The sequence below is a fragment of the Enterococcus sp. LJL90 genome, assembly GCF_056924355.1.
Window position 1 is genome coordinate 634,388 of the sequence record NZ_JBXPBQ010000002.1, and the last position, 56,992, is coordinate 691,379.

Consider the following 56,992-nt stretch of genomic DNA (forward strand, 5'->3'; position numbering starts at 1 on the left):
GTCCCAAAAGAGCATAGAAGTCGCCTTTTTCAACTCGAAGGTTAATTCCTCTTAAAGCTTTTACGCCAGTATCATACTCTTTTTCTAAATTCTCTATTTCAAGTGCGTAGGTCATTCGTATTTCTCCTCATTATTAAATCATTTGTTACTTAATAAACCACTAAAGCAGTGTTCGTATCATTCTAACAGATTATTCTTTGACTTTATAACCAAATGAATTCAGTTCTTTAGTCTATTATTTAATGATTCCATTAGCTCACAACAAGTAAAATTATTAGGGCTACTCCAACATACTATCTTGAAGTGTCAAAGCCGATTTTTTCAAATATCCCATCCACTAGACTAAATGTCATTTCATCACGATTGACTTTACCCAAGACTTTATCGCTGTTTATTAGTTCAATTAGATAATCAGCCATTTGATCTGCTGTATGATATTTGGGAAAAGTTTCTTGGTAGTTAACTTTTGGAACGTTTTTGGCGACTGCTTCAAAATTAGTTTCAACAGGCCCTGGAGCTAGAATTTTCACTTTTAGCGGATGATTATTCACTTCTAATTCTTTTGCCAAGCCTTCAGTGAAAGCACAGACAAAGAATTTGCTTGCTGAATAGGCCACCGACTCATTAAAAATCGAATATCCCGCCAAAGAACCAACATTCATTAAAGTTGTTCCGACTACATCCTTGTATTGTGCCACAAATTTTGTAGATAAGTAGACTAAAGCCTTAATATTTAAGTCAATCATTTCACTGATATCTTCTAAATCCATTTGATCAACAGTTGTTTTCTTGCCAAAGCCAGCATTGTTCACAAAGGTTTCAATTTGATAGTCTGCCAAACTGGCATAAAAATCTTTCACCTCTTGTTCTTGAGTTAGATCAACTTTTTTTACAATAACTGAAACGTCAAAATTTTCTTCCAAATCTTTTTTTAGCTCACTCAATATTGCTTCATTTCTAGCAACTAAGATTAAGTTTTTTCCTAATTCAGCAAATTTGATTGCAGCCGACCGCCCAATTCCAGAACTAGCCCCTGTAATTACTGTATATTTTTTTGTCAATTTGTTGTCATCCTTTCAAAAATTACTTCTTAGTTTTCATGTACTCATCATTCATCTGCGCCTAATGTTTGGTTGAACTGTATTTCAATCCCTAATAATGAATTATAAGTTTCATCTTCATAATTTATTTATTTCGGGGAATACCTCTTCCTCCTGCGAATTATTTTAAGAATACCTGTTCAAGTCCACTTTAAGTCAAGAGAAAAGTTTTATGTTTACAAGCAACCTTTTCTTTTTTTCAATTTAATGTATTTGAAAATCAAATATTTCCTGATTAATAATCAAAGAGTTTTTATTTCTAGATATAACACCAAAACGAATAACCCATCAATCGTAGTTTGATGGGTTATTCGTTTTTTACTTTATATGAGGATATTTGTTTTTGTAATGTAGAAAAGGACAGAGAATTTTAGCTTTGACTATCAGTCAAAACAAAATGAAAAATATTATAAAAGTCTATGAAATCAGTTACTTGCAGGGCTTGGGAAAAAAACAATTCTAAGCGATATATTATATTTTAAAGATTTTCCAAAACAGCTGCTTTACTTTGAATATATTTATCAATTTCAACAGCAGCGACTTTACCAGAGCCCATAGCCAAAATGACGGTCGCTGCTCCCGTAACAATATCACCTCCCGCAAAAACTCCGGGAATAGAGGTTTGGCCTGTTTCAGGATCAGCAGCAATGTAACCCCATCTGTTCAAGGTTAATTCTGGGAAGGTATCCAAAAGAACTCGATTAGAGCCTTGGCCAATCGCTTCAATCACTGTATCGGCGTCAATTATAAATTCGCTGCCGGCAATTGCTTCTGGGCGGCGGCGACCTGATTCATCAGGCTCACCTAAAGCCATCTTGATACACTTGACTCCCATTAAATTATCTTCTTCATCGCCTAAATATTCAACTGGATTGGTCAGCCACTGATATTCAATGCCCTCCTCAACAGAATGATGATATTCTTCAATTCTTGCAGGCAATTCTTCCAACGAGCGGCGATACACCACTGTCACTTCCTCAGCACCTAATCGCTTGGCAGAACGAGCCGCATCCATCGCCACATTGCCACCGCCAATCACCACAACTTTTTTGGAATGTTTAATCGGCGTTGCATATCGAGGAAACTCATAGCTATGCATCAAATTAATTCGCGTCAGATACTCACTTGATGAATACACGCCATTCAAAGAAGTCCCGGCAATTCCCATAAAATTGGGCGTTCCAGCGCCCACTGAAATATAACAGGCATCAAAATCCGCCATGATTTCAGCCATTTTAAGAGTCTTACCTACAATGATATTGGTTTCAATTTTGACACCTAAAGCGGCAATCGATTCAATTTCTTTTCTTACAATTCTTTTTGGCAAACGAAATTCTGGAATGCCATAAGTTAGAACACCACCGGGCTCATGCAGTGCTTCAAAAATTGTCACATCGTAATTTAGTTTCGCTAAATCGCCTGCAACTGTTAATCCAGAAGGGCCGGAACCAATCACAGCAACCTTACCAAGTTTTTCAACAGATGCTGTAGGCGCAGTAGAAAAATCTTGATTTTCCAATGACCAATCCGCCACTAAACGCTCTAGCTTCCCGATGGCTACCGGTTCATAATTTTTTGCCAAACCAAGTCGACAAACTTGCTCGCATTGCTTTTCTTGCGGACAAACCCGGCCACAAATCGCTGGTAAGTTAGTGTACTTGCTTAGAACTTCAGCAGCTTTAGCCATATCTCCATCTTTAATGGCTAAAATAAAACCAGGGATATCAATCATCACAGGACACTTTGCAATACAAGGGGCGTTACGACACTGCAAACAGCGTACAGCTTCTTCTTGCCCTTCTTCAATTGTATATCCCAGACAAACTTCATCAAAATTATGACTGCGAACTTGTGGGTCTTGTTCGGCAATCGGTGTCTTAGTTCGGCTCTTTTTAGCCATGGGGAGTCACCTGCTTTCCTGGAGATGGACTTAAACAAGCCATTTCTTCTGTTTTATACTGCTTCATGCGGCTGATAAATTCAGTCCAGTTCACTTCACTGCCTTTAAATTCCGGTCCATCTACGCAGGCAAACTTGATGCTTCCGTCCACTGTCACGCGACAGCCGCCACACATCCCAGTCCCATCAATCATAATCGGGTTTAACGAAACATAGATTGGCAAGTCATATTTTTCAGCTGTTAAGGTACAAAATTTCATCATGATGCTTGGTCCAATTGCCCAACTACAATCAATTTTTTCCCGCTGAATCACCTGTTCCATCGCCTCAGTCACTAAACCTTTTTGTCCAAGCGACCCGTCATCAGTGGTCACAATGACTTCGTCAGAATAAGCTTCACAATCTTTTTGTAAAATCACTAATTCCTTCGTTTTCGCACCTAAAATAGTAATTACCCGATTACCAGCTTTTTTCAAGCCCTTTACAATCGGATAAATGGCGGCTATTCCAACGCCCCCGCCAACAATCATCACGGTCCCATAATTTTTGATTTCGGTCGGCTGCCCCAATGGTCCAGAGACATCTAAAATGCTATCATCAGTTTGTAATTTAGCTAGGTCGGCTGTAGACTTGCCAATCACTTGAAAAATTATGCGAATTTGACCAGCTTCAGGATTACTATCACAGATTGTTAGCGGGATACGTTCGCCAAGTTGATCGATTCTTAAAATTATAAATTGGCCCGGTTCAGCTTTTTTTGCAATCAACGGGGCCTCAATCCAAAAGTCAAACTCATTTTTTGAGAGTTGACTACTTTTTTTGATTTTAAACATGCTCTTAATCTCCAATTCTTCTATCTTACTTTCTTTATTCAATCAATCCTCTTTGTTGCCCCAAATAAAGACACGCCTCTAAAGCAGCTCCACCAATATTGCGGGCTTTATCTGAAATGGTTAGCCAGTCAACCTCCCTGGCTGGTCGCGGATCGACATCGCCGCATTTCAATCCTTTGGAAACAATTGCGCCATCTGCTATCAAACCTCTCACTGTACCATCAAGGGGCGACAAAACTTTTTGCTGATTAATAAAAAATAATGGCTCATCTTTTTTGACCACATCTCCTATTTGCGAGATCAATTTGACAGTTCCTGCAACCGGCGCATGAATTACCCGCTCACGACTTTTCCCACCCAATTCGCCTGGAATTCCAGTGTTGGGAAGAGCCGCGCCAGTGAAATACAGGCGCCCTAAGGAATGCCCACGCATAGTTTCAATTACTACGTCCACATCTTTTTCAGCAGTGAAGCCGGGGCCTAACGCAATTGTGATGGGGGCCATTTTACGAGTCGTCCCTAAATTTCTCTTGGCTAAAATCGCATCAACTACCACCAATGGTTGCAAGACTTCTATTGTTTCTCCTTCAGGGTCAATTAACAACGGAATGCAATTTGATTGCCACACTTTTTGACAGCCTATTGGACTATCGATAAGCTCGGCAGTAACATCCTCCACTTGAAATTTTTGCTTAAAAACTGCTGAGCTTAAAGCGACGGATCTTCTAATTGATAATGGAAAAGCAACTTCTAAAATAACGACTTTAAAACCCGCTCGTTTAAATTTTTGGATGACTCCTGTGGCAATGTCCCCACCACCTCGGACAACTACAATTGCTTCGTTGATTTTTGCCATAGAATCACTCCTGTCTGCTCCTTGACACTGCCAGCAACAATTTTATCAACAGCCGCCGATTTCCTCAGCAATTGGCTAATTTCTTCAGCACCTTTTAATTCTGTTGACGTTTCTACTTGATTAAGATACAAAATTTTCTGTCCTTGCGCTTTTTGAAAAAGTCCAGTTTCTACTAACTTTGACAATATCTGTGGCGTAATAATTTCGCCTTCTTTGGTTTCCGTTAATGAAAGAAATATAGGCAGCCGATGAACGATTTCAGCAGAAATTTTTTTACCCAGCGCTTTGATTGGTAACACACCAATAGTAGCTGTTGTGTCAGCTACTATCACGGGTTCAAAAACAGCCCAGCCTTTTAGTGGCAGTTGTTTAGAGCCATCTGCTTCCAAAAAAACTTTGTCATATTTTTTTGCTAGGGCAGAAAAGTCAACAGTTTTCAAAGCTTGTAATTTTTTCTGCTGATTTCCCATCAATAACACATCGCCAATAATGGTAATTCCCGGTAGCGCTGGCTGACTTACACTAAAGGAATCTGTGTACAAATAGTCATAATCTGCCGGCTGCGGGTAGGCAATTTTTGTAGTTGTCGAAACTAAAATCCGTTGATGGCGCACCTCTTCAGCGAGATAACGAATCAGGCTTGATTTACCGCCACTACCGATGACTGAGAAGAATTGTTTCTCTGCTGTCAAAAAACAATTGCTCAAGTCTGCCATTTTTGATAAACCCTCTCTTGATCAGTCCCGCCAATTTTGAAAACTTCCAGCAGGGGCACATTTTTTTCTTTTAGCACCTTGACGACCTCTAGAATATCCACTTGTTTTACTCTCAGGCACATATTGCATAAGTCACCAAGACTAACTGGTAGTGGTATGATGCTTGCTTCAATCGGCATTGCCTGTAAAGCCTTTTCCCCCTTCATCACACCATGCACATTTTGAAAAGTTAATAAGTAATCCATCCTCTTCACCACTTTTCTTAAAATGAAATCACTTTCCCCGCTGTAGCTAAAGTTAAACTGATTGTATACATGTTGGTAATCTCGCCAATTGCCAATTGCTCCTTGATATCAAAAAAATCTAAACAAGCGCCGCAAGTACTAATCTCTGTTCCTCGGTCTGCCAACTTTTTTAAATCCTCTAAAACTGGCGAGTCCTGATTGGTTAAAAAGACTCCTCCATGAAAGAAAATTAGCTGTGTCGGAGCTTGAGGGAGCTCCGTTAAGGAATAGATATAGCTTTGCATCATCATTTTTCCTAATTCAGGATTGCCTTCCCCTAAAATCTGTTTCCCAAAAATAACTACAAATTCTGAGGACGCTTGATTTTCTTCCTTATGTGAGTCCGGTTTTTTTAACAGAACAATAAATTCTTCAGCGGTTATCTCTTTTATTTCAACTGGTATGTGTTTCCCTTTAGCCATTTTTTTGATATTTTCAACAGCTACTTGATTGTCCACTAAAATTTCGACAAGTCCAGCTTTATCACCTAACTCTTGTAGCGCTTTTTTGGCTTCAATCACTGGAATCGGACATGGCTTGCCTAACATATTAACCGTAATTTTTTCCATACTGTTTCCTCCTCACAAAAGTTATACCAATAAGATTGCGGTCTGGCTTCGGGGGACAACTTCACCGACAATGGTCGCAACTGGGTCAGTATTTTGAATACTAGTTAATAATTCAGCAGCTTGTTTCGCTTCAACACTAATCAACAAGCCCCCAGAAGTTTGCGGGTCAAATAGAATTTCCTGCATAGCGGCATCAATACCTTTTAACGAAACATTTTTGACAAACTGGCGATTTCGCTGACCACCGGCTGTCGCTAAATATTCGCCAGCATAGGTTAAAGCCCCAGGCAATAACGGTAAGGCTTCCGTATCAATGACCAACGTAAAGTGTTCGCCCGCCATTTCTAAGGCATGACCTAATAAGCCAAAGCCGGTTACATCGGTGCAGGCGTGCACTGGAAAGTCGTGGAGATTTTGAGCAGCGTATTTATTGAGTCGTTCCATAGATTGTAGACAAATTTCTTCGTCGTCATTTTGAACAACGCCTCCTCGCACTGCTGATTGAACCAAGCCAACACCTAGGGCCTTTGTTAAAATCAGTAAATCGCCCGTTTGTGGTGTATTATTATGAATAATTTTTTGCGGATTAACTCGACCGGTCACCGCCAATCCATACTTTGGTTCATGATCATAAATTGAATGGCCGCCAGCAATCACAGCACCCGCCTCCTGTACTTTTTGCGAACCACCTAATAAAATATCTTGTAATATCGTCAAAGGTAGCTTTTGCGGAAAACAAATCATATTTAAAGCAAATAGCACTTCTCCGCCCATCGCGTAAACATCACTTAAAGCATTGGCCGCTGCAATCCGACCAAAGCGCAAGGGATTCTCCACCATTGGCGAAAAAAAATCCAGTGTTGAAATAATGCCTTCTTGATTCAGCTGATAGACCGCTGCATCGTCTGTACTATCAAAGCCGACTAACAAATTCTTATTTGTTAGTTGCGGCAATTGCTGCAAGACATCATGCAAATCACTGGCTGCCAACTTTGCACCGCAACCACCTGAGGTACAGCTAGATAAAATACTGATTTCATTTTCGTTTGTTGGATTCATCTTAAAACCTCCTGCAGTGCTTTCAGGGTGTAGGAAATTTCAGCTTCAGTATTTTCATAGCCTAAACTAAAACGCAAAGCCCCGGTTTCAAAGGTGCCGGCAGTTTGGTGGGCATCTGGCGCACAGTGCAAGCCACAGCGGGTAACGATTTGATAATCATGAAAAAGGCGGTCACCTAATTCATTCACTGGCATTTTGTCTGGCACCACTGATAAGATTGGCACTGAAGTTATTTTTTTCTGTGTACCTAAAATCCTTAGGGGCAGCTGCTGCAAACCAGCTAAAAAGTAGTCGTATAAAGCCTGCTCCTTCTTTTGGATATTCTCTAAACCAATTTCCTGCAGCCACTCAATGCTTTTTGTCAGACTTAAAATTCCAATACTGTTTAAGGTGCCTGATTCGAATCGATCTGGCAGAAAGTTTGGCTGTTCTTTTGAGTGTGAAAGACTGCCAGTTCCACCAGTCAACCACGGCTGCATTTTTTTGGCAGCCGTCTCGCTAATTAAAAAGCCGCCGATACCTGAGAGTGCGTATAAACTTTTATGACCCGTGAAGGCCAGGACATCGGCATGTAATTCCTGCATATCAAGGGGCAGAAACCCAGCCGTCTGAGCAATATCTAAAACTGTAATAATTCCCTTTTCCTGTGCTTTAGCAAAGCATTCTTTAATTGGTAAAATGGTACCTAAAACATTCGAAGCGTGAGTCAACACTAGCACTTTAGTATTGGGCTGAAAGGCTTTTTCTATGTCCTGCGAACAAAGCTGCCCATCAGGACTGCAAGAAACCTGCTGGAGAGCAACACCTTTTTTCTCTAATAGGTAGAGGGGTCTTAAGACAGCATTATGTTCAACAGTTGAAGTGATTACATGATCGCCCGGTTGAAGCAAGCCGTTTAACACCATGTTCAAAGACAGTGTGACATTGCTTGTGAAAATCACTCGAGCAGAATCTTCACCGTGGAAAAAATCATTGACAACTTCGCGGCCAATAAAAACCAGCTCGTCTTCTTGATTACCGTAACTGCGTTTATCGTTTAACTGATTATTAAACTGAAGATACCGGCAGACCTCATCTATGACAGGCTGCGGCTTTTGAATGGAGGTTGCTGCATAATTCAAATAGACATTTTGAACCAACTTAATTCCCCCTCTCCGATAATTCTAATAACTGTTGATAGCTTTCTGCTGTATCAATATCTAGTAAAAGCTCGGGCCGAGACACTGAGATACCTTTACATGATTCTGGATGATTATTACGAACAGTGCGACCCCCACCTTCTCCTGTTACCGTTTCAAGTTCAGCTCTAAAGTGATTTCCGAAAAACACTGGACTGCTGGGCGCTCCATTCGCATGTAATGGATAAACAATGTTATCACTTGTTGCAGTAACTAAAATTTCCTGCAATATTTCGGGTGTCAGTAACGGTTGATCTATTGGCAAATAAAGAAATCCATCTCCTTTTGCTGCTTTAGTCCCTAGTTGAACCGTTGTCGTCTGACCATCACAAGCCTCTTGATTCAACACAAGCTGCCACCCCTCAGGAACTTGAACTCCCGCTAAATTTTCAGGAGAAATCACTAAAATTTTTTCGAAAAAGGGATAAGCTTCAGTCAAGACAAACATTCTTTCGATAAATGTTTGTCCTTGATACCTCAGCTGTAATTTATTCTGTCCCATTCGCTTTGAAAAACCTGCTGCCATTGCTATTAATGAGATTGCTGTCATTAGCCCCACCTCAATTGCTAAAAATTTTTCAGTTTAGGTTCTCGAAGCTATCAGCGTTTCTTTTGATAAGGTGTATCTTCGATTGGTAATTTATTTCTCAACACACCGTCACGAGCGTAATACGCTCCAGCAATCGCTGGCGCAGTTGGAATGGTCGCTAATTCACCAACGCCTTTAACCCCATAGGCTAAGCCTTCATGAATATTTTCGGCTTTGACAAAGACAATATCAATTGGTGGTACTTGGGCCGCATTTAATAGACCTAGATTGGCATAACGAGCCTTCACATAACCATCTTCTAACAAGAATTTTTCGGTTAGAGCGTAGCCCATCCCCATCACGATGCCGCCTTCAATTTGTCCTTCACAGGCCTTAGGATTAATTACTTGTCCCACATCGTAAGCCGCAACAAAGCGTTCGACTTTGCCTTTTTCATCTAAAATTGCCAACTCAGCCGCATACCCGTAACCCGCGTGACTGACGGGATTTTTTTTGTCATTAATTAATGGATCCGTCACTGCCGAATATTCGCCGTAAAATTCTTTGCCTTCTAAATCTGTCATACTACGCCCCATATCTAATTCATAGCGCAGCTGCATGGCAGCTCTTCTAGTTGCTTCACCAGTAAATAAAGATTGTCGTGATGCGGTTGTTGTTCCTGAGTTCGGCGTTCGCTTAGTGTCAGGACTTTCAGCGATAATCATTTCAGCAGGTAAATTCAGCGCTTCACAAGCGATTTGAGTTGTGACCGTCGCCATGCCTTGACCGATACAAGCTGCACTTGTCCGTACATGGACCTTGCCTTCTTCAACGGAAACAATGCAGCGGCCAACATCTGGTAAGCCAACCCCAATTCCGCTATTTTTAAAGAAGCATGAAATCCCTGCTGTTGGTGCAGCATCGTAGGCCTCTTTGACCGCCATCAGAGACTCCTTCAGCGCCGCATTATTGGACACCAATTGTCCATTTGGTAAAGAGTCTCCCGGTGACACAGCATTCAAATAACGAATTTCCCATGGCGTAATCCCGACCTTACTCGCTAGTAAATTTAAATTATTTTCTGTAGCAAAAGCAGTTTGGCAAACACCAAAACCACGAAAAGCACCAGCTGGTGGATTATTGGTGTAAACCGCTGAGCCTTCAACATCAATCGCCTCGTAAATATATGGCCCCGCCGCATGGGTACAGGCTCTTTGCAACACAGGCCCACCCAAAGATGCATAAGCACCGGTGTCTGAGTAAATAACTGCCTTCATTGCGGTTAAGCGACCTGTTTCGTCACATCCAGTAGTGAAATCCATTTCCATTCCATGCCGTTTCGGATGAACCATCAGACTTTCTTCCCGGCTCAATAGAACCTTGACAGGCTTTTGTAAACACCAAGCCGCCAATGAGGCATGATGCTGTACACTCATGTCTTCTTTTCCGCCAAAACCACCGCCGACTAATTTTGCTTGAACGTGGACTTTTTCTCGATCTAAGCCGAGCATGCGAGCCACTTCCCGCTGTTCATCATAAATACTTTGACCAGCGCTATAAAGTAAAATGCCATCATCCTCTGGCATTGCAATCGCACATTCTGGCTCCATAAAAGCGTGTTCATTAATCGGCACTGAATAATGTTCCGTTACAATATGAGCCGATTTCTGCAAAACTTCCTCTGCATTGCCTCTGATTAAATGCTCATGGGAAAGTAAATTCCCCTTTTCATGAATCTTCGGCGCCCCTTCCGCTAGGGCGGCCTCTACGGTGGTCAATGCAGGCAGCTCTTCGTAGTCAATCTCAACTAATTCTTTGATGACTGCTAGACTTTCTTTTTTCTCAGATACCACTAACGCAATTGCATCCCCAACATAGCGGGTAATATCTCCAACAGGAATCATCACATCCCAGTCGGAAATAAATTCCAGATGGCCAATTTTATTATTGCCTGGAACATCCGCTGCCGTTAAAACCGCAACACAGTCTGGATGAGCCAAGGCTTGTTTTGAATCAATCGCCAAAACTTTAGCTCGTGGATAGGCCGCACGAATGGCAGAGGCGTGGAGCATGCCCGGCACTTCAATATCATCCACATAAATTCCCGTACCTAAAGTTTTTTCAACGGCATCGACCCGTTGGAAATCTTCCCCTAATTTGCCGCTGGAGTGGACTTCTGGAATCGGTAATTCTTCCCGAAACATTTTAGCAGCCAGCTTAATCGCTTCAATAATTTTGACATAACCGGTACAGCGACAAATATTCCCTCTGACCCCTTTACGAATTTCTTCATCTGTTGGATCTGGCTTTTTATTCAGCAAGCCCTGTGCTGAAATTAAAAATCCTGGAATACAATAACCACATTGAACGGCACCCGTCTGAGCAAAAGCGTAAGCGTATACATTTTTTTGCCGTTCAGATAGACCTTCAACCGTCAGAATTTCCTTCCCTGCAACTTTTTCCAAGCTGAATAAACAAGCCTTTGAAGTTTTCCCGTTAATCAGAACGGTACACGCACCGCAGGCCCCTTGATTACAACCATCTTTAGTAGCGGTTAATCGTAAATCATCCCTTAGAAAATCCATCAGTTTTTTATTTTCTGAACAGCTTACCGGTTGATCATTTACTGTAAAAAAGTACATTTTTGCACCTCAATTCACTATTATTTTATGCTTTGATTATATCACAATAAAATAAACTAAAAAATATTTTTAAGCAAAAAAACTTTTTTCGTTTAAAAATTTGAATAACCGACATAAAAGCAAAAATAGCCACAAAAATACCCAACCGATTATCAGTTTGTCTTTTCCAAAGTAGACAATAATTCACAAAAATTACTTTCGACTATTGCTTTACTCGCTTTCGCCTTCTATTTGAATTAGAAATTTTAGAGAATAGCAATCATAGGACTATGCTAAACGTCAATTCTATTGGTTTAATTCTTTCAGAAGTGAGAAACATTTTGCGAAAGTAATCATTTTTGTTTGATTGTCTTGAATTGAAAAATTTTAACTTCTAATCGTTTGGGTAACAAAATTATTTTGAAAAAAATTTTTATTCTGCGTTCGTCAACAGTGCATCCATTTGCTCATCAGTAATACTTGTGTGATAGAACAAATCATAAAAGGTGCGAATTTCCTCTTTGATATCAAAATCATATTGCTCAGGATAAATTAAGTTCCCTAGCCACTGCAGACCAATTACTTGGTTAACAGATGGCGGTGTATTAAGAAAATTGTAGGGCTGATCGGGAATCCGATAAACATTGCCTACTTGGACAGCCTCAAGCTGCTGCCAAGATTCATCCGTTGTAATCAAATCATAAACAGCTTGCGAACCGGCGATAATGTAATCAGGTTGCCATTGCAGCAATTGTTCTAGAGAAACGACTGAACCGCCTCCTTGAGAAGCTGCTTCGACTCCTTCAGCAGCGTTGATGGCCCCGACCTTATCGATGACTTGTGTGTGAACAGAACCAGTTGCGTTGGTATTTAGACCAGCATCGCCAGTTGCATAATAGACTGATTTTTTCTCACTATCAGAAAGCGCAGCGGAAATTGTTTCGGCATTGGTTAAAACCTCTTCACAGTAATTACTTAATTCCTGCATGTCGCTTTGATTGCCAAATAACTCGCCTAACATTTCATAGGTAGCAGGCATATTATCTAAAGTTGCTTCAACAAAAATTGTTGGAATTTGCAATTGTTCCTGCAAATTATCCATATCCTCTGTCACTGAATCTTTTTTCTCACCAATGTCAACAATCACATCTGGGTTGGCCGCACTTAAAGCTTCCATGTTCAAGCTAGCATTTTTCCCATAAAATTGACCGAAGACGGGTAAGTCGTAATATTTTTGATCAATATATTCCTTGGCTGTATCTGAAAAGGGACTAGCAATGCCGGCCAATAAATCCGGCGCACTGGTATAAAGAACGATTTGTGCTAACGGTCCTGATGGTGCGACTGAGGTAATCGTTGCCGGAATTTCCACCGAGCGGCCAGCTGAATCAACAAAGGTTCTCATCGTTTCCTCAGTCGTTGAACTTTGAGCCGTCGTTTGGCTGCTGGAATCGCTACTAGATTGATCTGTTGCCGTGTTTTGATTACAAGCACCTGTTACTAAGACAGTTAAAATTAATCCTACTGTTAAAACCCATTTTTTACTGACATTTTTCATCATTTACACTCCATCCTTAACTGCCAACACAGGTCTCCCCATCTTACTTAAAGGCAGTCTCTTCTCTTCTTTTTTCTTTAATAATTCGTTTAAAGATAGTTGGTAATAAGTGCCGCCAATTTGGTCAATCCCAGCCGAAAATAAAATCGGGGTCAACGGACAGCTGGCCCCAACTAAAATAACCTGGGCATTTTCAGCCAGTTCTAATAATCGGGGTAACGTTTTATTGACTAATGTGGAGGCGGTAATAAAGACAGTCTTCATTTCTGGTAGTAAATCTTCTGCCTGCTCGGCTGGTAAATCACCTTCACGAGGGGCTAGTTCAAAAATTGTTGTAAATTTTCTTATTTCCGGAAAGCGATCGACATAGGGAAAATGCCCAATCATGCCAACCTTTTGCTGACTTAAATCGTGAATTTGTTTCAAGGCATCTTGTTCTAATAGAACATAATTTGAAAAATTACTCTGCAACATTTTTTCTTGATTATAAAAACTATTGATAGCCGCCAAACCCAAGCTTGCCATGGACAAATCCTCTGATTTAATCAAGCCTGTTAATTCCCGCAGGCTTGTTCCGTGAAATTTTTCCGGCTCCTTAATCTCTGCTTGAAAAGACATTGCCGAACCAACAGCAAATTCACTAGCAACTAAAGTCCAGCGTTGAGTCTGTTGCAAATCAACAACAGTAGCATCCGCTGGGATTCCGGCAATCAATTGATCATAAATTGGCCACATAACGACTCCTTTTGGGAACACAAATTTGTTCGTGGGTTGCTTCAAGGCAATAGAGGTCGACAGGAACTTGGTAGATTTTTTCTAACGCCGTTGCTGTTAAGATTTTCTCAGGTGTTCCTTTTAAAAGTTCCTCATTTTTTTGCATTACTAAAACTTGGTCGGCATATTGTAGAGCATGATTTGGATCATGGGTAGATTGAATAATCAGATAGCCTTGGGCCACTAACTGGCTAATCATCTCTAACACCATCACCTGATTTCCATAATCCAAGTTAGCACAGGGTTCATCCATTAAAATAATCTTACTCTGCTGGGCCACGGCGCGAGCAATAATTGTCAACTGCTGTTCGCCGCCACTGATTTCAGAAAAGAAACTGTTTCTTAAATGCTGAATTTTTAACATGGATAGAGCCTGCTCCGCTAATAGATACTGACTTTTTCCCGGTTGCTGAAAACCTTTTAAGCCAGCCGTGGTTCCCATCAAGACCATCTCAAAGACAGTAAAAGAAAAAACTGCCTGCTGTTTTTGCGGGATATAGGCGATTTTTTTGGCTCGTTCTTGAACAGGAGCTCTGTTCATCAGCTGATCGTCAATCAGAATATTGCCCTTTTGCGGTGTTAAAAAACCCAGCAAACACTTGAACAAGGTACTCTTACCAATCCCATTTTTACCTAACAGACAAACAGACTGATTCTCGGTAAATTGGAAACTGATGTTTTCTAAAATTTTGTGCTGCTGGTAACTAAAGGATAAGTTTTCAACCTCTAATAACATTCTCAGACCTCCCTGCGACTATTTCTGGCAATTAAACTAAGAAAAATCGGTGCTCCAATGAAAGAAGTTAAAATCCCAATTGGAATCTCACTGGTAGTTAATGTTCGTGCTAAGTCATCGACGATTAATAAAAAGATCCCACCTACTAAAGCTGTCGCCGGCAAGCTGTGACGATTGTCATTGCCGATAAGTAAACGGGCAAAATGAGGCACAACTAAGCCGACCCACCCAATTAAGCCACTGACAGAAACGGCGGCGGCTGTAATTAAGGTAGCTGAAAAAATCAAGATTAACCGTAATAACTTGGTGTTGACGCCTAAGCTTAAGGCTTCCTCTTCCCCCAAGGTCATTACATTTAAACGCCAACGTAGAAGAAAAATCGGCAACATACCAACAAGAATCAACGGGACTGCCGAATAAACATTGGTCATTTTAATAGAGGAAAGACTACCCATTAACCAATAAGTAATTGCCGGTAATGTGTTTAAAGGATCGCCGACTAATTTCAAATAGGAAATTGCTGAAGAAAATAATGTCCCCACCAGCATTCCGATTAAAATTAAGTTGAGGGTTGTTTGATTTTTAAGCACTCGATCTAAAGCTAAAACGAGCACTACAGCAATTATGCCAAAAATAAAAGACAAGCCGATAACCTGCGAATAACTCAGTGAGAAAAATAAAGCAATTGCTGCTCCAAAGGCTGCTCCTTGTGAGGCCCCTAAAATATCTTGAGAAATCATCGGATTTTGAAAAAGTGCTTGATAAGTCGCCCCCGCAACCGAAATCCCGGCACCAATCACTACCGCCATAATGATTCGAGGGAAACGGATATTAAATAAAATGGTATTGATTTGCGGATCCCAAGTTTGCGGTATATCGATAAACTGTGCTGTCACGGCTTTAAAAAAATCCGGTAACGAAATTGGATACTTTCCTAAAAAGAAGGACAAAATAAAAGTAAACAGGAAAAGTCCGCTTAATAGAAGTAGCACGATTTTTTTTCTTTTCTCAAGAGCTGACTGCATCACGATTTCCTTCTTTCGATTAAACTTGGCTGCGAACCTCAATCAACTGACCGGCGATGCTGATAGCTAATTCTTCTGGAGTCTGAGCTCCGATAGCTAGACCAATTGGCATCGTTAATCGTTGAATACTGCTTTTGGCAAAACCTTTTTCCTGCAATTTTTTGATATGAGCGGCTACTTTATGACGGCTGCCCATCACTCCGATATAGCGAGCTTCAGTCTGCAGCAATTGTTCTTCAATTTCTAAATCAAATAAATGTCCCCGTGTCATCACCACTGCGTAATCATGTTTACCTATTTTCACCTGTTGCTGAAAGTCAGTTAAATCTACTAAAATCCGTTCTTCAGCTAACGGAAATAAAGTTTCCGTTAAAAAATCAGGTCGATCATCTAGGACTACCGTTGAAAAATTAAGAAAGTGAAGCACCGGTACGAGCGCTTGGGCGACGTGTCCCCCACCAAAGACAAAAACTTGTCCGGTCATTTGAAAAGTTTCTGCGTAAAAGTTACCTGTTGCAGCTTCAACAATTCCGCTTTCGATTTTTTCAAGCGGTTCAGTCAATGAGAGGACTGGGCCAGACCACTTTCCATCAATATAAAGACGCAAATCTCCAGCCGCTAACGAAGAAAATAATTGGAAAGCTTGATTATCTGCTAGCGCTTGGTTGACGGCCGCAACAATCGAAACTAGCTCTGCATTTTCTTTTGAGAAATATTGGCAAAGAACTGTCACTTGACCACCACAAATCATACCGATATCAGCCACCTGATTAGGATTGAGGAGAAACTCATGGATCACGGTTTTCTTCTGGGCAAGACAGGTTTCAGCTAATTTTTGCGATTGATACTCGACTGCGCCGCCGCCGATAGTTCCGGCGATTAAACCTTCCTTATTGATTAACATCCGAGAACCGGATTTTCTAGGGGCTGATCCACCGCTGGCAATAATTGTCACCATGACTACATCTTGACCTGCCTGTAGCTGTTCAAATAGTTTAAGAAAGATTTCCTTCAATTGTCTCCACCTCCTCAATAAAGATGTCTTTAAATAATTCGTCTGCCTTTGTATAAACCGCTTTTTCAAAGGCTAAATATTGTTCAGTAATCTTTTTGCCGGCTGGCGTTAAGGTTGAACCACCGCCGCTGTTGCCGCCGACACTGCGATTAATCAAAGGATAGCCTAATTCTACCTCTGCAAATTGAATAATCCGCCAGGCCTTACTATAGGACATTTGCATTTTTTTGGCAGCAACATTTAATGACTGACTTTCAGCAATTCCCTGCAATAGCTGAACAACACCCGGACCGAAAAAATTTTTTTCTTTCCGTAATTTGAGGCTTAAGGTATAGTCAAAATCCAGTGTCATTTCTCAACCTCCTCATCTACATTCATTGCGTTATTCTCAGAAAAGATAGCGAGTAGTAAAAAAAATATTATAGAAAATTAGTAACTTAGAAATTCAAGAAGTTGAGCTTTGACACTTGCTGCAGTTTCTTGATCATAATAATAAATTTCCCCTTGATTCAAAATAGCCGCTTTTAACTCCGCTCTTTTTTGGTCTAAGACTAACGGCGCTGCCATTCTCTGGCGTTGTTCTTGATAATTTTTTTCGCTCTTAAAAACACCAAGTATTTTATGGGACCCATAGAAAAGATTTACTAATTGGGTGCTAAAATTGGGTGCCAATAATTCAATACCACCGATTTCATCTAGCAAGATTAGTTTTTTAGAAGTAGCTGCTTGTTCCAATAAACGGCTACCGAAGTCTTCAAAAACCTCGGTTCTCCATATAGGCTTCGGTTCTTTGATAATGAAGCGATGCTCTGGAATGGGTGGAATCGGTTTTGCTAAATCAGCCGCATCCTTTAATTCAAAAGCCGTCACCTGCCCCTGTTCATCCAGCCAACGTTCGACATAAAAACCGGCGAAATCTTCAAAAGTAGCTAGTTGACTGAAGAGCAAGCTAGACTTACCAGAAAACCGTGGGCCTTCTAGAAAAAAATTAGTCATTCTGTCCTCGTTTCTGAAAAAATATTTAAAGTAGCAGGACTGTGACAAAAGTTGAAATCAAGTTAACCTGTTTTAGCAATTTCATAATAACCAGTGATGGAAAACTACTGGTACAAAGGTCCTCTGAAACAAGCTTGAGAAAACGAAATTTCAGTAATCCATCAAAGCTTTTCTCGTACTTCTTTTTTTAAACTTTATTGCTGCTTGATTAACTTTTGTCACAGACCAGCTAAAAGCTTCATTTTAACTGTGAAGCTGGTTCTTTATCTTTTAAAACTTGATTTAAAATAATCGCCATAATGGTAGTCAAGATAACTTCTGAGTTGCCAAAAATGGTCGTCACCCAATCGGGAAAACCAGCCAAACAGCCAGCGGATAACGCTGTGCCAACTCCAAAAGCTAGAGAAATACCGACAATCCCATTATTTCGCACAGTTAATTCCTGAGAAGTAATCATTCTGACCCCCGTCATAGAAATTGTCGCAAAAACTGAAATCGTCGCACCACCGATTACCGCATAAGGAATCGTGGTTAAAATCGAGGCAATTTTTGGAAACAGACCTGCTAGTAATAAAATAGCCGAGGCAAAAACCATCACGTATTTATTAATCACCTTCGTCACCGTTACTAAGCCGACATTTTGGCCAAATGTTGCAACGGGCACTGAGCCAAAGAAGCTGCCGAGGAAATTGGTAAAGCCGCTCCCCATAATCCCACCGGACAATTCTTTATCCGTCGGTTCACGATCCATCGCACCGACGGTAGTGGCGGTAAATTGACCAATCGCCTGCACTGCATCAACAATAAACATCACTATAATAGTCAAAATCGGAACAATTTTAAACTCCAAACCAAAATGGCCGGGTAAAATCATTTGGAAAATAGCCGCTTCACTAACTGGCGTGAAATTGACCATACCCAAGGCCAAAGACAAAAGATAGCCGACAATCATGCCATTTAAAATGGCAGAAAGTTTTAAGAAGCCCTTCCCAAAATAATTAAAATAAAAAACAACAATAAATGTGACCAGAGCCACCAACCAATTTTGCATGGAACCAAAATCGGCATTTCCGACACCACCAGCCATATACCTAATTGCTACTGGAAATAAAGAAAAACCAATACTCAAAATAACAGTTCCGGTCACAATTGGCGGAAAGAGACCGCGGATTTTTTTAATGGAGAGCCCAACTAAAATTACAATTAAGCTGCCGACCAGCTGCGATCCAAAAATCGCAGCGATACCAAAATCACCGCCAATAGCCAAGAGAATCGGCACATAAGCAAAGCTGGCTCCCATCATTACTGGCAAACGGGAACCAACCCGGCCGCCAATTGGAAATAACTGTATTACGGTTGCTATCGCCGAAAAAATTAATGAAGTTTGAATCATAATTGTTGTATCGGCAGCATTCAGCCCGCAAACCTTCGCAATCATAATCCCTGGTGTGACAATTCCCACAACAGCCGCCACGACATGTTGGAGCCCCATCGGAATCGCTTCGGCAATCGGCAGTTTTGCATCGTACTGAAATAAAGCTTTTTTATCCTTCAACGCAATCCATCCTTTTCATCATTTAGGAAAAAGGCCGTGCGCATTGCTGAGACAAATTGTTAAAGCTTATTTAACGTGTAGAAGTTCACAAGAATTTTTAAAAAAATAGCTTTAACTCTGAACTGATCCTAGAAAAACAGTCTTTTTCCATCATTATTATTTATTGGCCACTGCAATTGCTTCAATTTCAAATAATCCACCTTTTGGTAAAGCTGCCACTTCCACACAGGAGCGGGCAGGCAGATTGGTTGTAAAAAATTGTTCATAAACCTGATTAATTTTATCGAAGTCGTTGATATTTTTCAGAAAAATTGTCGTCTTAACCACATCTTCCATACTTAGACCAGCCTCTTTTAAAATCGCTGATAAATTAATTAATGCCTGTTCTGCTTGGGCTTCAACTCCTTCTTTCATTGTACCATTAGCTGGATCTAAGCCCAATTGTCCAGAGATATATTGTGTAGAGCTGGCTAAGATTGAATGAGAGTATGGGCCAACTGCGGCTGGTGCCGCGGCTGAATTAATCATTTTATTGGTCATCTGTTCTTCCTTTCTGTCTAGTTCATGATAGTCGTTCCGGTGTCTCCTTTAATTCCTGCTTTAGCTTTTTCCAAGAGGGTAATTAAAGTTTTGCGGCCGGGCTTTGATTCAGCAAAACGAATCGCTGCTTCAACTTTTGGCAACATCGAACCAGGAGCAAATTGGCCTTCTTTAGCAAACTGCTTCATTTCGTTAACTGAGACTTGGGACAATTCTGCTTGGTTTTCTTTGCCAAAATTGATACATACTTTTTCAACGGCTGTGAGAATAATCAACACATCGGCATCCAGTTTTTCCGCCAATAATTCGCTGCAAAAATCTTTGTCAATCACTGCTCCGACACCTTTTAAATGGTGCCCTTCTTGAATAACTGGAATGCCACCGCCACCACAAGCAATCACAGTCTGCCCATTTTCTAATAAAGTTTGAATTGTGCTGAGCTCAATAATTTCTTGGGGTTGAGGGGAAGCCACCACCTGCCGATAACCACGACCAGCATCTTCAATCACCTTAATACCTTTTTCGGCAACCAACTGATCAGCTTCTGCTTTAGCCATAAAACGGCCAATTGGTTTAGTCGGTTGCTCAAAAGCAGGATCATTCGCATCCACCACAATTTGTGTGATGACAGTCCCGACTGGGTGATTGATTTTTCTATTTAATAATTCTTCCCGTAAAGCATTTTGCAAATCATAGCCAATATAACTTTGGCTCATTGCTACACAGACGGAAAGGGGAATTCTTGGATATTTTTCAGGATTGCTTAACGTCAGCTCCTCCATTGCCAATTGAATCATCCCCACCTGAGGACCATTGCCGTGGGATAAAACAACTTGATAACCGGCTTCAATCAAATCGGCAATCGCTTTTGAAGTTTCCTTCACAGCCGACATTTGTTCTCTTAAATTATTGCCTAATGCGTTACCGCCCAAAGCAACGACAATTCTTTTTGTCATTCAGCCACCTTCTTTACTTGTTCGTTTATTTTCATATAGAGTAAGATGTTTTTCTCAGTATCTCTCAGAAAGTTGACATCTCAGAATAGTACGGTTTGGTTCTACATATTTTTAAGGGTATTCACTAAGAATGTTGTAAAGTTGTTGTTTGTGTTCTGTCTGAGAAAAACATCTGACTAGCATATTAAGAGAAAATCTGGTGCCACCTAGCTTATTGAACAGCACGAGGTGTTTTCTTATCCGCTAAGGCCTGTAATGTTTCGGTTGGTTTTTCAACTTTACTTAAGAAAATCATCGCCGCAATAATGTAAGGTTTATAGCTGGCTTCTTTGTATAATTCCACCCGATAGCGGTCAAAAACAGATGCTGCGACTTCTCCTTCTTCACAGCTGACGCCAGTGATATCCGCTGGTAAGCAATGCATATACAAGGCTTTACCATCTTTCGTTAGCTGCATCATTTCTTCGGTGCATTCCCAATCTTTATGATTGGCATTTTGCTTCAATAATTCTTTTTCTAAACGATCGATCCCATCGAAATCACCATTGCCATATAAATCAGTGCGTTTTTCCATCATAGCAAAAGGTGCCCAACTTTTTGGATAGACAATGTCGGCATCTTTAAAGGCTTCCGCCATATCATTCGTTTTAGTAAAGGAACCCCCGGACTCAGCAGCATTTTTTGCTGCGACTGCTTCTACTTCTGGCATCACTTCATAGCCTTCTGGATGAGCTAAAACTACCTCCATCCCTAAACGAGTCATTAAGCCGATGATCCCTTGAGGTACAGATAGTGGTTTGCCGTATGAAGGTGAATAAGCCCACGTCATGGCAATTTTTTTGCCCTTCAGATTTTCAACGCCACCAAATTCATGAATCAAATGTAAAGCATCAGCCATTGACTGGGTAGGATGATCGATGTCACACTGTAGGTTAACTAAAGTTGGCCGTTGTTCCAAGACGCCATCTTGATGACCTTCTTGAACTGCTTCTGAAACTTCATGCATGTAAGCATTGCCTTTACCGATATACATGTCGTCACGAATACCGATAATATCTGCCATAAAAGAAATCATGTTGGCCGTTTCCCGTACCGTTTCTCCGTGGGAAATTTGACTTTTGCCTTCATCCAAATCTTGAACTTCTAAACCTAGTAAGTTACAGGCTGAAGCAAAGCTAAAGCGAGTCCGAGTGGAATTATCTCTAAATAAGGAAATTCCTAAGCCACTGTCAAAAATTTTCGTGGAGATATTATTCTCCCGTAAATAGCGTAATGTGTCGGCCACGGTAAAGACCGCCTCTAACTCATCCCGGGATTTTTCCCAAGTTAAGAAAAAGTCGTTTTCGTACATTTCTGAAAATTCCAATTGATTTAGTTTTGCAATATATTCTTTAAAAGTTTCCATCTTTAAACTCCTTAGATATTATTTGATATTTTGGCAGTAGGTCGTTGGTAATGCTGCATACATTGCGGCACAACGAACCAAATCTTCCTTCCAAGTTTTTTCATTTGGGGCATGGGCTTCCGCTTCGGCACCCGGGCCAAAACCGATACATGGAATACCATTGCGGCCCATGATTGATACACCATTGGTTGAGAAAGTCCATTTATCTAATAGCGGACGAGCTTCTCTCATGGCGACTGTCGATTTAGAACCTCGACGTTGATCGCCAAACAAGTTGTGATGGACTTCCATCAATGATTCTGTTACGACATGGTCTTCAGGAATAACCCATGTTGGGAAGTAGCATTCGATTGGGTAAGATAAACCGGTATAAGATGGCCGATCATATTCGTACATGGATACCACTACATCTTCGCCGTATTTTTTAACTGCTGGTAATTGACGAATTTCTTCGAGACAACTTTCCCACGTTTCCCCAGCAGTCATCCGGCGATCCAGAGAAACAGAGCAGCCATCAGCAACAGCACAACGACTAGGTGAAGAATAGAAAATTTGTGAAGCTGTGACTGTCCCTTTACCTAAGAATCGAGCTTCCTGCCATTCAGGATTATATTTTTCATCCAGCATTCTGACTAAACCACGGATTGAAGTACTTTCTGTATCGCCATTATTATTTAAAGCCCGGACATCTTGTAAAATGTCCGCCATTTTATAAATGGCGTTGTCTCCCCGTTCAGGAGCAGAACCGTGACACGAAACGCCTTTGACATCAATCCGAATTTCCATCCGACCCCGTTGTCCCCGATAAATTCCGCCATCGGTTGGCTCAGTTGAAACCACAAATTCTGGACGAATCTTATCTTCTTTGATGATGTATTGCCAGCATAGTCCGTCACAGTCTTCCTCTTGAACCGTCACAGTGACTAAAACTGAGTATTCATCAGATAAGAGACCTAAGTCTTTCATAATTTTAGCGCCATAAATTGCCGAAACAATTCCGCCCTCTTGATCAGAAGTACCCCGACCGCCAATTTCTTCATCGCTTTCATAGCCGTCATAAGGATTAAATTTCCAGTTACTCATTTCACCGATACCTACTGTATCAATGTGACCATCAAAGGCGATGATTTTTTCACCGGTGCCCATATAGCCTAAAAGATTACCCATTGGATCAAAAGTCACCTTGTCAAAGCCCAAAGCTTCCATCTCTGCTTTAGCTCGTTCCATTTTATTTTTTTCTTCAGCGCTTTCCCCAGGAATCTTGACTAATTCCCGTAAGAATTTAGTCATGGCTGGTCCGTAAGCTGCTGCTGCTTGGTTAATTTCTTCAAAGTTCATGTTACTCTTGCCCCCATACAATTTTTTTATAATTTTCTGGATCGGTATCGCCCTCAGTTGAAAACATTAAGACAACGGAATCTTGATCCAATTTCAATGCTTGTTTTAAATCCTGATAAGCCGGGTCTTTCATCACACTAGCGACAACCCCCATCGCCACCGCTCCAGATTCTCCGGAAATAACCTGTGGATCACCTTTCAGGGGTGCGCCTAAAATTCGCATACCTTTTTCAGAAACCCAATCCGGTGCTGAGATAAAGAAGTCCGTGTGATTTTTCAAAATGTCAAAGGAAATCGTGTTGGGTTCGCCACAGGCTAAGCCCGCCATAATTGTCTGTAAATCCCCTTCAACAAAACGAATACTGCCGTCTTTGACTTTGGCTGATTGATAAAGACAATCGGCTGCCTGAGCCTCAACCACCGTCATAATCGGTGGATTTTCCCGATAAAGATTCGCAAAATAACCAATGACTGCCCCCGCTAAACTGCCGACACCCGCCTGTACAAAAATGTGGGTCGGTCGCTGAACGCCCGCAGCCTGTAACTGTTTAGCTGCTTCTAAAGACATCGTGCCATAACCCTGCATAATCCAGGTTGGGATTTTTTCGTAGCCCTCCCAAGCGGTATCTTGAACCATTACGCCATTTTCGGCTTCCTCCGCCAATTGATTGGCCATGCGGACACATTCATCGTAATTAACTTCTTCAATCGTGACTTTAGCGCCTTCTTTTTGAATATTTTCAAAACGAATCTCTGCTGAACCCTTCGGCATGAGCACCACTGATTTTTGACCTAATTTATTAGCCGCCCACGCAACACCACGACCATGATTACCATCCGTGGCTGTATAGAAAGTCGCTTGACCAAATTTTTCTTTTAAATCTGGTGAAGTTAATTCCTCATAACCCAGTTCCGACACATCAACAGCTAATTTTTCAGCGATATAATTTGCCATCGCAAAGGAGCCGCCTAACACTTTAAAGGCATTTAAGCCAAAGCGATAAGATTCATCTTTGACAAAAAAATCTTTTAACCCTAAGTAATTGGATAGCTGCGGTAACTCAGCTAAAGGTGTTGTCGTATATTGCGGAAAGCTCTGATGAAAGGCCAACGCCTTACCGATATTTTCTTCTGACATTAAAGGTAAAAACTGATCGTCCGTTTTTGGCATCTCATTTTTCAGCCATTTTATTTCTTCCAATTAAAATCCTCCTCGATTATAAAATTTAGCAAAAATTTTTTCATTTTCTATGTGTTGCTCTAGTTTAAGCGGCTATAACACAAGCGTCTTGCAGATGAAACAGCCGAATTTTTTTATTGGCTTATGTCTTAACCACATTGTTTTATTTGGGTGTTCTAAAGACGAATTGCCCCTGCTTTTCTTTAAGGACGTTGCCATTTTCCGCAACTTTTTGACCTCTAAGAAAAACACTTTGCGCCTGACCTTGCGTTTCAATTCCCTCATAAGGTGTGTAATCGACATTTTGTAATTGGCTAGCCGCTGAAATGACGCCTGTTGCTGCCGGATTCCACACGACTAAATCGGCATCACTGCCAACTTGGACAATCCCTTTTTGGGGAAATAAATCAAACTGGCGGGCAATATTTTCTGATAAAAGTCCCACCATTGCCTCTAAACTGATGCGCTCAGCGGCAACACCGGTAGTATAAATTAGCTGTGGCCGTGTCTCGACTCCCGGCATCCCATTAGGAATTTTGCTAAAATCGTCTATCCCTAGAATTTTTTGAGTTTTAAAATTAAAACTGCAGTGATCGGTTGAAATTGTATCAATTTCACCTGCTACTACTCCCTCCCACAAAGTTTTTTGATCATTCAAACTTCTTAAAGGCGGTGAGCAGACATATTTGGATCCTTCAAAATTGGGGGCGTCATATAAATGATCATCCAGCACTAAATACTGTGGACAAGTTTCAACGAAAAGTTTTTGTCCTCGTTTGCGGGCTCTGCGAACAGCTGCCAGTGATCTCTCCGTACTCAAATGGACAATATTCACCGGCAGTTCGGCTTGAGCCGCTATCGTTAAAAAGCGTTCCACCGCTTCCGCTTCAATTGCATCAGGTCGAGACAGCGGATGATAATGAGGACTGGTTTTACCTGCCTTCAACAATTTTTTTATGCCTTCATTGACTAAGTCACCATTTTCGCAATGCACTCCTAGCATCCCATGAAATTTTTTTATTTCTGTCATGGCTTCATAAATTTCGGCATCGCTTGTCCGCAAATTATCATAGGCCATGTACATTTTAAAAGAAGTAATCCCCGCTGCAATCATCGCCGCAATCTCATTTTTAATATCAAGATTCCAGTCGATAATCGACATGTGGAAGGTAAAATCACAGGAACTTTTACCGGCTGCGAGTCGCTGCCAAGTGTCTAAACAATCTTGCAGAGAACCACCCTTGTCCGGTGTCGCCATATCAATGACGGTCGTTGTGCCATTTGCTAAAGCGGCACGGCTGCCAGTGGCAAAATTATCTGCGGTACTAATGGAACCAGCTCCATTATTTAGCTCTAGATGAGTATGGGCATCGATAAAACCCGGCAGGATAAAACAACCAGAAACATCTTCGACTTGTGAGTCCGCCACTGGTAAATTCGTTCCCAGCTCGACAATTTTTTCTCCTTCAATTCTGACATCTAGCTGACGTCTATCCACAGCGGTGACCACAAGACCGCCCTTTAATAAAATCGACATGGCTCTCCCTCTTTTCAAAAAGGTCTTCAAAACTTAAATTTAAGTTGGCTTAGAATTTTTTTTACGCCATCAAGGTGTAGCTATATTCTTCAATTAACGTGTCCATTAAGTCCAAAATTTCTTCTGGAACATCCAGATAAGTTTGATTGACATTGACAACTTGTTCTTGCGCTCCTAGTCGCAGTAGGCAATCCTTCGACAAACTATCAAGGACATAAAATCCTGAGTTGGTACTATCATGGAAGTCCGCTTCTGTTTGGAATAAAGTAAATTTATCTTTATAAGGCGCGCTTTGATATGGACAGAAGGTTTCACAATTACCGCATTCATTACACATGCGGTCAATATGCACAATTTGCGGAGCACCTTTGATGGTCACCACAATGTTGGCTCGGTTGGGACAGACATCCATGCAAGATTCACAGACGGTTGAACACTCCAAACAGCGACTAGCTTGACAGGCGGAATTTTCTGCCCCGTACAAGAGCCCACGTTTTTGTCGCACACTTTGGCGATCTTGATTGATATTATCTGTTTCAAAATGATTTCGGTGCAGTTCACAGATATTGGCGCAAGCCTTGGTGGCATCGGCAATCGCTTCAACAATCGTTGCCGGTCCTAAATTCGCATCGCCAATGACATAGACATTTTCCAAATTGGTTTCCAAAGTTTGGGGATTGACAATGACCTTGCCCCAATCATTAGTTTCCATGCCGATTGATTGGTAAAATTCAGTATCAACTTTTTCACCGACAGCAGCAATTACTGTGTCTGCTGGCACTTCGACAAATTCTCCAGTACCAACTGGCTTACGGCGACCCGATTGATCCCGTTCACCTAAGCGCATCATTTCACAAGTTAAGCGACCATTTTCCAATTTGATTGGCGCTAACAATTCCAAAAATTCAACACCATCAGCTAGTGCCAGATACAATTCTTCTTCGTCCGCTGGCATATTGCGTTTATCCCGCCGATAGACAACTGAAACTTTTTTTACATCCGGTAAGCGCATAGCCGCTCGAGCGCAATCCATTGCTGTGTTACCACCGCCAACGACAATAATCCGTTCTCCGTAAGGATTGATATGTGGATTTTTACGATTAGCGATCAGAAATTCCAAAGAGTTTAAAGCTGAACCCGTTTCTAAGTGAAGCTTTCCATGTTTCCAAGCACCAATTGCATAAATAATATTGGTGAAGCCTTGCTTCTTCAATTCTGTTAAAGTTGGCGCTGCTTGCCCAGTTTTAAACTCAGCTCCCAAAAATTCCGCCATCTTAACATCATTTTCTACAGATTGAGGAGATATTCTAAATTCCGGTACGATTTGGCTACAGACACCGCCAAGGGTCTCTGCTTTTTCAAAGACAGTCACTGGCATTCCTTCTCGTGCTAACAAGTAACTGGCAGAAATTCCTGCGGGCCCTCCGCCAACCACTGCTGTTTTTACAGCACCGACTTTTTTCTCAGGTCGAACCATTTCGGCCATCAATTGATCATAAGCTGATTCTGCCGCTTCCAATTTCGCTTCCCGAATTTGAATCGCTTCTTCATAAAATTGGCGGGTACACTTGGTCATACATGGATGGGCACAAATTGTTCCCGTGATAAATGGCAGAGGGTTTTTATCAACAATCACCCGCAATGCTTCGAGATATTTCCCCTCACTGACATAGCGTAAGTAAGCTGGAATATCTTGATCAATCGGACAGCCACCTTCATCACGACAAGGTGCTGTATAACAATCAATTAACGGGACATTCCGTTCAATTTTGGGACTTTCCGGTAATTTAATTGACTTATGATAATGGCTTTGTTTTTCAATTTTAGCGACAATTTCAGTTAGTTTTTCTAAATTCACTTGCACCATTTTCGGATATGGAGCATCTCCTAAAAGATTTGCTACTTGGTTCATCCGTTGATAACCACCCGGCTTCAATAAAGTAGTTGCCATGGTAATTGGCCAAATACCCGCTTCAAAAATTTCTCTAATATTGAAAATATCTGCTCCACCGGAATAAGAAATTTGTAGCTTGCCGGAAAAAGCATCGGAAAGTTTTTTGGCTAGGCCAATACTCAGCGGAAAAAGTGAGCGCCCGGACATATACATTTCTTCTCCCGGTAATTCGTTTTGGGCAATTTCTACCGGGAACGTGTTGGTGATTTTAACTCCGAAGCTCAACTGCTCTTTATCGGCTAATTGCTGCAACCGCTGAATCATGGGAACAGCGTCTTCAAACTGTAAATCTTCTTTGAAATGATGATCATCAAATTCGATATAATCAAAACCCAAGCTATCCATTTTCTCCCTTGCATAATGATAGCCAAGCATTGTCGGATTGCATTTGATAAATGTATTCAGACCTTTTTTAGTTAATAAATAAGTAGAAATCCGTTCAATTTCATCCGGTGGACAACCGTGCAATGTCGATAAAGTAATCGAACGGCAGACATGGGAATCAATTGTTGCCAGATACTCTTCGTCGACCTGTTTAAAATCCTTCAGATATTTTTTGGCTGCTTGTTGACATTCCTGCCAAATCGCCGTATCTTTGGCATCTTTCAGCTGCTCAATAAAGCGATCAATTTTCTCCGATTGAATACCGGCAAGATCATAACCAACACTCATATTAAAGATAAATCCATCAGGACTGCCGATTGCTAATTCTTTGCTGAGAATTTTTAAAACATACCAAGCTTTTACGTACTCTTCCATTGCCTGTGGCACTCTTAGCTCAGTTGACCATTCGACGTTATAGCATTCATCTGCTGCGGTGATACAAGGTTTACTGACAGGCAAATCCTCGCCATCGATAATCTGAACCGTTTTCAATTCAAAAAATCGTGAACCGGTTAAATAGGCGGCAATAATATTTTGAGCTAATTGTGTATGGGGTCCGGCAGCTGGGCCGCAAGGAGTTTCCATTTTTTCGCCAAATAAAGTCATTACCTTCTGGGAATCTGCTTCGTATATTTTTCGAATGCCAAAAATTGTGCCCTCGGTTTGATATTCATTCAAAACCCAATTGAATAAAGCGTCAATTGAAATTGGGCGCATCATATCGCTCATTTTTTTTCACTCCTTCAACTGTTTAGTTATTAATCCGATGCCATAAATCATTGGCCTGTGCTTGAGCGTCGTGCCAAACTTTTTCTTCATCAATGCCGACCACTTCACGATTGCGCATCTTAACAACGCCATCGATAATTGTGTCTCTGACCATTGCTCCATTAACACCAAATAAAATGTGACCATTAGGATTGGCTGCTGTCATCGGTGTTGGTCCTTGATAATCAACGACAATCACATCAGCGGCGGCTTCTGGTTCTAAAACGCCTAATTTTGTTTTGAAATGACGATTCGCCATCTGTGGATTATTATCAAAAAGCATCGCTGGAATTTGAATACCGCCGGCTGTTGGATCGGCCAAATGATGCTTATGAATTAGGTTCGCAAACTTAAAGGATTCTGTGACATCATTCGTAAAGCCATCGGTGCCAAGTCCCATTAAAATTTGATACTCATCAAACATTCTTAAAGCTGGCGGACAACCGACAGCATTTCCCATATTCGATTCAGGATTGGTCACAACCATCGTGTTAGTGTCACGAATCAATTCCATTTCGTGAGGACCAATATGAATGCAATGGCCCAACATTGTTTTTTCACCAAGAATTCCAAAATCATACAAGCGATTGACAATTGGTTTGCCATATTTTTGCAGTGAATCTTTTACATCTGCAATATCTTCGGCCACATGAATGTGATAGCCGACATCAGCTGGTGTATTAGCCACACAATATTCTAAAGTTTCATCTGATAAAGTAAAAGCAGCATGCATACCGAACATGGCTTTTTGTAAATCATCGCTCCGTTTTTGACTCGCTTTAATAAAATCAAGATTTTCTTTGATGGCAGCTTTCATTTTTTCAGCCCCATCTCGATCAGAAACTTCGTAACAAAGACAAGTTCGAATGCCATATTCATCCGCTGCTCTTGACAATTCATGTAGGCTGCCGGCGATATCACCATAGCTAGCATGATGATCAAAAACTGTTGTCACACCATTTTTCAGACTATCAAGATAAGCGACTTTTCCACTGTGATAGCAATCTGCCAGATTCATAGTTCGATCTAAGCGCCACCACAAACCTTCTAAAATATCCATAAAATTATGTGGCGCGTAACCATTGATACTCATACCTCGAGCAAAGGAACTATAGATGTGATTGTGCATATTAACAAATCCCGGCATTATGATGCCACTCTTTGCATCAATAAATTCTGCATCGGGGAATTCCTTTTTCAATTGATTGGTGTCGCCAACTTTTTTAATTTTTTTTCCATCAATTGCCACACAACCATTTTCATAAAAACTTGTTCCTTGACTCCTAGTCACCAAGCGCCCATTTCCGATTAATAGCATGTAACTGTTCCTCCCTTTATTAAAATAAGCAATCGCTTTCATTGATTTGGATAAAAAAATTTGGTCGTTTTCAAACTGCCAAATTGACTGATTTTTTTCTGTTAAAGCTCTCTTCTTTTTGAGTATAGCACTCTACCTAAAAAAAAACAATGCTACCTAAAAAATTTTTTTTAGTCAAAATTCTTGTTATTCACAAAATCCCATGCTATCATGAATTTAACAAGCTTTGAGAACGTTTTTAGAAAGGAAGATTAGCATGCTTTCAGATGAGCAATTAACTTTTTTAACGCAAATTGCCCGCGCCTTAGCTGGACAATTTGGTGAAGATTGTGAAGTTGTCATTCATAAAATCCAAGAACAGAGTATTGACAATTCAATCGTCTCAATTGAAAATGGGCATGTTTCCTCACGACAATTAGGTGACGGCCCTTCCCAAGTAGTCTTAGAGGCTTTAAAAAAAGACCCTCGGACATTAAAAGATCATATCAATTATTTGACCCGTACTCATGATGGCCGAATTTTAAAATCCAGTACCGTCTATCTAAAAAATCGTGAGGGTCAACTCGATGCCATCTTCGCCATCAATCAAGATATCACCAATTTAATTGTCGCAGAATCAGCAATAAAGTCGCTAATTGCCACCGAAGAATCAGAGGATGCCAAAGAACCAGATTACATTCCACAAAATGTCAACGAATTGCTAGATGACTTAATTGAAGAATCCATCAAAATTGTCGGTAAACCTGTTGCCCTAATGACTAAGGATGAAAAAATCAAAAGTATCCAATTTCTAAACAACAAAGGCGCCTTTTTAATTACCAAATCTGGAGATAAAATCTCAAAATTTTTCAATATTTCTAAATACACTTTATATAGTTATATTGATGCTACATGATAGTAATAAATTAAGTGAGTTCAATTGGAGTGAATCCAAAGCAAAAGATGAAAAATTTTGCTTTGGATTTTTTTAGTTACTTTACTCAAGTGATTTAGTAAAACACTAAACACAATATGAAGGCCTATACTTGATAAAACTAGTGGAATTTCTACCACTTAAAAAACACAACAATATTGCTAGAAAACAGTTTAAATCATAAAAGCTGATTAGGTTTGTTTAAGTCATTCTCATATTTCAAAGACCTTGGATAATTACGGTCATGTGACGAAAAAGATCAGAATAGAGGTCGTGGATATATTCGACTAGAGACTCAAAAAAATATGATAAGTAACTCAAAAACTCCGCCCAAGCGAAAACTTGGGCGGAGTTAGGGCGGATATTATATGATTTCACAATCTGCTTAATAATTAAAGACTTTGCAAATCCCCTATTTCTTCGAATTATTATTCTCATGATTTTTATAGCTGATTTTTCAATTTATTGTCATCATATTGCTCTTGGCTCTCCCACAATAAATTATCGCTAAAGAACACATATTCAACATTTTTCTTGATAGATATCAACGACCCGAAAATTTTCGCAAACTAAATTAGCTTCGGTAGAAAAGATCAGATCCCTTCCCTTAAATTGCACTGTGAAAAACTCTTCGTGGACTCGATACCAATGTTCATAACTTAAATCTCTTTCCCCTTCTGAACGGACAAAATCTAGACCTATTCATTGCTAAAATTTCAATCTTAGTTATTTGAATAATTGCTAATGGCTGTCCCTCTCCGTTTAAAATAATCTCAAATTGACCTATTTTAGCAATTCTGTCTTCCTTCAATTCATACAAATTTAGGGCTGAACAGGTGCCGGTTTTAATTTCTTATACTACCAACTACCTAAATAATCTGCCATTTTTTTACTACCATCCCCAAACATCCATAGTTCTGGAAAGGCTTCTGTCAAATTATTCCTTTTACTAAACTGCTTCCATTATTCTTCTATCTTACTCTGTACTGAACAACAAAGAAGGCAAAATGAAACTCTATTGAAATCGCTGAGTAGATTAAATTAGGTTGTAGAATTTTTTTAGCTTCCAACTATTAGAAAAGCTCTTTGTAAAAAAAGCAAACATACGTCATCTAGAATCCTTTATAAAAGTAATAATTTTAGCTCATCGTAATCTATGAGTAAAAAAATATGAGAAATAAACTAATAGCCGCCAAACATTTGTCTGGCAGCTTAGTTAATCTAATTATCTTTAAGTAACTGAATATTAGTTTGCTCTTTGAACTAGACATAATTTTTTTTTTGCCTGGTAATAAAATAACGCCATATTAAAACTTGTCATCATCATTTAGTTCTTTATCAATTCGTTTTTGTTTTTTTCTAGTTAATGTCGTCATAACTAATCGTGTGGCAAACATAAAAATAACGAAAAAGATAAAGTAGAACAGGAAGCTTTGTGGCCGGTAATTTGCACTAAGAAGAGCGAAAAGAATTACAGAAAGGGCCCCAGATATGAGTGTGCTGATTAAAAGATTGTTTACGCCATGATTTTTTGAGTTCCAAATATCGATTCCTTTTTGGTAATTGGCAATCGAGTTGTAACATCCACATCCAAGCAGGATAAAAAGTTCAACTGCATATTGCTGGAATGGTACTCTTAAAAAGAAGGCCTGCACAATAATGGCAACAAATAATATTATGACAAGCCATGCATAACCTTTACTTTGTATTTGTCTACGTTCTACCACAATTCGCTCATCTTGAAGATTCATATTTCTCATCTTATTTTCCCTCCCAAAATAAATCATTTAAAGTTTTGTCTAATACTTTACATATCGTGATACATAATTTTAGAGTTGGATTGTATTTTCCTCCTTCAATTAAACCAATAGTCTGTCGTGTAACACCTACTGCACTAGCTAATTCTTCTTGGCTCATGTCACGTTCAATCCGAGCAACTTTCATTTTTATATTCTTCACACCCTCAACACCTCTCTTCATTTTTATTATACTATATACAGGTCTTTTAGCAATATATATATTGCTTTCAATTGTATATAAAAGTGATACTGAGCCTATCACAATTAAAAAAAGTGAAAATATTCCCAGAACTAATGCATGTTGGACTAACAAATCGAACGCATTTTGCGGATTAATGGCATCATGGAAGGTAGTACGACAGAAATTTTTATTTATAAACATGAGTTTGAACATTTCGTAAAGATTGAGAGCCGTAATCTTGTCTAAATTTTCCATGTGAGAGAAAAAAATTGTAATTGAGAATACTTGAAAAAATTTCTTCATGAGATAAGAGTTTGTCATTCTTTTTTTGTAAAAATTTTTAGAAATCCCACCTTTGGCTCTTCTGATAAAAAACCAATAAACAATAGCATGAAATTTTAACATAGTAAAAAAGAGTTCTATTTTTTTAAATATCAAGTTAAATTCTTTTCCTTAATATCTTTTGTATTAATTGCTAACTTCAAGACACTCTAGCATCGACCTCGCCTTCTTCGCTTAAAAAAACACAATTTTCCAAATGTTGAGATTAGCAATTTTTTGGATTTTTGCTAGTATCCAAGGACAAAGCTTACTTAACAAATTTAAAAAAAACAGGTGTTAGCAATTTTTTTAATGAGGCTGTTTAACAGGTTTTTTTTAAGACTAGACCCTAATATTGATTTTTATTGCATAAGTTAATTTAGCAGCCCTAGATTAACTGGAATATCGGTATTGAATAGCAGAAAATCAAGAGAAAGGCTTTTGTTAATGGAGGATTAGATGGATAAAACACGGAGTTGGGATATTTTATTAATTGGCGGGGCCTCGGGTTCTGGAAAAACTATGATTGCCCGTACACTGGCCCGTCAGCTGGAGCTGGATTTGGTACGTGTAGATGATTTTCAGATGATGTTGGAGACTACCACAACATCAATTAGTCATCCGGCTATCCATTATTGGAATACACATCCAAATTGGATTGACGAAGGTGTTGCAGCAGCAGTAACTCATTTGATAAATGTTGGTAGAGAACTCACACCCGGGCTAAACGCCGTGATTGCTGACCACCTTGAAGAAAATATTCCAATGCTATTAGAGGGAGATTTTATTTTACCTGAACTCGCTGCCTCGCTAAAAAGTCCGAGAGTCAAAGCAATCTTTATTAATGAATTTGAGAAGGCGCAAATTCTGCAAAATTATCTAACTCGGGAGGGAAAACTTCAACCCTATCGAGCGGAAATTAGTTATGCCTATGGTGAGTGGCTCGCAGAAAAATGCAATGAGCTAGGAGTTTTAACGATAAATGCCCGCCCTTGGGACACACTTGGAGAGCGCATCATGGAGGTTTTAGTTGAATGAAAGAACAAATTCTTGAGCACCTTTGCTATACAGATTTAGTCTACCAACGAATCAATAAAAAACTTAAACTAGCCCTGACAAATTTTGAAATTGAGGACTTGATGTCTGAAATCATTTCAGCTTCTCAAAGTACGATAGAACGCCGTGGGAAAAATTTTTATATCGAGCATGCGACCAAAAAAATTCGTATCACTGTTAATGCCAATACCTATCGTGTGATTACAGCGGACCGTATACATGCTTAATATCAAACAAGCTATGAAAACCTGTTCTCCACAGGATTTCAAAGCTTGTTTTAACTTGAGTCTGCCTACCTCCGACTGGTGATACGATTTGCCAGAAAAATACTGACTGCTAATAAAATTACCCCCGCCGCAAACAGTAGCTGCTTCGATTGCCAATCTTCACTAACTAAAGTAAACAAATAGAATGGTCCCAATTGATCTTTGCTACTCGTTAAGCAGATGACAAAATAACCGATTGTCACCATTAAACTAGGAATCATTTGCCTGAAAATGCTCCAAAGAAAACAAGTAAGTCCCCCTAAAAAAATCACTGTCGCAAATTCTGCTAAAAAGAAGTTGATAAAATCAAAGGTGGATTGATTTATTTTTAGAATTCCTAAAAATAAGAGTAACGACACAGCTATCATTGCTAAAATTTCGGCTAGACGAATAATAAGAATTTGGCTATACGCTGTCTCTTTTGTCCGCACCACCTGTAAAATATTCTGTTGTTCGTCTAGTAAAAAAAGTGGCACAAATAAGACGACACCAATCAAGGTAAAAAAACGTTCGAGGACAATCGCTGCTTGAGAAGTAACTAAGTTTTCCATTCCCACAACAACTGGTAAAAAACACGTCAATAAAATAACTGGTACAACGAAGAAACTAAAATACTTTTTGAAAAAATAATACGCTAGCCTACTGTTTTTTTCCAAAGAGTCGTCCTCCTTTGCGCTTAAAGTCCACAACTAAAATGGTTCCAAATAGACAAATTATCCCAAGCACGCTCCAAAAAATTCGATTCGTAATCAGCTCCGGTAAGAGCTTGGAAAAGATATCCGTCTTGCCTACTGTATTAAAACGAGGAATCAGGTTCAATCCTTTTGCCCCAATCAATTGTCCATTTATACTGATACTGGCAAACCAGAGAATAAATTGTGCTGCAATTGCGACAATACCACCAAAGAGCTCTGTGATCAAAAAGCTCAAACCGACAACACCTAAAATGGTCGGGGTCAACCAGAGTAAAATATATTGATAATACAAGAATAAATTACTTGCCACGCCTAATTTGCTGGCAATCATTTCACTTTGCAAGGCCGGCATCAAAGAAAACAACAAGACTGGAATTAAAATTAACAGCACCGTGCTGATGTACCGTAATCCAATTAATTTTACTGTCGCAGTCTTTTTAGTATAAATAACTGCCTGAGCTTGAGAACGCCGGTCCCGCAATACCACAGTCGCTGACAAAAAGACTGGCGCAAGAGCCAAAATAATTCCGAAATAGTCACAGACAATTCGAGCATAAGCACCACTCACCTGATCGTCTTTTATTATCTGCTCATATTCTTCCAACGCCTCTTCATAAGTCATTGGCTCCTTAGTTTGTTCGTATTTATTTTGGTCAAAATCAGACCCTCCCCCGAGAATACTCGTCACCTGCTCCATATCTTTTTCAAAATCTGTATAGGAATTTCCTGAGAGTAACGGGAAAGCATACCCTTTAAAAATTGTCATGCCATCTTGTGTTTCTAGAGAAGCAAGTAATTCCGTTTCTAATTCTTGATAGCTCTTTCCGCTGGCTTTTTCCAAAATCTCTTTGATTTGATTTTTTTCGGTTTCACTCGGCGTTACTGATTTAAAAAAGCCTAACGGATAAGCTGTGTAATCATCAGAATAATAATCCCACAATAGGTCTCCATAGGTCTGCTCTTGAATTTTCTGGGTATCAGTCGTGATTTTAGTACCATAGTCCTCTTGATTTGGCTGAGGTGCTTTAACTGCCGTTAAGTCAGTGCCCAATTGTGTAAAGATAAAAAAGCCAACCACTGCAATCACTATCCAATACGTCAGACTTTTAACCGTCGTTTTCATTTCCTGAAAAAGTAGGGCCATGTCACTCACCTGCCTTTTCTAAACAATAGAGGTAGGCATCTTCTAATGTCGGTTGGACTTTTACCACTAGCGGATGTTGCATTACTGTAGCAGTTGGGTTGCCGATAAAACGAATTCGCGTCGATGTGCCTTCTACATGTAGGCTGATGACTTTAACCTGTCGCTTAACTTCTTCTGTCTCAGTCCGAGGTAGCAAAACCTCATAAATATTGCCTTCTGTGAGCATTAATAATTCCATTAATTCTCCAGAAAAAATAATTCTTCCTTGATCCATAATTGCCAGGTGATCAGCAGTCGCTTCAATATCACTGGCAATATGCGTAGATAACAGAACAATTCGCTCTTCGCTAATCTCACTCAATAAATTTCGAAAACGCAGCCGCTCTTCAGGATCAAGCCCGGCTGTCGGCTCATCGACAATAATAATTTGTGGCTGATTGAGTAAAGCTTGCGCAATCCCTAAGCGACGCTTCATCCCACCAGACATCGCCTTGACCTTCGTTTTGTAATTGGCAGACAAGTTTACTTGCTCCAATAACTCGGTAATTCTTGTTTTTCTAGCGTGGCCTTTGAGTCCTGCTAGCACTGCCAAATAGTCCATCGCTTCAAAAACAGTCATATTGCCGTACATTGAAAAATCTTGGGGTAAATAGCCAATCATCGAACGAATCTTTTGATATTCATGACTTGAAACCCCAGCCATTTCAATGCTGCCAGATTTGACAGGCAGTAAGGTCACTAAACTTTTCATCAATGTTGATTTGCCGGCGCCATTTCTGCCAAGTAAGCCATACATCCCTTTTTGAATTGTTAGATTAATATCAAAGAGCACTTGCTTTTTGCCGTAAAACTGATTGAACTGTTGAATTTTAATTTCCATCCTCAAACTCTCCTTTTATCAAAAACTCATTCTTGGTTCCTGTATACAGCTTAGCAAGCAAATCTCTATAATTTCTCTACATTCTAGATTTTTCCAGAAAAAAAGACTGGGACATTAGTAAAACAGAACTAAATTTCACGAACAAGTTCCAGTGAGAGTCACTAAATATTGCAGAGTTGAGACGAGGACCTACTGGACCCCAGTCACACACCATTTTCTGTCTCGAGAACCCAGTGGGCTGCAGAGACAAAAACAATATAGTTCAGAATTTTATCTGTTAAAAAGACTAATGTCATAGCCTCGATTTAATTAATAATAAAAGTAGCGGAGACCACTGCACCATTAGTTACGCCATTGGTCAGCTCCAACACGCCACCGTGTTTTTTGACAAGTGCTTCAGAAATTGTTAAGCCAAGACCAAAATGCCCCGCCTTATCCTTTGAGTAATACGCTTGAGTCGCCTGCAATAATTCCTGTTTAGAAAATCCAGGGCCATCGTCTTTGACAAAAATAAATAAATAGCCGCCCTCTCTTTGTAAGGTCACTTCCACACTATTTTTAGCATAAACTTTGGCATTACTTAACAGATTTTCAATGATCTCCATTATGAGATTTAGATCTATCAAAGCTGTTGTTGATATGTCACCAGATGTATGGAATGAAAATTTAGCACCTAATAGACTATTGCCTAAGTCTTGAACTAACTCAATTAAATGGTGCAACGACTGTTGTTTGCGATTGAGTTGAATTTCATCCAACCGTTGGATAGTTTTCATTGTTTCGGAGAAGTCCGTCAGACGCAGGATATTGTTTTTGATTTTGGTTAGGCTTTTGCTGAACTGCTCTTTTGAAAGCTGGCCCGTACCATAAAACTCTTCAATGATTTCTACATTGTTTTGAATAACTGCTAGGGGTGTTCTTAAATCATGGGAAAAAGCGGCATTTACATTTTTTTGTTCTTGATGCAATTGCTTAATCTCAGCTTGATTTCCTCTGAGACTTTGACGCAGCTGATCAAATTCTTGAATCAGCTCAGTGAATTCTTTTGGCCCTTCATAGTAAAGGGGTTGATTTAAATCTCCTTGATTAATTTTTGCCATACCTGACTGCATTAATAATAAGGGCTGTTGAATTTTCATTTTGGAAAAAAAATCCGCCACAAAATAAATCGCAAGTAAGCAATAGATAAAAATACTGCCAAAGCGCACGGCTTCTAATAATCTTATCGGCCAGAGATAGTCAATTTCAAGATTAATTGTCGGTCGCCACGTAAAAATTTCATAAAAATACAAATGACTCGTGTCCTCTAACAATAATCGCTCCCAAGAGACACAGAGGGCATTTGTCAAAAGCCATAAGGACAAGACAATTAAAAAACCAGCCAGTAAAATAATGGTTAAGCTGAACCGAATACTCTTGGCGTTTCCTTTTAGTTGCTCTATTCGCTCGTCTAGCCAATCCATTTATACCCTAGCCCCCAGACTGTTTGAATAATTTCCTGTGCCGTCATTTTTTTAAATTTCGTCCGTAATCTGCGCACATGCTCCGTGATAATCGTTGCATCGCCTTCTTTATCAAAGCCCCAGAGTGCATCGTAAATCTCTTCTCGATTAAATACTTGACCAGGATGCCGAGCTAATAATTCGGCAATTTGATATTCCGTTTTGGTCAACGGCACTAATTGATTTTCAATCCAAATTTCCTTTTGATCATATTTGATGTAAAGTGCTCCAAAAAAACCTAAACTACTTTGGTCTTTTTGACGTTCTTCTCTTCTTAAATGAGCCGTGACTCTCATTGCTAATTCTTTAAGGCTAAATGGTTTCAATAGGTAATCATCTCCACCGGCCATCAGTCCATCAAGGCGACTTTTCTCATCGGTCTGCGCAGAAAGAAAAATAATGGGACAACTGACCACTCCGCGAATTTCTTTACAAAACGTAATCCCATCCATTTCTGGCATAGCTATATCTAGTAAAATTAAATCCGGCTTTAACAATAGTTTAGCTCGAGCTACCAAAGGGTTTTCAGCAGTAAGTACCTGATAACCAGAGAGGGTTAAGTAATCTTTGAGGGTTTCTAGTAACTCGATTTCATCATCAATGACTAAAATTTTTTTCATTTTGCCGCTCCCATCCACTGAATTAGCTTCCTCTTTTTGAAGGATACCTGAATCAGTCACTGCTAATTTTTTCATCAGTCAGTTTATTGAACACGACAGTCTTTTCTTTCATGGAGATTTTCCCCACTTCATAGCCATAGCTAGGCAGCTCTTTTTTAAATTTCAAAAAAGAATGGTCAATCGGAATTCCCGCCTTCGCTTGAATCTCGTCAAAACTCAACTTAAAAGAACTGCGACCGTCTTCTTTCACTGCTTGCCATAATGGATCAAACTTACTCATGTTGACCCCTCCTAAAAGTGTTTAATTTTGTTAACTTTTCTCTACAAATTAGCCCAAGTGGACTTTAAAACTTGGTCTCTACACCTGCGAAGCATTAAGAAACGTCGCTAATTCAGCCAGATTTTCTGATAAAAGCCCTGTTTCCTTCGGTTCTGTTTTAGCTATCAGTGAAGTGAGTTTTTTATCTAAAAAACCCATTCTTTCTTGCCTTAATTCGCCACCAAAATTATAAGTCTTCGTCGCGTGAGCCAGTAATTCTGCCGGAAAGTTGCTGGTGAAAAAGGCATCTACCTCAGCAGGCGTGGTACAGCATATAAATAAGGTCACCTTCTTTTTTAGCAACGATGCTAAATGAACTTCACAGAAATGTTTGACCTCTTTGCGGATTTTCCCCACATAGATTGGACTCCCGATAATAATTTGGTCAAATTGTTCCAAATCTACAGCTTGATTCGTTTTCAGATTTACCAGTGTGCTGGCTCCTTTTACCTGATCCTTGAGGGTTTGCGCACAGTCCTCTGTACAGCCATATTTACTCCCATAAACAATCAATGTTTTCATTTTTTCTCCTTATTGTAGAAGTATTTTGTAGCTTCAATTGCTTTTTCTTTTGCTCTCACAAAAATTTTACCATGCAAAATCCACTTTTCATTATACTTTTTTATTAGTTCGTAAATAAATTAATTCTGTTTCAGCCTTGAATAAATGAAACTCCAGCTTTTCAAGTAACTGAATAGAGGAGAAATTTTCGATTTCTACTTCTGCAAAAATTTTTTGATAGCCATTCTGAAATAAAAAATCAATCATCGCTGATACAGCTTCATAGCTGTATCCTTGACGAGAAAATTTGGGATGAATGGAATAGCCCAGCCAACATCCATCGTTTTCCTGCTGCAAATAAATATCCCCTAACAGCTCATCCGTCTGTACATCAGCAATTGCGTATTGCTTTCCCTGCGTTAGCTCCTTATCTGAAAGCAAGCTCAAGCGGTATTCTTCTTCACTGAGATTTTTAAAGCCTTGATACTGCATCCAGTGACTATCATTATGATACTTCGCAAAGCGCGATACATCTTTTTCTTTAAATTCACGAATCCGACAGCGTTGTGTTAGTACATCCATAGTTGGCTCCTGTTCATTTTACTTTGTGGCTTTAGTTTACCGCTCTTTGATTTGTTTAATTGTTGAAGCCAGGTAAAAACTTGTGCGAGCTGTCATTTAAAATCATTTTGAAGTGCATTTGGGAAGTATAAGAACAGCTTGATGAGGCTGTGACATTAGTTAGAACAGACCCGAACTTTACGAACGGTATTTAGTGAAAATCGCTAAATATTGTTCATTTGCGACGAGGACCTACTGGACCGCAGGAGCAAATATAATACAGTTCGGGATTTCAGCTGTTAAAAAGACTAATGTCACAGGCTCATCTTTTGAATGGCGAGTCCTTCAATAAAGGCGCCCAAAAACATCAATCCCACACCGAAACAGACCACGATGATTTCTGGACTTGCTAGCCGAATATCTCTGAACTTCTTGGTGATGACCTCTTTGCCGGATACTTTGACAATACTAATTGTTGCCAGTGAGCAAAGAATCAGCATCTGACCGAACATTTCTATCAAACCAGCGTTCTGGGTAAAATGAAATAGCCCAAATATTCTTTCAACTAGCGGAACTGCAGCACGTTCAACGGAAAATGACCAAGTACCCAAGGTTACAGCATTAATTGCAATTAACACAAAGAAGACCAAATAGCCTGTCGAAAAATAATTCGATTCATTCTTTCTTTTCTTTGAAAAAAAGTGAGCCAATAAAAATGAAAACTACAGAAAACAAGTTCCAGCAAAAAATGCGCAGGGCATTTTCAAAAAGGCTATTGGTCAATTCAAAGCTGGCACTTTGCTTTCCTTTAAAAAAACCATTTGGTAATAAAAAGTAACTTAAAATAACTATGATGATAAAACTGACTAAAAAAGTAATTAAACAATAAACAATTCTTTCTGACAACTTTTCACTTGCCAGCTTCGCTTTTAAAGATCTCATATTTCCTCCAATAAATTTCTTAATTGCCATTTGATGGCCGTTTTATCCAGAAGCTCTTCGTATCTCTTTCAAGTGTCTTTGCCATCACCGTAATAATTAATTCTTCTATATTGTTAACATTACTCTAGTAAGAGCTTTAAAAATTGGGAGTTTACTCATTTTCCACCTGCTGATTTTTTATTTCGCCAGCTGATTTCCTGATCAAACCAAGTTATGATATCTTCTTTTAAATCTAAAATCGTATCATCTAAAGGAATCGTTAGTCCACGACAGCCGCCGTCACATCTTGCAATCGTTCGTTTACGCCCACAGCCATACCCTGCTTCAATTTTTTCCTTCAAATAGTTAGGCAATGTTTGAATCAGTTCGTGATAGTTTTCAGTTTTCAATGGTTTAACGTTCAGATGAAAGCCATTGTTCAAAGAAGCATTCAAGCCAAAAACATCTTTGCGTTTATAGCAATATCTAATATAGATATGAAATCCTTTAATTTCAATTATACTGGTTAATCCTTGTGCTATATATCGTTCATTGAGCTCCGATACAAAATCTTGAATCTCCTTGGATAAAGAAGAAATTGTATCTGTAAGAATTCTATCAGGCTCTATTTGTTTGTTTTCTAAACTATGGTAATCACAACGAAAGAAAATATCTTGATTGTTCAGATTACCTCGTTGAGCTTCAGCGAAAGCCATGATTTTTAATCCCACGAGCATCTTTGGATCATCAGGATAACTTACTTTAATCTCAGATAGCTCAAACAAATTTACTTTTTTTTGTGTAAGATCTACCTCAGAAATGATTAATCCACAGCAGTTTAAAAAGCGTAAACATTCAAGAGTTTTTGCAGTGGAAATTTTTTTATTAAATATCTCTGGTGAACAAATCAAATCCATACCATCAGCGCTAGGTGTACCGATGCGACCAATATTTAGTAACAGATTTTTTAAATGATTTAAAAAGGGATAATAAACAGACAACGTTGTACGGTTTTCATAGGCGTGATTGACTTTTTTACTTGTGTCATATGTATGGCCCTCAAGCATTGCTTGGTTAAATAAATGGACCAAAAAAGTCCGATAGCTTAGCACACCTATCCTAATCTGTTCTTCGCCCGCTATCTCCAGAAAATCAGAATGAATGCTATCCATCTCATCAGCTACCGGTGGTAAAATAGTTTTTAAATAGCTAGCTACTTCAGGTAATGTTTTTCTCAATGTAAAGTCCCCTATCATAAAAAAACTCCTTACTTAATTGTATAAAATTATTACTTGTTTTCAACGATAAAATGAACACGTCTACTATTATCTAACTGCTTGATAATCACTAGACGTGTTTTTTTTAAGCTTCTTTTAATTTTAGTGGAACATAGCGCTGCATTTGACGATAGCCTAAGCCTTTTTCAATATCCTGCTGATATTTATTTTCTTCATCTAGATAGGGCATGTTAAACATAAAACTACGGGCTTGATCAACTTCAAAGTTCGTGCCTGCCACCCATTTAAAAATTTTCTCGTGAACTTTTTGAATGCTTTCATCATCCTCATCGATACTAACCGCCATAGCGTAAAGTCCCCCGGGAAAATCAATGATTTGTAATGGGCTGACATCCGCTTGTGTCACTTCATCTTTCACAGCACAGATCATTTCCCCCTCTTCTTCACTGACCAAAAGAAAATCCAAGCAATCAAAAATCACTGTTTGATATAGCTCATAATGTTGCCATAATTTGAACATATATCCACCTGGACTAAAAATTTCTTCAAAAGAGCGTTTACCAGAAGTCACCGCTCTAAACCTAGGAATTCGAATGACCATCACATCTGGAACTTTTTTATCTAGCTTTTCAGTGATTTCTACCAAACGACTCACATTATTAGGCTTACCAGCATACTCCACATTCGTCAACTCCGTCTCAATATCCTTCGCCTTGTTATAAAGTTTTTTGATATCTGAATTATCTAAGAAATTTGCTTTTTCAATCTCTTCAATAAAATCCAGAACAATTTCTCTTAGTTCATTTAATAGTGCTACTTCCTCATCAATATTTTCGACCTTTTGTCCCAAAACATCCAACACCACTTCAGATCCTGCTGAAGCAAAAATTCGTTGAATATCTTTGATACTAATATTAAGCTTGCGTAAAATCAAAATCTGTTCCAATCGTTGAACTGCGGCATCATCATACATCCGGTAAGCCACATCTTCATTCCGAACACTGGTAATCAATCCCATATCCTCATAATAACGAAGTGCTCTGGCGGTAATATTATACTTACTTGATACCTCACGAATTTTGATTAAATCTCCCATAAAAAACAACTCCTTAAAATTTATTAATTTTAGTTTATATGCTTCCCTAAAGGTAGAGTCAAGAATAAGTTGAATGTTTTTAGCTACTGAAAATATTTGAACTAAATATAAGTTAGCTTACGTTTACTAAGTGAGTGGTGAGGTAATCTCGATGTGATTACCCTCACTGTCAACAAACTCAGCGACCCAGTTTTCACCAATTTTTGTCAAGGGAAAACAAATTTCAAGATTGTTGATTTTTTCTTGTAAAATAGCAACGGTTGGGACTTCTAGACTTGGTAAACAGTTACTGCCAAAAGTGTGGGGCTCAGGCATTTTTTGATAAGTAAAGAGCCCAAATCTAAAACCATTTATGTCAAACACACTGTAAATATCATCTGAGACGATTGGGGCTCTTTCAAAAAAATCTGTATAAAATTTTATCGCTCGTGCCATATCTTTGACGCAAATGTAGAGGGATGTAAGGTTAATCTCCATAATTTAAGCTCCTGAATTAAACTAGTTTCAAATTTGATTTAAATGCTATTCATGGGTTCCTTAATTGATGTCAAAACTTTTCTTTGCAAATTATACTGTTTGCTAACAACTTATAATTTCGGTTCAGCCTTTACTCCATTCTTCAAAGATAGCTCCAATCACGCCTTTTAATTGATGAACACCACTATCTTTATTCGTCATGACAACAAGACCTTGAGCTGTTTCTGGATAAAAAAGCAAGCCGCATTGATAGCCTTGCCCCCAGCCAAATGAGCTAAACTCTATTTGATTTTCAACTACATCTAAAAATACTCCTAAACCTGCGTAAGAGGCATAGTCAGGAGCTGTTTTCATTTCATCGTAAAAGTTTTTCTCAATGCCCAATTGACTCTTATTTGAAAAAATAGCTGAGATTTCTACTAACAATTTCGCTAAATCTCTTGGTGTACTCCATAAACCAGCACCACTAGCGTATGGATAGATACTATAGTTATTTGCAATTAGTTCATTGTCTTTGTTATACCCTTTGACACAATCTTTTTCAGCAAAAAAAGCATAGTTTTCTGGGTAAAAACTATTAGTCATACCAAGTTTAGAAAAAATTCTTTCTTCCACAAGCCTGGTAAAAGGTTCCTGTAATAGTTCCTCCACCACATACTCAACTACCGCATAACCAGCGTCTGAATAGTCAAATTGTTGGTTTGGTGCCGTCGTAATGCTAATTTTTTCTTTACAATAAATTGTTTTTCCTAAAAGTAGCTCTAAAACTTTTGGTGGTGCATCTTGAAGTTCTAATACATCAAAAGAGCCTGCTGGGTCTTGAATGCCTGCAGTATGCGAAAGTAACTGCCTCAACGTTGGAAAGCCTGTAGTCGATTGAAGCGGCAAATTTTTTATTAATTGATTGATGGGTGTATCAATCTCAAGTTTTCCTTCTGATGCTAATTGTAAGACGAGAACAGCGGTTACGAGCTTACTGATTGAGCAAGCATTAAACAACATATTTCCAATCTGTTCTTTTTCCGTATTGGTTGAATATTCCTCAAGCTTTCCATTTGTAATAGAACAAACCTCAACATTTGGAACGATATACTGTTTGGCTAATTCATTTAAGATTTTTTGATTCAACATCAACACTTCAACTCCTTCAAATTGATTCATTATATATTTTAAGCGCTCTCTTAACCTCCAAATTAAATGGAGTAACTCGAGACTTAATTTCTGTACTTAGAATAGGACTAGCCACATGTTCATTAAATTTAAAATCTTACCTGCCTGCACCTGATTTTTTAATTTAGCTTATTGGATTCAGATACGCTTTCAATCCTCTTTGAATACTTTGCTGGGTGTCACACTATTAAATACTGTCATTTAAAATTTTAGTTAATCACCTTAACTTTGTCAATTCGTTTCCGTTTTTTATTCGAAATAAAAAATTGAATTCAGCTACTGTATAGCACGCTGAAAAATGGTGAGCTAACTTTGGCGACGCTTTAGAAAAAGGTGGCGTGGAAGTTGAAAAGGCAGAAATTATTTCTCTTGTTATGGGGTTGTGTATTTTTATTTCCGATGAATAACTCAAGTTGTTTTCAGCGATTTGCTACAGGCTTTTAAGTTACTCTGCTTGAAAAATAACGATAATGAAACATCTAAAAAATGAGAAGCCCAATAAAGTCCATGTAATCCGACATTATTCTACAAAAAAATTTGTTATGCAAAAATAAGAAATAATCGCAAACCAATATAATAATCCCCAAAATCCCTAAAAAACTTGATAGTAATTTTGTGCCGCTATTGCTCTTGGCTTGGCTATTGAATATTTTCAATGCCAGATTATCAGAATCTTGTATCTGTTTTCTAGCATGCTACCGACAATAACTGCCTCCATTTCGACATTATCTTGTTTTACACTTGGTACAATGAGTTCATCATCAATTAAAAAATGATTTATCCTATCATTGCAATCCTATTAAAATTGGCTGCAGCCCCTTAGTTTACTTAATCAAGTTCCAAGTTATTTTGATAACTATCAAGAATCAATTCAAAAACCATTACTATTAAAAATTTGACAATAATTTTTGATTTGAATTTTTAAAAAAATTATCATTTATTAACAATTTTTTCATTCCCTCTTTTGAAGTTTCCGGTGATTTTTGCTAATAGCAACTGGCTCTCTTCCGGTGTTGCTTTTTCCAACTTCTTTAATAATTGAACAGACCTTTTACCGCTAAGAATCATTACCTGCTTTCCATAATGATAAATGAAAACTTTAGCATCTTTTCTTTCCTGATAAGTAAAAGCATTTTCTTGAACTAGTTTTTCTAAACTCATGATTTCCCTCCAATTACCCCAAAGCTCTTTAGACAGCTAGTTATGGCTAACTCTTTTATATCACTCTCCATAAACTTGAAGGGTAATTATTTGCTGATTTTCTCACTGCAATCTAGTGCCATATTGGCTGACGCCCAATTAACCTACCAATAATTTTTGTTTTCACTAGACACAATAGCTTTTTTTAACAATTTGTTATTATGAATCATAGTTTCTGAGACCAGCCCTCAATTATTAGACACACACTCCCTAACTTCAGCTTCTCTTAAGCGCCTCACTTCAGTTTTCTCAAAAGTTTGATAACACTTCTTCTGATACAAAGCGTCATTTTGAAATGGGCGCATCCCAGTGCGATTCAAATAAGAAATAAAATCTTCCTGTGTAGAAAATATTTTGTAAGATCTTCTTCCTGAGTCATTGACCAGTCCATAGATTCCGCAACTCCGCTGTTTAGTATATTCAGCGGTTCTTAAATAGAGTTTGGCAAGCTCAAGGGATTTGAAGGTGGAATTCCAGCGGCGAACATTTCGTTTAGCATCAGCCTCAATGCAAATACATCGGCCACATGCCCCACAAATATATTGAGTATGTTCTTTAAGACAGGCTTCTTTATTTAAAAGTGGGGTGGCTTTATTATGACTACTATAGCATTCCGGACATACGGACATCTTCATCCCTCCTCAATTATATTGTAATATCAACAACTATTTTGGCAAGCTCCTTTAAATAAAAAGGAGCTGACCTCCGCAGTTTACAAAAAGGTCAGCTTCTTACTAATTTTTAATTCGTTCAGCCAAAGGTCCCTTACCGACTTCCTTCATTACTAATCGGGGAACAAGAAGGCCTAAAATAAATACCAGCAGCAGCGCTACAATAATTTGTATAACAGGTAGTGTAAAACTGGCATAAGACGCCACTTGTTTTACTGCTAAAAAGATACCGTAAGTTAGAGCCATGCCAAATGTCGAAACTAACAAAGTGATAATTAAACTGTAATAGCTGCCCTCCATTGTCAGCATCTGAATAACTTGCTTGCGGGTCATGCCAATACTTTCCATTGTTGCTAATTCCTGTTTGCGAGCTAAAATACTGGTCGTCAAAATGTTCACAAAATTTAAGAGCCCGATCAATATTAAAATAATCGCCAATGTGTTACCTAAAACTCTTAACATCAGCGTTTCATTTTCTGCTCTTTGACTCATCTCCAGCTTTGTCGTCAGGACATAAGCCTGTTGTCCACTTAAAATAGATTCCAATTGACTTGTGATTGTGGTTTCATTTTCCTGCGCCACATCAAATTGACAATCAGCTAATTCTCCAACTGGAAATAATGTATGAAAATAGTTTTCGGCAATAAACATGACCGGTGCACCGTTTTGAGTTTGAACCGCCTGATAATCTGTAGGAATAAAACCGCCAATTGCAAATGAGCCCGATGACTGGGTGCTCTTTTCGGTATAGTTAATTTGACTCAGCTGCTTAAAATCCTGTGGCTTATCAGATTGCACCAAAGCGAACTCGCCATTTTCGAAAGCTTCGCTATCAAAATCAGCACCGATTAGTTTTTTCGCTTCAGCTGTCGACAGGCTTCTAATTTCACCTACAAAATTCTCAGTGGTTATTTGACTCGTATCGACTTGTCCATATTTAAAGGTGTCATTATAAGTATCAAGGTAATTTGCATATTGATTGGCCTCATAAGGAATCGCCACAAATACACGGTAAGTGACAGCTACGTTCGAAATTCCTGTTTGATTGTCTAATAGTTGCTTGACGGACTGGGTGATTGCTTGGTTTTGACTAGAATTATCATTTTGGAAGGTCTGTGAGTTATCAATGGTCACATCATGGCTTAGCTCACTGAGGACAAATTTTTCAAAATCAATACTTTTAATTACCGTATTCACAGCGACAAAAGAAGTAATACCTAAAAATAAACTAACGATAACCACCAAGGCCCTTTTTTTATCACGGAATATATTGCGCCAAGCCAATGTAGATAATTTTCCTCCATGCAAAGAATGAACTTGTTTTTTATGTCCCGTTCCTTCGGTATAATGCAACGCCAAAACTGGTGAAACTTTTGCTGCAAAGTTGGCAGGCTTAACAGCACTGATTAGCGTCATCACAAAAGAAAATAAACTAGCGCCTAAATAAATCAACGGTTGAAGAGAGACGACGGCTGCATCCGCATAGACGGTTGCTTGAAGCACAAAGGGAATAAGTAAAAAAGAAATCCCTGTGCCAATCAATAGCCCAATCGGGATACCGATTATCGCCAACAAAAGCGCTTGTTTTAATACAATTTTTCGCAATTGTTTTTTTGTGGTTCCAACGGCTTTTAATAAACCAAAGAAACGAATATCATTGGCAACTGAAATATACAGCACATTATAAATCAGTAGTCCGCCTGAGATTAAAATGATCAACAAAAACAAAACAATGCCGATTAAGACCGTTCCCATATCCTGTGTAGATTCTCGCAGAGTAGCTGAAATCTCCTGTGTGCTTGTTAGTTTCAACTGTTTAGCTAAGGCTTTATTCGCCTCAGCAATATCTATGCCCTCTTGATACTTAAAAGAAGTAAAAACATTCTCATTTGTTTGCAAATAATTATTTTTAAAAGCGTCAGACACAAGTAAATAGCTGTATTCTGGCGCCCGTTGACTAATGTATTCAGTATAGTAGCCAGACAATCTAAAGGTGTTGCTTATCTCCTGATTGTTTACCGTGAAGCTCACTGGGATCTCCATCCCAATTTTGGGTTTCGTGATTCCTAAAGCCTCTAATGCATAAATTGGAACTAAGACTTCATTTTCTTTTTCTGGATAGCTGCCGACAAAATCAGAGATGGTAGGCTCTCTTAATTGTTGCCATTCCCCTTTGCTAAACCAATGGAGCAGCAATTGGACTTTATCATTTTTGATGCTATCTGCTGCAACAGTTGCAACGGTTGTTTGTTGGCCATAAGCTAAAATATCTGAATCATCTTTTAGCGTCGTTAACTGACTGTCAGACAAATTATTCACGCTGGCATCTGCCACAGTTCCGACGTATTGAATCATTTGCTGGTTGTTGGATTCGACAAAACTTGAGCCTAAAGAAATCACCGAGGTAATCAAGAGTGTCGTTAAAGCAATGGCTAAAATCACAAAGACATTACGGCGTTTGTTTGCAGCAAAACTTTTCTTCCATAGTTTACTAGTAATCTCTTTTTGTGTTTTCATCCCCAGTCACCACCTGTGACAGAAATTTCCGAAAGCTTGCCATCTTCAATCCGAATAACTCGGTCACTCAGCTGAGCAATTTGATCATTATGGGTAATCATAATCAAGGTCTGTTGAAATTTTTTGGTGGTTTGCTTTAATAGCCCCAACACATCTTGGCTACTGCGGCTATCTAAATTTCCTGTCGGCTCGTCCGCTAAAATAATCGCGGGCTTTGACGCCAGCGCACGGGCAATTGCTACCCGCTGCTGCTGTCCACCTGAAAGCTGATTTGGCAAGCTATATTCTTTTCCCTTTAGCCCCAATACACCAATGATTTCGGCTACAAATTCTTCATCCACTCGATTGCCATCAAGTTGAATTGGCAACACAATATTTTCATAGACATTCAAAATGGGCACCAGATTGAAGGATTGAAAAACAAAGCCGATACTGCGCCGGCGAAAAATCGTTAACTCTTCTTCACTCATAGTCTCCAGTTCATTGCCAGCAATCTGAATCTCACCACTAGTCGGGCGATCCAAGCCGCCAATTAAGTTCAAGAGACTACTTTTGCCTGAACCGGAAGTCCCAACAATTGTCACAAATTCCCGCTGCTTAATCGTCAAATTCACATCATTAACCGCGAAAACTTGATTTTCCCCGGCCCCGTAAATTTTCATTAAATGTTTCGTTTCTAAAATATTCATCACGTTTCCCCCTTCTCACAAGACCACTATAGCAAGCATATCTGTCAGCCTTATGACAAATACGGCTAAACTTCTGTCAGTTCTGTAAGAAAATAGAAATTGTCGTGAGTTGCTGCTGTGACTCTGCCACCAGATAACCACCACTTGCTTCAATTATCAATTTACTTAAATAAAGACCAATCCCAACACCATCCTCAGCCAGAGAATTGCTGCCACGAAAATATTTTTGAAAAATTTTGGGTAGCTCCTCTGCTGAGATGGTAGGTCCTTGATTGGTAACTTGGATGCGAGTATAGGAGATTAATTGTTCGACCGAAATTCCAATGATCGTCTGTGGCAGGGCATATTTGACAGCATTATCAACGATATTACTTAAAGCCTCCATCAGCCAGCGAGAATCGTATGTCAAACTCAAATCAGATTGGTTAGCTAGCTCGATTCGACATTCTTTTATCTCTGCTTGAGAATTATGTTGCTGAATGACCTGCATAAGAGTCTCTTGCAATGGGGAAATCTGTTGATTGAGGACCAATGTATTGGTCTCAAGTCGAGCAATCATTAAAATTTCCTCCGTTAAAAAACGCAAGCGTTCCACATTGCCTTGAATTCTCCCCATAAACTCCTGCTGCTCCATTGCTGTTAAAGAACTATTTTCCAGTAGTTCTAAATACATCGATAAGCTGGCTACTGGGGTCTTTAATTGATGAGAGATATTTGCGATGGTCTCCTGTGTCCGATTTTGTTCAAGGACTACTTGTTGATTAAAATCTTGATTCATCGCCGCAATTCGTTTAGCCTTATAGACAATTTTTGAATCTTGGCCTTCTTGAAAAGCTAAGGTATTTTCCGGCAGCTTTTGTTGAAGCGTCTGATCAAGAACTGCTTCAATTGAGACTAACTTTTTCTGATACTCTCGCCGTAAAAAAAACAGCCAGCAAATAAAAACTAGTGCTATGAATAAAATAAGTACGAAGGCTGTCATTTATTTCCCCCTTTGCCAAAGATAACCCACGCCATGAATCGTCTGAATAAATTCAGGTTGTTTACTGTCGGTTTCAATCTTTTTTCGTAATCGTCGAATATTCACGGAGAGAGTGTTTTCATCGACAAATTTCCCTTGGTCATCCCAAAGAACTGACAGCAGCTTGTCTTTTTCTAAAACAATGCCTGAATTTTTTATCAGATAGTGGAGTAGGCGAAATTCTGTTGTAGACAAAAAAATTTCCTCCTGCTCTTTGAAAAAGCGATGCGTCGCCAAATCTAGGCGAAAGGGGCCACTGATAAGTTCAGTATTATTGACTTCCATTCTGCGAAAAACAGCGGCCACTTTAGCTTTCAAAATGGCCAAAGAAAAAGGCTTCGTGATGTAATCATCAGCCCCAATGGTAATCCCCCGCACCACATCTGTTTCCATATCCAAAGCAGTTAAAAAGAACACGGGGGTTTGAGAAAACTTACGAATCTCCAAGCATAAATCAAACCCGTTTCCATCTGGTAAATTGACATCTAACATAATGAGTTCAGGATTTTTTTCTTTGATTAAAGCAATTGTTCCACTAGCTCGATCATTGGTTACCACTTGATAGCCCTCTTGTTCTAAACTAAATGAAATTCCCCGCCTTAAATCTTGATCATCTTCAATTACTATAATGGTCTTTTCCATCAAATCAGCCTTCCTAATCCGCTAGCTCGTTTTTTTTTGTTTCATATTGTTACTTTTCAAAAGTAGACTGCCGTTACTACTTAATTCTAATTGGCAAAAATGAACTTTTTTTCTATTGGTACCTTTGTCATATTTTTTCAGATAGCTGTAAAAAAGGTAGAAAGAGCATGAAAGTTAGCTATCCTGCTTTTGAACGTTTTTTCTCCTGAAAAAATTTATTTATAAAAAATTTTCCAACAATGAAATAATCAGGCTCTTAAATACGTATCCTATCAATTATACTATCCGTTTGATTGTTTTTCTAGACTCCACAAGAATTGCGAGGCGACTAATGTCCTTATATAATCTAGTAAAAATCATTTTTAACTTATGAAAATTGTCCTGCTCTCTCCTGTTATCATAATCTACTAGTTAAAATTATCATGATATAATAATTTCAAACTTTTACAAAGGAGCCTTGAAAATGGCAAATCAGTTTAAACTAACCATTGATGGTAAAGTCTATCATTCTGCTGATATTACCAGTGAGCTTATCGCAAATGCATTGGTCAAAAAGGAGACAGAGTTCGTTATTCTAGAACCAGAAAAGCCAATCCATGATAGTCTTTATCTCCAATATGCTGCTGTCGAAATACGCTTTCTATCACCAGCAGGAGAAATGACTCACTATTCTTATCTCCCAGATAGCGATGAAGAAGTTGTCCCAATGTTTTTAAATTACTTTAATAAAAACGAAATTCCTGATATTCAAGATTGGCAGGACATAACATCTTCCTTTCAACCTCATTTACTGAAAAGAATTATGAATAGGTTCAAAAAAAGAGATATTGAGTAATTCCTTGTAACTCTTAGCCTGTCCACCAAAAAAAGATTGCCGAAGCAACCTAGTTTAATCAAAAATCCGATTGGTTGATGAGCCATCTCTTGTTAAAGCTATATCTGCCCGGCGAAATCATTTCGAAAAAAATAATTAGCGCACCTAATAGCGGTAGTAAATACCAGGCTATCCACCAATTGCTGTGATCTCGATCATGCAGTCTTCTGGCTCTAACCGTAAAATTTGCAAGCCATATCAACATACCTAAAAGGACAAACCCGATAGTTACCATATTCCATTCTAACACAACATAGCGATCTCTGGTCGTAAACTCAACATAATTTTGAATTCCAACTATGGATGAATAAATCCCCATTACAAAGTAATTGACGACCTGCGGCCACCAGTATTGGCTTCTTGTGGCAGAGCCCTCCATATTGGTAATATTTTGCCAATATTCTTTATACGCCTTAATCATTTCGTCGCCCCCTTTACTAAAAATATTTCAAAAAACCAAGAAAATGTCAACCTGTATTTCTCTGTTAAATCAGTTTAAGTCAAGGATGACAACAAAAGAGATAGAAAATCACGAAAGATTTTGTGATTTTCTATCTCTTAAATAGTTATTTTATTTGGTTTCAATTGTGACACTTACCGTTTGCACAGGCACATCATAGAAAGGATCTTCTCTACGGCCTAAGAAGTCTTTGGCTTGTTGTGGGAACAAGGCGTAATCTAAAACATCTTCTTCTGATTTTGCGTACTCTTTGATTTCTTTTCTAAATTCAGGTAACTGGGGCGCAATTAAATCAGCCGGTCGAACGGTCACCACTGCTTCGTCGCCGATGATTTTTTCTTTAATCTCTTCTGAAATAGCGACAGGTGGCTGGCCGTATAAGCCCTTCACGTAATCTTTAATTTCAGTTGGAATTAATTTGTAGCGCTCACCAGAAATCACGTTCATCAACGCTTGAGTCCCCACCATTTGAGACAACGGAGTTACCAAAGGAGGATAACCTAAATCAGCCCGCACTTTTGGCACTTCAGCTAGTACCTCATCGTATTTATCTTGTAAGCCTTGTTCTGTTAATTGGCTTAATAAATTGGATAACATGCCACCAGGCACTTGGAAGATTAATGTTTTCGGTTCGACATCTTTCACTTTGGGATTCAAAATGCCTTCGTTGCGGAAACGGTCACGAATCGGATTAAAGTATTCGGCAATTTCGGTTAATTTTTCTTGGTTTAACCCCGTATCAAAGCCTAATCCTTCTAAAGCAATCGAAACAGATTCCGTTGCCGGTTGACTCGTGCCGCCAGCAAAAGAAGAAATAGCTGTGTCGATAATATCCGCACCCGCTTCAGCGACTTTCAAATAGGTCATTTCAGAAATTCCACTAGTTGCGTGAGTGTGAACTTCTAATGGTAAATCGATGCTGTCTTTGATACGACTCACCAATTCAAAACCAGTTTCAGGCGTAAGCACCCCGGCCATATCTTTAATACAAATTGAATCTGCACCTAAGTCTGCCATTTCTTTGGCTAATTTCACAAAATAATCAACCGTATGGAAATCACTAGTCGTGTAAGAGATCGCTGTTTGGATATGTCCGCCAGCTGCTTTCCCAGCTAAGACAGAAGTTTTCAAATTCCGTGTGTCATTTAAGGCATCGAACACACGAATCACATCAATCCCGTTTTGAATCGATTTAGTTACGAAATCAGTTACCACATCATCAGCATAATTTTTGTAGCCTAAAAGGTTTTGTCCTCTTAACAACATTTGTAATTTGGCATTTTTAACTTCTTTACGAATCGCCCGTAATCTTTCCCATGGGTCTTCATTTAAAAAGCGCAGGCAGGAATCAAACGTTGCCCCTCCCCACATTTCTAAAGAATGGAAGCCGGCTTCGTCCATTGTTTTTAAAATCGGTAGCATATCGGATGTCGGCATTCTAGTGGCGATTAAGCTCTGTTGACCGTCCCGCAAGACGGTCTCCATGAAACGAATTTTTTTCATTGCAATCCTCTCTTACTTCTTTACTGGAAATAATTTACTCAAGATCATTGAGGCAAAGTAGATGACTAGAATCACGACGAAGACGCCGCCCCAACCAAAAACTAATAACTGCAACGCTGTTTGTAACGCTTCTGACATGTTGGTTCCTCCTCATTTTTTATATCGTGTAGCACGCTTTGCCAAGCTCCCTCAACGTGTAACACATTGAGGGAATACTTGGAGAACAAATTGTCTTAACCGCCTAACAAGGCTAAAACTAATCCACCAGCGATAACTGAAGCGATTTGTCCAGACACGTTGGCACCCGCCGCATGCATCAAGATAAAGTTTTGCGGATCTTCTTCGGTTGCCATTTTTTGAATCACTCGACTACTCATTGGGAACGCTGAAATCCCAGCTGCCCCAATCATTGGATTGATTTTTTCTTTGCGGAATAGGTTCAAGACTTTGGCGAAGAGTACCCCACCGATTGAGTCCATCACGAAAGCGACTAACCCTAAGCCAATTACCATTAAGGTATCGACTTGCAGGAATTCGTTGGCTTGCATCCGCACAGAAATTGTCAAACCTAATAGAATTGAGATAATATTTACCAATTCATTTTGGGCCGTTAACGACAGACGGTCTAACACGCCACATTCTCGCAACAAGTTCCCGAACATTAAGAACCCAACTAATGGTAAGGACGCTGGTGCAATTAAGCCAGCCACAATCGAAATGACAATTGGGAAAATAATTTTCGCTGTTTGCGATACTTCACCTGCCCGGTAGTTCATGCGAATCCGGCGTTCATGTTTGGTTGTCACCGCTTTGATCGCAACTGGCTGAATAATTGGCACTAACGCCATGTAGGAATACGCGGCAACCATGATCGCCCCTAGATATTTCGAGTTCAACGTATTGGCTACGAAGATGGAGGTTGGTCCATCCGCCGCCCCGATAATTCCGATTGACGCTGCATCGTTAATATCAAAACCGATTAAAACAGCCACGATAATTGTGAAGAAAATTCCGAATTGGGCCGCAGCACCGAATAATAACAGAAAAGGATTTTGTAACAGCGGGCCGAAAT

At 39.3% G+C, this 56,992-nt stretch carries 60 protein-coding genes (1 of these 60 only partly in view); 4 read left to right on the top strand and 56 right to left on the bottom strand.

Annotated features, from left to right (window positions below):
• The 28 genes from AC1Z3S_RS07945 to ssnA all read right to left on the bottom strand — a co-directional run.
• A protein-coding gene (locus AC1Z3S_RS07945; protein WP_461739911.1) for an ABC transporter ATP-binding protein crosses the window boundary here: on the bottom strand, window positions 1–115 show its beginning. It extends 821 nt beyond the left edge of the window; 115 of the gene's 936 nt are visible here — the first part of the coding sequence; its start codon is at window positions 113–115; its stop codon lies off the left edge, out of view.
• A gap of 178 nt (window positions 116–293) precedes the next feature.
• The gene (locus AC1Z3S_RS07950) at window positions 294–1,061 is read right to left on the bottom strand and encodes an SDR family NAD(P)-dependent oxidoreductase (protein WP_461739912.1); all 768 of its coding nucleotides are present in this window, start codon (window positions 1,059–1,061) and stop codon (window positions 294–296) included.
• A 517-nt stretch (window positions 1,062–1,578) separates the two neighbouring features.
• Window positions 1,579–3,000 (bottom strand): NADPH-dependent glutamate synthase, encoded by a 1,422-nt coding sequence (gene gltA / locus AC1Z3S_RS07955; protein WP_461739913.1) that lies wholly within the window; start codon window positions 2,998–3,000, stop codon window positions 1,579–1,581.
• Complete coding sequence (locus AC1Z3S_RS07960) at window positions 2,993–3,832, bottom strand: sulfide/dihydroorotate dehydrogenase-like FAD/NAD-binding protein (protein WP_461739914.1); 840 nt, start codon at window positions 3,830–3,832, stop codon at window positions 2,993–2,995. The genes gltA and AC1Z3S_RS07960 overlap by 8 nt, the downstream gene beginning before the upstream one ends.
• Window positions 3,833–3,866: 34 nt before the next feature.
• Window positions 3,867–4,688 (bottom strand): selenium-dependent molybdenum cofactor biosynthesis protein YqeB, encoded by an 822-nt coding sequence (gene yqeB, locus AC1Z3S_RS07965; protein ID WP_461739915.1) that lies wholly within the window; start codon window positions 4,686–4,688, stop codon window positions 3,867–3,869.
• A complete protein-coding gene (gene yqeC / locus AC1Z3S_RS07970) occupies window positions 4,661–5,404 on the bottom strand; it encodes a selenium cofactor biosynthesis protein YqeC (protein ID WP_461739916.1) in 744 nt (247 codons plus the stop codon). Before yqeC ends, yqeB begins: the two co-directional genes overlap by 28 nt.
• Window positions 5,392–5,649, bottom strand: coding sequence for a putative Se/S carrier protein (locus tag AC1Z3S_RS07975; protein WP_461739917.1), 258 nt, complete (start codon window positions 5,647–5,649; stop codon window positions 5,392–5,394). The genes yqeC and AC1Z3S_RS07975 overlap by 13 nt, the downstream gene beginning before the upstream one ends.
• A gap of 17 nt (window positions 5,650–5,666) precedes the next feature.
• Complete coding sequence (gene yedF, locus AC1Z3S_RS07980; RefSeq protein WP_461739918.1) at window positions 5,667–6,257, bottom strand: sulfurtransferase-like selenium metabolism protein YedF; 591 nt, start codon at window positions 6,255–6,257, stop codon at window positions 5,667–5,669.
• A gap of 21 nt (window positions 6,258–6,278) precedes the next feature.
• Complete coding sequence (gene selD, locus AC1Z3S_RS07985) at window positions 6,279–7,316, bottom strand: selenide, water dikinase SelD (protein WP_461739919.1); 1,038 nt, start codon at window positions 7,314–7,316, stop codon at window positions 6,279–6,281.
• On the bottom strand, window positions 7,313–8,455 hold the full coding sequence (sclA, locus tag AC1Z3S_RS07990) for a selenocysteine lyase SclA (protein ID WP_461739920.1): 1,143 nt from the start codon (window positions 8,453–8,455) through the stop codon (window positions 7,313–7,315). The genes selD and sclA overlap by 4 nt, the downstream gene beginning before the upstream one ends.
• A gap of 1 nt (window position 8,456) precedes the next feature.
• Window positions 8,457–9,044: an NTP transferase domain-containing protein gene (locus tag AC1Z3S_RS07995; protein ID WP_461739921.1), complete on the bottom strand. Its 588-nt coding sequence runs from the start codon at window positions 9,042–9,044 to the stop codon at window positions 8,457–8,459.
• Window positions 9,045–9,094: 50 nt separating this feature from the next.
• Window positions 9,095–11,665 carry a selenium-dependent xanthine dehydrogenase gene (gene xdh / locus AC1Z3S_RS08000; protein WP_461739922.1) on the bottom strand — a complete coding sequence of 857 codons (2,571 nt, stop codon included), beginning with the start codon at window positions 11,663–11,665 and terminating at the stop codon, window positions 9,095–9,097.
• A gap of 412 nt (window positions 11,666–12,077) precedes the next feature.
• A complete protein-coding gene (locus AC1Z3S_RS08005) occupies window positions 12,078–13,202 on the bottom strand; it encodes an ABC transporter substrate-binding protein (protein ID WP_461739923.1) in 1,125 nt (374 codons plus the stop codon).
• A 3-nt stretch (window positions 13,203–13,205) separates the two neighbouring features.
• Window positions 13,206–13,937: a Rossmann-like domain-containing protein gene (locus AC1Z3S_RS08010; RefSeq protein ID WP_461739924.1), complete on the bottom strand. Its 732-nt coding sequence runs from the start codon at window positions 13,935–13,937 to the stop codon at window positions 13,206–13,208.
• A complete protein-coding gene (locus AC1Z3S_RS08015) occupies window positions 13,921–14,712 on the bottom strand; it encodes an ABC transporter ATP-binding protein (protein WP_461739925.1) in 792 nt (263 codons plus the stop codon). Before AC1Z3S_RS08015 ends, AC1Z3S_RS08010 begins: the two co-directional genes overlap by 17 nt.
• A gap of 2 nt (window positions 14,713–14,714) precedes the next feature.
• Window positions 14,715–15,737 (bottom strand): FecCD family ABC transporter permease, encoded by a 1,023-nt coding sequence (locus AC1Z3S_RS08020; RefSeq protein ID WP_461739926.1) that lies wholly within the window; start codon window positions 15,735–15,737, stop codon window positions 14,715–14,717.
• A gap of 19 nt (window positions 15,738–15,756) precedes the next feature.
• Window positions 15,757–16,752, bottom strand: coding sequence for an XdhC family protein (locus AC1Z3S_RS08025; RefSeq protein WP_461739927.1), 996 nt, complete (start codon window positions 16,750–16,752; stop codon window positions 15,757–15,759).
• Complete coding sequence (locus AC1Z3S_RS08030; RefSeq protein WP_461739928.1) at window positions 16,733–17,104, bottom strand: winged helix-turn-helix domain-containing protein; 372 nt, start codon at window positions 17,102–17,104, stop codon at window positions 16,733–16,735. Before AC1Z3S_RS08030 ends, AC1Z3S_RS08025 begins: the two co-directional genes overlap by 20 nt.
• Window positions 17,105–17,181: 77 nt before the next feature.
• Window positions 17,182–17,748 carry a nucleoside-triphosphatase gene (locus AC1Z3S_RS08035; RefSeq protein WP_461739929.1) on the bottom strand — a complete coding sequence of 189 codons (567 nt, stop codon included), beginning with the start codon at window positions 17,746–17,748 and terminating at the stop codon, window positions 17,182–17,184.
• 238 nt (window positions 17,749–17,986) lie between these two features.
• On the bottom strand, window positions 17,987–19,303 hold the full coding sequence (locus AC1Z3S_RS08040) for a nucleobase:cation symporter-2 family protein (RefSeq protein WP_461737295.1): 1,317 nt from the start codon (window positions 19,301–19,303) through the stop codon (window positions 17,987–17,989).
• 156 nt (window positions 19,304–19,459) lie between these two features.
• Window positions 19,460–19,843 (bottom strand): RidA family protein, encoded by a 384-nt coding sequence (locus AC1Z3S_RS08045; RefSeq protein ID WP_461739930.1) that lies wholly within the window; start codon window positions 19,841–19,843, stop codon window positions 19,460–19,462.
• Window positions 19,844–19,860: 17 nt separating this feature from the next.
• The gene (gene arcC / locus AC1Z3S_RS08050; RefSeq protein WP_461739931.1) at window positions 19,861–20,799 is read right to left on the bottom strand and encodes a carbamate kinase; all 939 of its coding nucleotides are present in this window, start codon (window positions 20,797–20,799) and stop codon (window positions 19,861–19,863) included.
• Between the two features lie 211 nt (window positions 20,800–21,010).
• Window positions 21,011–22,204 carry a knotted carbamoyltransferase YgeW gene (gene ygeW, locus AC1Z3S_RS08055; RefSeq protein WP_461739932.1) on the bottom strand — a complete coding sequence of 398 codons (1,194 nt, stop codon included), beginning with the start codon at window positions 22,202–22,204 and terminating at the stop codon, window positions 21,011–21,013.
• An 18-nt stretch (window positions 22,205–22,222) separates the two neighbouring features.
• Complete coding sequence (locus tag AC1Z3S_RS08060; protein WP_461739933.1) at window positions 22,223–23,542, bottom strand: YgeY family selenium metabolism-linked hydrolase; 1,320 nt, start codon at window positions 23,540–23,542, stop codon at window positions 22,223–22,225.
• Window position 23,543: 1 nt separating this feature from the next.
• Entirely contained in the window at window positions 23,544–24,743 is a 1,200-nt protein-coding gene (gene dpaL, locus AC1Z3S_RS08065; RefSeq protein WP_461739934.1) for a diaminopropionate ammonia-lyase, read from the bottom strand.
• Window positions 24,744–24,885: 142 nt separating this feature from the next.
• Window positions 24,886–26,259, bottom strand: coding sequence for a dihydropyrimidinase (gene hydA / locus AC1Z3S_RS08070; protein ID WP_461739935.1), 1,374 nt, complete (start codon window positions 26,257–26,259; stop codon window positions 24,886–24,888).
• Between the two features lie 61 nt (window positions 26,260–26,320).
• On the bottom strand, window positions 26,321–29,326 hold the full coding sequence (gene ygfK, locus AC1Z3S_RS08075; protein WP_461739936.1) for a putative selenate reductase subunit YgfK: 3,006 nt from the start codon (window positions 29,324–29,326) through the stop codon (window positions 26,321–26,323).
• Window positions 29,327–29,348: 22 nt separating this feature from the next.
• Complete coding sequence (gene ssnA, locus AC1Z3S_RS08080; RefSeq protein WP_461739937.1) at window positions 29,349–30,683, bottom strand: putative aminohydrolase SsnA; 1,335 nt, start codon at window positions 30,681–30,683, stop codon at window positions 29,349–29,351.
• Between the two features lie 256 nt (window positions 30,684–30,939).
• Here ssnA and AC1Z3S_RS08085 point away from each other — a divergent pair, with 256 nt between their 5' ends.
• Window positions 30,940–31,578 carry a helix-turn-helix transcriptional regulator gene (locus AC1Z3S_RS08085; protein ID WP_461737286.1) on the top strand — a complete coding sequence of 213 codons (639 nt, stop codon included), beginning with the start codon at window positions 30,940–30,942 and terminating at the stop codon, window positions 31,576–31,578.
• Window positions 31,579–32,118: 540 nt separating this feature from the next.
• On the opposite strand, the gene AC1Z3S_RS08090 is transcribed toward AC1Z3S_RS08085, so the two are convergent.
• The 4 genes from AC1Z3S_RS08090 to AC1Z3S_RS08105 form a co-directional block, all read right to left on the bottom strand.
• Complete coding sequence (locus tag AC1Z3S_RS08090; protein ID WP_461739975.1) at window positions 32,119–32,298, bottom strand: ASCH domain-containing protein; 180 nt, start codon at window positions 32,296–32,298, stop codon at window positions 32,119–32,121.
• The gene (locus tag AC1Z3S_RS08095) at window positions 32,249–32,446 is read right to left on the bottom strand and encodes an ASCH domain-containing protein (RefSeq protein ID WP_461739976.1); all 198 of its coding nucleotides are present in this window, start codon (window positions 32,444–32,446) and stop codon (window positions 32,249–32,251) included. Before AC1Z3S_RS08095 ends, AC1Z3S_RS08090 begins: the two co-directional genes overlap by 50 nt.
• A 457-nt stretch (window positions 32,447–32,903) precedes the next feature.
• The gene (locus tag AC1Z3S_RS08100; RefSeq protein WP_461739938.1) at window positions 32,904–33,356 is read right to left on the bottom strand and encodes a DUF6773 family protein; all 453 of its coding nucleotides are present in this window, start codon (window positions 33,354–33,356) and stop codon (window positions 32,904–32,906) included.
• A gap of 1 nt (window position 33,357) precedes the next feature.
• Window positions 33,358–33,576: a helix-turn-helix transcriptional regulator gene (locus tag AC1Z3S_RS08105; RefSeq protein WP_461739977.1), complete on the bottom strand. Its 219-nt coding sequence runs from the start codon at window positions 33,574–33,576 to the stop codon at window positions 33,358–33,360.
• Between the two features lie 780 nt (window positions 33,577–34,356).
• On the opposite strand from AC1Z3S_RS08105, the gene AC1Z3S_RS08110 reads away from it, so the two are divergent.
• Together AC1Z3S_RS08110 and AC1Z3S_RS08115 are read left to right on the top strand one after the other, a co-directional pair.
• Entirely contained in the window at window positions 34,357–34,935 is a 579-nt protein-coding gene (locus tag AC1Z3S_RS08110) for a hypothetical protein (RefSeq protein WP_461739939.1), read from the top strand.
• Window positions 34,932–35,180, top strand: a complete 249-nt coding sequence (locus AC1Z3S_RS08115) for a DUF3781 domain-containing protein (RefSeq protein WP_461739940.1) — start codon at window positions 34,932–34,934, stop codon at window positions 35,178–35,180. The genes AC1Z3S_RS08110 and AC1Z3S_RS08115 overlap by 4 nt, the downstream gene beginning before the upstream one ends.
• A gap of 65 nt (window positions 35,181–35,245) precedes the next feature.
• On the opposite strand, the gene AC1Z3S_RS08120 is transcribed toward AC1Z3S_RS08115, so the two are convergent.
• The 20 genes from AC1Z3S_RS08120 to AC1Z3S_RS08215 form a co-directional block, all read right to left on the bottom strand.
• On the bottom strand, window positions 35,246–35,875 hold the full coding sequence (locus AC1Z3S_RS08120; protein ID WP_461739941.1) for a hypothetical protein: 630 nt from the start codon (window positions 35,873–35,875) through the stop codon (window positions 35,246–35,248).
• Window positions 35,859–37,058, bottom strand: a complete 1,200-nt coding sequence (locus AC1Z3S_RS08125; protein WP_461739942.1) for an ABC transporter permease — start codon at window positions 37,056–37,058, stop codon at window positions 35,859–35,861. Before AC1Z3S_RS08125 ends, AC1Z3S_RS08120 begins: the two co-directional genes overlap by 17 nt.
• Before the next feature lies 1 nt (window position 37,059).
• Complete coding sequence (locus tag AC1Z3S_RS08130; RefSeq protein ID WP_461739943.1) at window positions 37,060–37,938, bottom strand: ABC transporter ATP-binding protein; 879 nt, start codon at window positions 37,936–37,938, stop codon at window positions 37,060–37,062.
• 305 nt (window positions 37,939–38,243) lie between these two features.
• Window positions 38,244–39,401, bottom strand: coding sequence for a HAMP domain-containing sensor histidine kinase (locus AC1Z3S_RS08135; RefSeq protein ID WP_461739944.1), 1,158 nt, complete (start codon window positions 39,399–39,401; stop codon window positions 38,244–38,246).
• Window positions 39,389–40,060 (bottom strand): response regulator transcription factor, encoded by a 672-nt coding sequence (locus AC1Z3S_RS08140; protein ID WP_461739945.1) that lies wholly within the window; start codon window positions 40,058–40,060, stop codon window positions 39,389–39,391. The genes AC1Z3S_RS08135 and AC1Z3S_RS08140 overlap by 13 nt, the downstream gene beginning before the upstream one ends.
• A 52-nt stretch (window positions 40,061–40,112) precedes the next feature.
• Window positions 40,113–40,340 carry a hypothetical protein gene (locus AC1Z3S_RS08145; RefSeq protein ID WP_461739946.1) on the bottom strand — a complete coding sequence of 76 codons (228 nt, stop codon included), beginning with the start codon at window positions 40,338–40,340 and terminating at the stop codon, window positions 40,113–40,115.
• Between the two features lie 78 nt (window positions 40,341–40,418).
• Window positions 40,419–40,901: a flavodoxin domain-containing protein gene (locus tag AC1Z3S_RS08150; protein WP_461739947.1), complete on the bottom strand. Its 483-nt coding sequence runs from the start codon at window positions 40,899–40,901 to the stop codon at window positions 40,419–40,421.
• A gap of 90 nt (window positions 40,902–40,991) precedes the next feature.
• The gene (locus AC1Z3S_RS08155; RefSeq protein WP_461739948.1) at window positions 40,992–41,462 is read right to left on the bottom strand and encodes a GNAT family N-acetyltransferase; all 471 of its coding nucleotides are present in this window, start codon (window positions 41,460–41,462) and stop codon (window positions 40,992–40,994) included.
• Between the two features lie 293 nt (window positions 41,463–41,755).
• A complete protein-coding gene (locus tag AC1Z3S_RS08160) occupies window positions 41,756–42,079 on the bottom strand; it encodes a hypothetical protein (protein WP_461739949.1) in 324 nt (107 codons plus the stop codon).
• Window positions 42,080–42,116: 37 nt separating this feature from the next.
• The gene (locus AC1Z3S_RS08165) at window positions 42,117–42,413 is read right to left on the bottom strand and encodes a hypothetical protein (protein ID WP_461739950.1); all 297 of its coding nucleotides are present in this window, start codon (window positions 42,411–42,413) and stop codon (window positions 42,117–42,119) included.
• 125 nt (window positions 42,414–42,538) lie between these two features.
• The gene (locus tag AC1Z3S_RS08170; RefSeq protein WP_461739951.1) at window positions 42,539–43,600 is read right to left on the bottom strand and encodes a hypothetical protein; all 1,062 of its coding nucleotides are present in this window, start codon (window positions 43,598–43,600) and stop codon (window positions 42,539–42,541) included.
• A 124-nt stretch (window positions 43,601–43,724) separates the two neighbouring features.
• Entirely contained in the window at window positions 43,725–44,696 is a 972-nt protein-coding gene (locus AC1Z3S_RS08175; protein ID WP_461739952.1) for a MerR family transcriptional regulator, read from the bottom strand.
• A gap of 126 nt (window positions 44,697–44,822) precedes the next feature.
• Window positions 44,823–45,173, bottom strand: a complete 351-nt coding sequence (locus AC1Z3S_RS08180) for a VOC family protein (RefSeq protein ID WP_461739953.1) — start codon at window positions 45,171–45,173, stop codon at window positions 44,823–44,825.
• A gap of 123 nt (window positions 45,174–45,296) precedes the next feature.
• Window positions 45,297–46,304, bottom strand: coding sequence for a serine hydrolase domain-containing protein (locus AC1Z3S_RS08185; RefSeq protein ID WP_461739954.1), 1,008 nt, complete (start codon window positions 46,302–46,304; stop codon window positions 45,297–45,299).
• Window positions 46,305–47,276: 972 nt separating this feature from the next.
• Window positions 47,277–47,504, bottom strand: coding sequence for a hypothetical protein (locus tag AC1Z3S_RS08190; RefSeq protein WP_461739955.1), 228 nt, complete (start codon window positions 47,502–47,504; stop codon window positions 47,277–47,279).
• 227 nt (window positions 47,505–47,731) lie between these two features.
• Window positions 47,732–48,178: a hypothetical protein gene (locus tag AC1Z3S_RS08195; protein ID WP_461739956.1), complete on the bottom strand. Its 447-nt coding sequence runs from the start codon at window positions 48,176–48,178 to the stop codon at window positions 47,732–47,734.
• A 99-nt stretch (window positions 48,179–48,277) separates the two neighbouring features.
• A complete protein-coding gene (locus AC1Z3S_RS08200; RefSeq protein WP_461739957.1) occupies window positions 48,278–50,731 on the bottom strand; it encodes an FtsX-like permease family protein in 2,454 nt (817 codons plus the stop codon).
• Entirely contained in the window at window positions 50,728–51,420 is a 693-nt protein-coding gene (locus tag AC1Z3S_RS08205; RefSeq protein ID WP_461739958.1) for an ABC transporter ATP-binding protein, read from the bottom strand. Before AC1Z3S_RS08205 ends, AC1Z3S_RS08200 begins: the two co-directional genes overlap by 4 nt.
• Before the next feature lie 76 nt (window positions 51,421–51,496).
• The gene (locus tag AC1Z3S_RS08210) at window positions 51,497–52,402 is read right to left on the bottom strand and encodes a sensor histidine kinase (RefSeq protein ID WP_461739959.1); all 906 of its coding nucleotides are present in this window, start codon (window positions 52,400–52,402) and stop codon (window positions 51,497–51,499) included.
• Window positions 52,403–53,083 (bottom strand): response regulator transcription factor, encoded by a 681-nt coding sequence (locus tag AC1Z3S_RS08215; protein ID WP_461739960.1) that lies wholly within the window; start codon window positions 53,081–53,083, stop codon window positions 52,403–52,405. It lies immediately after the preceding gene.
• A 463-nt stretch (window positions 53,084–53,546) separates the two neighbouring features.
• On the opposite strand from AC1Z3S_RS08215, the gene AC1Z3S_RS08220 reads away from it, so the two are divergent.
• Window positions 53,547–53,918 carry a hypothetical protein gene (locus AC1Z3S_RS08220; protein WP_461739961.1) on the top strand — a complete coding sequence of 124 codons (372 nt, stop codon included), beginning with the start codon at window positions 53,547–53,549 and terminating at the stop codon, window positions 53,916–53,918.
• 58 nt (window positions 53,919–53,976) lie between these two features.
• Here the strand turns inward: AC1Z3S_RS08220 and AC1Z3S_RS08225 are convergent, their stop codons facing one another.
• The 4 genes from AC1Z3S_RS08225 to AC1Z3S_RS08240 all read right to left on the bottom strand — a co-directional run.
• Window positions 53,977–54,378, bottom strand: a complete 402-nt coding sequence (locus tag AC1Z3S_RS08225; RefSeq protein WP_461739962.1) for a DUF805 domain-containing protein — start codon at window positions 54,376–54,378, stop codon at window positions 53,977–53,979.
• Between the two features lie 150 nt (window positions 54,379–54,528).
• Window positions 54,529–55,920, bottom strand: a complete 1,392-nt coding sequence (locus AC1Z3S_RS08230) for an oxaloacetate decarboxylase subunit alpha (protein ID WP_461739963.1) — start codon at window positions 55,918–55,920, stop codon at window positions 54,529–54,531.
• 12 nt (window positions 55,921–55,932) lie between these two features.
• Window positions 55,933–56,058, bottom strand: a complete 126-nt coding sequence (locus tag AC1Z3S_RS08235) for an OadG-related small transporter subunit (protein WP_265456672.1) — start codon at window positions 56,056–56,058, stop codon at window positions 55,933–55,935.
• A 95-nt stretch (window positions 56,059–56,153) separates the two neighbouring features.
• The coding region (locus AC1Z3S_RS08240) for a sodium ion-translocating decarboxylase subunit beta (RefSeq protein WP_461739429.1) at window positions 56,154–56,992 on the bottom strand (839 nt) is incomplete at its 5' end.

Bases quoted from the DNA above. Each gene is read 5' to 3' on its own strand.
- AC1Z3S_RS08115 (WP_461739940.1), top strand. From the start codon at position 34,932: ATGAAAGAACAAATTCTTGAGCACCTTTGCTATACAGATTTAGTCTAC.
- AC1Z3S_RS08110 (WP_461739939.1), top strand. From the start codon at position 34,357: ATGGATAAAACACGGAGTTGGGATATTTTATTAATTGGCGGGGCCTCG.
- AC1Z3S_RS08235 (WP_265456672.1), bottom strand. From the start codon at position 56,058: ATGTCAGAAGCGTTACAAACAGCGTTGCAGTTATTAGTTTTTGGTTGG.
- hydA (WP_461739935.1), bottom strand. From the start codon at position 26,259: ATGTCGATTTTATTAAAGGGCGGTCTTGTGGTCACCGCTGTGGATAGA.
- AC1Z3S_RS08100 (WP_461739938.1), bottom strand. From the start codon at position 33,356: ATGAGAAATATGAATCTTCAAGATGAGCGAATTGTGGTAGAACGTAGA.
- AC1Z3S_RS08215 (WP_461739960.1), bottom strand. From the start codon at position 53,083: ATGGAAAAGACCATTATAGTAATTGAAGATGATCAAGATTTAAGGCGG.
- AC1Z3S_RS08130 (WP_461739943.1), bottom strand. From the start codon at position 37,938: ATGGAAATTAAAATTCAACAGTTCAATCAGTTTTACGGCAAAAAGCAA.
- AC1Z3S_RS08125 (WP_461739942.1), bottom strand. From the start codon at position 37,058: ATGGCCCTACTTTTTCAGGAAATGAAAACGACGGTTAAAAGTCTGACG.
- AC1Z3S_RS08210 (WP_461739959.1), bottom strand. From the start codon at position 52,402: ATGACAGCCTTCGTACTTATTTTATTCATAGCACTAGTTTTTATTTGC.
- AC1Z3S_RS08185 (WP_461739954.1), bottom strand. From the start codon at position 46,304: ATGTTGAATCAAAAAATCTTAAATGAATTAGCCAAACAGTATATCGTT.
- AC1Z3S_RS08035 (WP_461739929.1), bottom strand. From the start codon at position 17,748: ATGACTAATTTTTTTCTAGAAGGCCCACGGTTTTCTGGTAAGTCTAGC.
- AC1Z3S_RS08145 (WP_461739946.1), bottom strand. From the start codon at position 40,340: ATGAGTAAGTTTGATCCATTATGGCAAGCAGTGAAAGAAGACGGTCGC.
- AC1Z3S_RS08150 (WP_461739947.1), bottom strand. From the start codon at position 40,901: ATGAAAACATTGATTGTTTATGGGAGTAAATATGGCTGTACAGAGGAC.
- AC1Z3S_RS08165 (WP_461739950.1), bottom strand. From the start codon at position 42,413: ATGGCAATTAAGAAATTTATTGGAGGAAATATGAGATCTTTAAAAGCG.
- AC1Z3S_RS08105 (WP_461739977.1), bottom strand. From the start codon at position 33,576: ATGAAGAGAGGTGTTGAGGGTGTGAAGAATATAAAAATGAAAGTTGCT.
- ygfK (WP_461739936.1), bottom strand. From the start codon at position 29,326: ATGAGCGATATGATGCGCCCAATTTCAATTGACGCTTTATTCAATTGG.
- AC1Z3S_RS08085 (WP_461737286.1), top strand. From the start codon at position 30,940: ATGCTTTCAGATGAGCAATTAACTTTTTTAACGCAAATTGCCCGCGCC.
- yqeC (WP_461739916.1), bottom strand. From the start codon at position 5,404: ATGGCAGACTTGAGCAATTGTTTTTTGACAGCAGAGAAACAATTCTTC.
- AC1Z3S_RS08195 (WP_461739956.1), bottom strand. From the start codon at position 48,178: ATGAAGATGTCCGTATGTCCGGAATGCTATAGTAGTCATAATAAAGCC.
- AC1Z3S_RS08205 (WP_461739958.1), bottom strand. From the start codon at position 51,420: ATGAATATTTTAGAAACGAAACATTTAATGAAAATTTACGGGGCCGGG.
- AC1Z3S_RS07995 (WP_461739921.1), bottom strand. From the start codon at position 9,044: ATGACAGCAATCTCATTAATAGCAATGGCAGCAGGTTTTTCAAAGCGA.
- AC1Z3S_RS08190 (WP_461739955.1), bottom strand. From the start codon at position 47,504: ATGAGTTTAGAAAAACTAGTTCAAGAAAATGCTTTTACTTATCAGGAA.
- ygeW (WP_461739932.1), bottom strand. From the start codon at position 22,204: ATGGAAACTTTTAAAGAATATATTGCAAAACTAAATCAATTGGAATTT.
- AC1Z3S_RS08030 (WP_461739928.1), bottom strand. From the start codon at position 17,104: ATGACACTGGATTTTGACTATACCTTAAGCCTCAAATTACGGAAAGAA.
- yqeB (WP_461739915.1), bottom strand. From the start codon at position 4,688: ATGGCAAAAATCAACGAAGCAATTGTAGTTGTCCGAGGTGGTGGGGAC.
- AC1Z3S_RS08220 (WP_461739961.1), top strand. From the start codon at position 53,547: ATGGCAAATCAGTTTAAACTAACCATTGATGGTAAAGTCTATCATTCT.
- AC1Z3S_RS07975 (WP_461739917.1), bottom strand. From the start codon at position 5,649: ATGGATTACTTATTAACTTTTCAAAATGTGCATGGTGTGATGAAGGGG.
- yedF (WP_461739918.1), bottom strand. From the start codon at position 6,257: ATGGAAAAAATTACGGTTAATATGTTAGGCAAGCCATGTCCGATTCCA.
- AC1Z3S_RS08225 (WP_461739962.1), bottom strand. From the start codon at position 54,378: ATGATTAAGGCGTATAAAGAATATTGGCAAAATATTACCAATATGGAG.
- selD (WP_461739919.1), bottom strand. From the start codon at position 7,316: ATGAATCCAACAAACGAAAATGAAATCAGTATTTTATCTAGCTGTACC.
- AC1Z3S_RS08155 (WP_461739948.1), bottom strand. From the start codon at position 41,462: ATGGATGTACTAACACAACGCTGTCGGATTCGTGAATTTAAAGAAAAA.
- AC1Z3S_RS08180 (WP_461739953.1), bottom strand. From the start codon at position 45,173: ATGGAGATTAACCTTACATCCCTCTACATTTGCGTCAAAGATATGGCA.
- AC1Z3S_RS08045 (WP_461739930.1), bottom strand. From the start codon at position 19,843: ATGACCAATAAAATGATTAATTCAGCCGCGGCACCAGCCGCAGTTGGC.
- gltA (WP_461739913.1), bottom strand. From the start codon at position 3,000: ATGGCTAAAAAGAGCCGAACTAAGACACCGATTGCCGAACAAGACCCA.
- AC1Z3S_RS08230 (WP_461739963.1), bottom strand. From the start codon at position 55,920: ATGAAAAAAATTCGTTTCATGGAGACCGTCTTGCGGGACGGTCAACAG.
- AC1Z3S_RS08200 (WP_461739957.1), bottom strand. From the start codon at position 50,731: ATGAAAACACAAAAAGAGATTACTAGTAAACTATGGAAGAAAAGTTTT.
- AC1Z3S_RS08020 (WP_461739926.1), bottom strand. From the start codon at position 15,737: ATGCAGTCAGCTCTTGAGAAAAGAAAAAAAATCGTGCTACTTCTATTA.
- arcC (WP_461739931.1), bottom strand. From the start codon at position 20,799: ATGACAAAAAGAATTGTCGTTGCTTTGGGCGGTAACGCATTAGGCAAT.
- AC1Z3S_RS08010 (WP_461739924.1), bottom strand. From the start codon at position 13,937: ATGTGGCCAATTTATGATCAATTGATTGCCGGAATCCCAGCGGATGCT.
- AC1Z3S_RS07960 (WP_461739914.1), bottom strand. From the start codon at position 3,832: ATGTTTAAAATCAAAAAAAGTAGTCAACTCTCAAAAAATGAGTTTGAC.
- AC1Z3S_RS08060 (WP_461739933.1), bottom strand. From the start codon at position 23,542: ATGAACTTTGAAGAAATTAACCAAGCAGCAGCAGCTTACGGACCAGCC.
- ssnA (WP_461739937.1), bottom strand. From the start codon at position 30,683: ATGCTATTAATCGGAAATGGGCGCTTGGTGACTAGGAGTCAAGGAACA.
- AC1Z3S_RS08005 (WP_461739923.1), bottom strand. From the start codon at position 13,202: ATGAAAAATGTCAGTAAAAAATGGGTTTTAACAGTAGGATTAATTTTA.
- AC1Z3S_RS08135 (WP_461739944.1), bottom strand. From the start codon at position 39,401: ATGGATTGGCTAGACGAGCGAATAGAGCAACTAAAAGGAAACGCCAAG.
- AC1Z3S_RS08140 (WP_461739945.1), bottom strand. From the start codon at position 40,060: ATGAAAAAAATTTTAGTCATTGATGATGAAATCGAGTTACTAGAAACC.
- AC1Z3S_RS08015 (WP_461739925.1), bottom strand. From the start codon at position 14,712: ATGTTATTAGAGGTTGAAAACTTATCCTTTAGTTACCAGCAGCACAAA.
- xdh (WP_461739922.1), bottom strand. From the start codon at position 11,665: ATGTACTTTTTTACAGTAAATGATCAACCGGTAAGCTGTTCAGAAAAT.
- AC1Z3S_RS08175 (WP_461739952.1), bottom strand. From the start codon at position 44,696: ATGGGAGATTTAATCAAAATTCGTGAGGTATCAAGTAAGTATAATATT.